This window comes from Nostoc sp. DedQUE09 (genome assembly GCF_034530915.1).
Lineage (GTDB): Bacteria > Cyanobacteriota > Cyanobacteriia > Cyanobacteriales > Nostocaceae > Nostoc.
In genome coordinates, this window is sequence record NZ_JAVRCE010000011.1 from 57672 (window position 1) to 115342 (window position 57671).

Below are 57671 nucleotides of genomic sequence, written 5' to 3' on the forward strand. Positions count from 1 at the left end.
ACCAGAACGAGTTTTAAATTTCTTACCATCTTCTCCTAACACCAGCCCAAAGGGAACATGGACTAATTCCACATCGTCAGGAATCCATCCGGCTTTGCGTGCTACTTGGAAAAATTGGGCAAAGTGGTTTCCTTGTCCAGCATCTGTTACATAAATTATCCGCTTTGCTTCATCCTGCTGAATTCGGTAGCGCAGAGATGCTAAATCTGTTGTGGCGTAGTTATAACCGCCATCTGATTTCTGCACAATTAAGGGCAAAGGTTCACCTTCTCTATTTGTAAACCCTTCCAAGAAAACACATTTTGCCCCTTGATTTTCAACCAGTAACCCAGATTTATCCAAATCTTCTACAACCCCAGATAGTAAAGGGTTATAGAAAGATTCTCCGCGTTCAGTTAACTTGATATCCAGCAACTCATAAATTACTTGAAACTCCAGCCGCGACTGTTCGCACAAGAGTTTCCAAGCATGGAGTGTATCTTCTGCACCTGCTTGTAGTCTGACGACTTCTTGGCGTGCTGTTTCTTGAAAAGCTTCATCGGCATCAAAGCGAAGTTTGGCTTTGCGATAAAAAGAGACTAAATCACCAATATCTAAAGCATTAGCGGTGGTAAGCGCGTCTGGGTAAACTTCCCGCAGATAGGCGATTAACATTCCAAACTGCGTACCCCAATCACCGACATGATTTAACCGCAGTACATCGTGTCCTTGAAATTCTAAAATCCGGGCGATGGAATCACCAATAATCGTCGAACGCAAGTGTCCGACGTGCATTTCTTTAGCAATATTGGGACTGGAAAAATCCACAATTTCCCGCTTCGGGGTTTTTGCGGCTGGAACTCCCAGTCTGGGATCGGCTTGAATCGCGTTTAGTTGTGCTTCTAAGTATGCTGTTTTCAGTTTCAGATTGATAAATCCTGGCCCAGCAATTTCCGGTGGTTCACAGATTTCGGATACATCTAGTTTCTCAACGATCGCACCTGCGATCACTCTTGGTTGCAATCCTTTCTTTTTACTCAGGGATAAAGCCACATTCGCCTGATAATCGCCAAATTTAGGATTACTAGCAGGAACCAAAATTGGATCTACTCCAGCGAAGTCAGCACCAAAAGCAGCGATTAAAGCCTGCTCTACCTGAGCTTTTAGTTTTTCTTGTGTAGCGTTCATATATAGATTTTATCTGTGAAAGGGGGAATGTAGCTCTGGAAAAGCTTGATTATTTTAACCTTAAAAGATATTCATCAAGCCTAAGCAAAGACTGTCATTTTAAGGTACAACCCCCTTAAATTGTCTCCCATCCTCGGCATAACTTTTAGATTCTGACGATACCGAAGTCGATTTTGACAGACTACTGCTAGTTAATCAAGCCAACGAAAGCGTAGTACGTAGTAAACGCTTTAGCGCTTAAAACAAAGACTAAACTTATTTCCCCAGGTTTCATGGATTTGATAGATTACTACGTTTCCCAACGTAAGTACGGAGATCAACTCTATTTCTATAGCAGCGTATTAACTAAGCCTTGACTTAGTTGATACGGATGACGCCGCACTATTATTTATCTACCTCGTTTAAATGAAAATTCTTATAGATTAAGCTTTTAGCTTTTCACTATAAAGATTGTATATCTGATTTTCATAAAATATATATATTATTCATTAAGTTTTAATTATGCATAAGTTTAATTACTAAGTGTTAATAACAGTCTAATACCAAATCAAAAATGTCTTTTTTCAGTAAAAATACTTTAGATAAAGAGCTATTTAAATATACTAGCAAAAGTAAATAAACAGATTGACGTTGCAGAACTGTGGCTGTTAGAAGTAAGAAACAACTGAAGACAGATAGCTGCTCAAAAAGCATTATCACAATTGTTTTTCCTACTTAATGGCTCATAATATGAAATCTAATTTATTCACTGCCTTGATTGCCGCTACAGCTACCTTAACCGGATTAGTTTCCCAAGTAGAAGCTGCATCTGCTGCTGGTTTTAATTGGAATAGTTCATGGACTCAACCAACTGTATATAATAAGTCTCAAACTGGTTTTAATGACGCTCCTTTTCAACAATTTGTCCAAGCAGAAAGTGTTGCCCTTCCAAACAGCGGACAATTTAAATTAGACCCTAATAAATTAAACCTAAAATACGACCACAATGTTTCTGTTTATTTTATCAATGAGGGTGCAGGTTATAGAAATCAGTTAGCCTTTGAAGCTACAGGAACTACTAATAAGTCTGGGCTGCTTTTTAATGATATTTCCTGTCAAGGAAATGGATGTGTTAGTGGTAACTGGGGTGGTAACGCATTAAAACTAGGTGATGGGGTCAAAGTTGGCAATGTTACCGCAGGTACTCAACTTGACTTCTGGTTAAGAGCTGATGGTTTGAACCGTGGTACCTCTGCCAATATCTTTGGTACTGATACTGCTTCTAACGCTGACGGGCTACAGCACACAGTTGCTTATGCTTACAACAACTACATCCTCCTAGCATTCGAGGATTTATACGGTGGTTTACACGCTTCAGGGGTAGATTCTGCAACTGGTAAGAGAAACGAAGGTTCCGATCGCGATTTCAATGATGTTGTTGTCGTTCTTGATATCGGCGAGGCAAATGTTAAAGCGTTAATTGGTGCTACCGTTCCTGAACCATCTGTTACTCTATCAATGTTTGCAGTGGGAGCAGTTGGTATGTTTGGATTGCGCCGCCGCCGTCAAAGTCGCACTTCTAACTAAACTTTGAGACGGTGCTGGTGCTTAATATAAGGTGCATTTAGTTCCATTGGAAAATAACAGGCGATCGATCGCATTTTCACCCGTATAAATAATAGACTTCTTGCAAAAGTCGGGGTAAAGGGGAAGGGGAAAAGGGTAAAAAACTCAAAATCCCTTCCCTTTAACCTTTTCCCTTTTCTCTAAGAGTGCAAAAATATATTTTTGCAAGAGGTCTAATGTACGGGTGATTTTAGGTTTGTAGTGGCATTTATATTTTATCTATTGCGATCGCGTTCTAAATCATCAATCACTTTTTGCAAATACCACTCGTCTGACATCCCAGGATGGTAATCTTTGTTTTGCTGAATCAATCGTTCGGCAATTTCCCAGTATCCCCCAACCATTCGTAAAAGTCGCTGACGTAGCAGGTGATATTTTTGCTTTTTTGACTCTGGACTAAATTTCTGGATTTTTTCTAGGCTATTTAAGACTTGTTGATAATTTTCCCAGTCTTCTTGTTCGCAAAAGATACTCCCCGCCCGTTGATAATCTTCGACAGCATTTTGTATTTCTTCTAAGCAAGTATAGGCAATGCCACGATTGTAGTAAGCTTGGGCCTCATCAGAATTAATTTGCAACGCTTGGGTGTAATCTTGAATTGCACTGAGATAATTACCCATTGTCCGATAGACATTACCTCTGGCAATATAAACTAAGACATCTTCGGGTTGCATCTGAACTGCTTGGTTAAGATCCGCGATCGCACCTTGATGATCTCCCAAGACAGAACGTGCTTTACCTCGGTTGCGATAGACAATAGCATCTTGAAAATTTAGTCGTAATGCTTGATTAAAATCTGCGATCGCTTCTCGATAATTCCCGATTTTACAACGTACAACCCCACGACAGCAGTAAGCTTGGGCATCTTGCGGATCGGCTTTTAATACCCAGTTTAAATCGGCGAGTGCTTCTTGAGTATCTCCCTTTTCAGCCTTTTCTAATAATTGCGTGAAATAATCATTGGTAGATAAAATAGGTGCATTGATGGAACGCGATTCCTCAAGGACAGGTAATTCTTTAGGTTGTAGCTGTTTAATTCGTTCCAAAGACAGACGACAATTCTCTTTGTCGTGTTGTTCTAGATATAACCCAGCAGCTTTTTTAAAGTTAGCGATCGCATCTTGAATAAAACCCTGTTTGCGCCGCACCATTCCCCGTAGGTTATAAGCAGCAGCATAATTGAGATTGAGACGAATTGCGCGTTCAACATCATCTAGCGCCCCCGATAAATTTTTCAGCGCTACCCTAGCCAATCCTCGACAATAATATGCCTCTACACTCTCAGGATTCAGCTTCAGGGCTTCAGTATAATCTGAAACAGCTTTCAGAATTGCTCCTGAGTCATAATGTGCTAAACCCCGTTGCAAATAAGCTTCGCTAAAGTAAGGTGTCAGTTGTAAAGCATGGTTAAATTCCTCAATTGCTCCCGTGTAATCTTTTCGCCTAGCCTTTTCCAATCCTTTATTGTAGAATTCGTCATTCATGGCATTTGTTTGGTTGATTCAGTTAATTGAATTCCAGCAGGCTTGTTTTGTAGCCTAACCTATGCACTCACCTCCATATTTTAAGTATATTTCATAGTTTTTGTGAAATAAAACCAACACACACCCTAAGTTTTGATAAATGGAATATTGTACACATCCAGATTTAGGAGTTCAGTTTAGTGAAAATATCACGAATAAAATTTGTGTAATGATTCAGCAGTTTATGGCTATGTATTAAATATGAGCCATCAACTTTAATAAACCATTATCAGCTAGATTATGTCCAATTCATAATAAAAAATTGGGGAAATGACTACATTCAATTCCCCATATCTCGCAGATTGTAAAATATTTACGGTTAACTAGAATTCAGAGTTTAAGAAACAGCAGAATAATTGTGGAATCAATATACTAATAATACTGAATTGATTCTGCTTTCTGAGTGCTGAATTCTCGGACTAAAATTATTCTGAAAGCAAGCTGGGAGAAGTCAGAACAAAAACATCCCAATTTCCTTGAGCCTCAGTTTGTGGTTTTATAGGATTAGCATAGTGGAAAAACTCATGGTCATTAACCAATAGGAGTTCTCCCGGATTGAGAATTTTGCTAAATACAGGCTTTTCTTTTTTGGCAGTATACAAATGTGTTTCTCCACCCTGAATATTCTCTCTATCTACTGAGAATATGCCAATAAAATCAGTGCCATCTTGATGGATACCTTCAGGTGCTGGATTACCAAAATTATCTGGAGAACAACTAATTCTAATTTGATGAACTCCGATTTCAGCTTCAGGATGAAGTTTACAAGAATCACTAAATGCTAAAACAAGATTTTTGAAAATATCAAGTTCTATGAGTGCATCATCTAATTCTGCAAACTCTCTTTTGATGTCACCCGCTAATCGATTATACTCTTTACTTTGAAAGAAGACGCCATGAGGTAATTTGATTAACTCATTTCCAGAGACTGTGAACCGAGATAATCTTCTAGAACGATAATTGTTTTTGATATAAGGGTCAAGAGGCATATTATTAAAAAATGCCTTGAAACCTTCTAAACTGATGGAATTTACCTTTCTAAGAGTAAATAGAAAAGCATATTCTAATTCCGTCGCTGTCCACACTTTTTGCATAGGATTTACCTCCTTGCACGTTGAAATTCTCCCAGATTCTTATGGGAGGCTTGTAATATTTAGTATATGCTACTTTTTATTACTATGTTGTCAATTTGACTACAAAAATTGACAATTCATGATATATGAAGTTGCTCAAATTCTGTCACAGGGCAGAGTAGCTGCTGAAAAGATTTGCAGATATGGGTTCGGTGGGCAAAGAATCAACGTATATTTACAAACAGCAACAAGGTTTCATAATGATAGATTGGCTTTACCGTTACCCACCTTTGTATCTTGGTAATAGATTACAATGCTTATATGTTCGGTTAACAAAAACTGAATAATCAATTTTGAGCATTTATTGAGCATTATGGTAAACAGCAACAAAACGCCAACCGGGAAAACTTCCAAGGGTAAAGTATCAATCTACGTAGAGAAAGGCAGAATCAAGGCTAGGCTACCGAGGCAATATTTCGGGGGGGAACAGCCACGAATAGCGCTAGGGATGGACGCTAACGAGGCGAATATGGCTAGAGCGCAAAGGTTAGCTGAGAGAATGACGCTTGACTTGCAGGATGGATGTTTTGATGAGACTCTAGCTAAGTACGGCATCATTGCTGACTTGAAACTTAAAGGCAACGCAGCAACTTCGGATGACCAGCTACCACCAAAACCAGAACTGTCCTTAATGGAAGTTTGGGATATGTACTGTGAGTACAGAAAGCAAGGATTAAGGGAAAGCAATTACACAATTAAATTCCAAGGTCAATACAAAAATTTCCTTGAGTCAGCCATTGAGGCTACAAAATCAGAGGATGCTATCAAGATTAGGAACTGGTTAGTAGAAAATAGAAATTTAGAAACTGTCTCAAGAGTGCTATCTAATATTTCTAAGTCCTATCGGTTAGGAATGAAAAATAGACTATTGACCCATAACCCATTTGAAGGGATGGCAGAGGAAATAACCACAAAGGGCGCTAGAGGTAAGACTCAAGATGAGATTGATGTAGAAAACGATGACGATGTGCTTAATAAAGCAAAAGCCTATACATGGAATGAAGCGCAAACAATACTTGAGTACGCTAAAAAAAAGCCACACTGGTTTAACCCTCTTAAATTCAAATTCCTCACTGGCTGTAGGACTGGTGAAGTAATAGCACTAATGTGGTGTGATGTTGAATGGGATAAGGAAAGAATTTTAATTCGTAGAACATACGATAGCGCAACCAAGAAATTCTATCCACTGAAGAATGATAGAACTTACAAAGGAGAGGAGGTAAGGAAGTTCCCGATGCCTAAAGATAGAGAGTTATGGAATTTTTTGAAATTAATTCCTCCCGGAGATCCCAATGAAGTAGTTTTTAAGTCTATGCACGGGAAAATGATCGATGACAGTTCTTTTTACTATTTTTGGAAGGGAAGCAAGGGGACTGCTTCTAAAAGGGCAAGCAAGGGCATTATCTCAATACTAATAGAGCAAGGCAAGCTTACCAAGTACCTATCCCCCTACAACACACGGCATACGTTTATTACTCATGCTGTTTTTGATTTAGGTATTGATGAAAAAATTGTCAGTAAATGGTGTGGTCATCAAATAGAGGTGTCAAATAAATACTACCAAGATGTAGCTATTTTTGCTGAAAAAATTAATCCACATGAACCTCAACAACAATCAAAGATTGATTTACTTGAGCAAAAGTTGGCTGAACAACAGGAGTTAATCAATCGATTGATGCAAGGTAAGGAATGACATCTAACAGCAATACAACAATGTTGACATACAAAGAACTTTGCAAAACAAAGTCATCTAATAAATTCGTTATTAAACACTCTCACGATCATCAAGTCATTGAAATGAATTGTCGATATAAAGAGGTGGCACATCATGAGACATCGGAAGGGTATATTGTTGTGGAGTATAAGCGACTAAAGGTGGTCACTCGTGACAAGATACTCTCATCCTTAGCTATTATGTACGTCAATGGGCACTCATCTCACATTGGTGGTTACAGCAGTAGCGAATTAATCTTTGACTATGAAACCAGAATGAATGATCGAATTATCGTCGGAGTTCATATCAGGGATATTGAATACTTTATAAGGAAAAATGAACGCGGGATAACTCCTGAGCAACTAGTGAAATTATTGAAACATTACAAACACCTTCCGAGCGACTACCAAATAAAAGACGACAAAGCTAAAGCACCAGTAAAAACAATTCAACAAACCATTGATTGAATAAATAATCCGAGAGCATTACCTCAAGCTTGACATCGAAAGAATAAGCCTTCCAACGATTGTGAAGTAGCAGGGCATGCCCATAAAAAGCGGATGCCATCTTAGATGACACCCGCGATACTATCCGAGATGACATCCTATGGTGTCATCTTTTTTTGTAGGGTATACCCGCATCTAGCATTAACCGAATATCCGCTCTCTGCTGGCAGAAAAAACAACAATCCAAACCTTGCGTAAGTGAGCAAACTTTAACACCTAGCGCCAAAATCGCCTTTAAGGCACTTGCGCCAAGTTAACGGTAGTTTATGATGCTTAGGGACATTCATGGTCGTTTATGACGCTTGTAGACGGCTATTTACTCGCGCTAGATCAAAAGTCAGGAAACGATAAGCTTAGAAGTCACCTTTCAATCGAGAGTTAAAAACCCCAAAAACATCGAGCCATACAGCCTCCAACAGAAAAAGTTATTCTAGAACCTTAAGGTATTGGAAAAACATTTTCTTCTAGCGAGTGGCTAACTCACGACAATCCGATTAACACTTGACCCTCAATCGGGTAAGTTGCCAAGAAAGATTGCTTTCCACTGTTCCACTGTTACGTGTGGATAACGTAGCGCCCACTCTTTCGCTCTTAACTCAAGCTCTATCACGTGGTCATTGTCATCTTGGATATGTGGTCTTGGGTATGTCGCAAAATGGGTGTTATCGCGGGTAACACCTTCGATGCTACCGAAGGTAACACCCAATTTGCAAGGGTCATTAGCGTACTCTATATCTAAGGGTTCCTCGTCTGGTAAACTCATAGGAACTTGTCTCAATACTGCGCTTATTAATGACTGTGCATAGTCTTCAGCCCACATAGGGTCTATTTTGCAACATACAAGCTTTTGTCCATCCCAAGTTAAAGACAGCAAGCTGTATTCGTCACATATTTCTCTAATCCAGCAGTTTAATGAACCTAAGCAAAAAATGAAGGTAATAGGTCTGTAGAACTGTACGATATTGTTTTTCATTGTTAGTATTATTGTTGTTGTCAGAATGAATATTATTAGCACTGGTTTTTAGTGCATAGGACTCTCTCGTTAGTTTGCAGCTATTGAGAGAGTCTTGTTATTTTCGATGCCACTAAGTCACATCTGTGTGGTCAACGAAAGAGGTTCATCTATTGGCACACCACTTAATTACCGCTTGCCAAAAATCTTTACTTCCACCACGAACACTTAGGTCACGGTGACAAGCATTGTTAAAAGGGTGAACGTGTAGAGTTATGTAATCTCTGATGTCTTTTGGCTTGTGGTGCGAAGCAATTTCATCTAATACGTGAGAAGGGTAACACTTATCTCGAAATGCTAGAAGTGCTTTGTTTTTCAGTGTGAGATTTTTACTGTTAACAATTTCTACACTGGGTTCCTTATTTGATGTCAAATCATGTGCAGTATTGTTGCAATACATTGATGCGTAGTCGCAAGCCGCAGGTAATCCACTCGTGCTGCTAGAGTTCGGAGAGTTGCTAGTGTTGATGGATGATAATGCTATCATGGTATTGATTATTAGACATTTTTGTTTTGTTCCCCTTTGATAGCTGGTAACTATTAAAGGGGAAATTGAGTTAATGGACTAAAAAAAAATCAATCATTCACAGTAAACATCACGGCTTCCGACAGAAGTTGTGTCTTGCACTCATCATCTGTCAGGCTAGCTACTCGTTTCTGTAGTGATTCTATTCTTGCTTCCAAAAAAGCTCTTTTGGATCTTATACGCTCAATTTTCTCAAGGCATAAGTTATAAATTTCGATTTTTGCATCGTGACTCAGGGTAATTACTTCGTTATCAGACATTTTCTGTTCCTTGTATTGACGTGTTTTGTTATTGGTAGTTTAGGGACTTGCCAGGGTCGCAAAAGCTAAATTTTTTTTAGAGACAGGAAGCTTATTTGATATTTAATGCGGTTTTGTCTCGCGATTCATTATCTTGAATATTTTCTTGGTTGTCTGCGTAAATATTAGTGGTATCAATTCCTAGCCTGTTCAGAAGGAATCTAAGCACCGAAACAAGCTTACGGGCTTGCTCATAGCGTGGTGATGTAATCTTCTCTTCACAAGTTCTTTCCCATATATCAACCTCTTTCTCTAAGTCAATTAAAAGTAGGTAGATGTCATCTAATTTGTCAGCAATAGAGATTGGGACGTATTTTTGCATTACCTCTCCTGCATACTTCTTCTTTCTACCTGAACCTGGCTTTCTTGTGCCTGTTTTCGGAACACCTCTAGGCATTGTTTTCTTCCTTCTCGTATGCGAATAAATGTCGGTCTGGGTCGTGTCCGTTATCAATGCTTGTTTGTACTGCTTCAATCCGATTTTTCAGTGCTTTATAGCGCTCATCAAGTTCGGTAAAGTTTTCAATTATTGTTTGAGGTGTTACCTCTTCATCCGTTAAGCCCATAACGAGAGCGACAAGCCTTGTGGACTCAATACTCAATTGGAGTGCTTGAGACTGAATAGTTTTAAATTTGTACCCTGGTGAGTTCATAACTTTCTCTCGGTGACAGTAGTTTCAAGTGACAGTGGTTTATACCCAACAGTAACAGCGCTATGGAAGTGATGAATCTCTAAATCCCTTGCTGTGCTTGATATATATCATTTATAACAGACAAATAAAAAACGTCAACTATTTATCTGTTATAAATAAAAGACAAGCCACAACGTATGCTGTGACTGGATTATAAGAGTTATTGGTTTTGTTTGTACTATTTCTCTGTTTTTCTTGCACTCTCAAGCACCAGACACTGATATCCCCCTTGCTGATACCCCTACTTTTCGGATGCCACCCCGGATAACACCTTGGATGTTACCGTGGATGACACCCAATTTTCGTACCCCTACTTCCCGCCCTTTGTATTCCCGGCATTGAAGTAAGGATTAAGTGCTTTTGCCCTTGCAAGTACCTCTGTGCAACGAATGTACTCTTCACCCACATCAGCGTAAGTGCTGGTAAAGGCTTTTGCCTCGTTCGCTTCATCACGTATCGCAGCCAGTAATTCTGTCCTGAGTTCTGCTAACACTTTCTCGGTAGTAGAGATTTTTTGGCGTATTGACTCTACCCTTGAGTGCAATTCTGTAAGCTTGACTTTGTGTGACTCGTTAAGAGTATGTAATTGGGTTCTTTGTGTAGCAAGTGTCTTAAGAATGCGTTCGCACTCAAGGAAGTATTTACGGATTACCTTGCCTTGTGGAGTGCCTGACATCATCGCAAGATGCTTGAAGCAGTCAATTGTTAAAGTGATGTACTTACCTGGTCTCCCACCGTTTGACGCTTTTTTCCCTAAAGTCAAAAAGTCTATACCTTCCTCGAAATTCGCAACAAGGCACTCCAATGCTTTGTTTTTAGAACCCCACCCTAACCACTGCCAGGCGTTATCAAGGTCTATTGGGAATTGCTCATCTGACTGGTAGAGAGAAAGTGCTAGTGATCGGTCAAAATTCAAGTTTGCCATTTTCCTTGTGTTGTAAATCGTGTGTTCTTTATCGTTATTTCAGCCATTGCTTTGACGACATCGAGAAAAGTGTATTTAGCAAGGAAAGGAGGTAAGATAAAAACACACAATTTACACACACAAGTCAGCGTCAGCGGTACTCTACGGCATCAAAAAAAAGCCGTAGAGTACGCGATATTTGAGGGCATGACCTTTCGTACAAGGTGAATGATTGTATTGAGGTTGGCTCATCATTCGATTGAGCATTATTTGAGCATAGCTACTGTGTGCTAAAAGCTACCGAAAAGAGGTGCTTTGTACATAAAGATAGTAGTTTGAGCATTGTGTGAGCATTTTTTGGAGAATGATGGCTGAAAGTATTGATAATGTTCATATTTAAGTATCCACCTTTGTATTCTGGTATTTTACTCAAGCGTTACAAGCGGTTTTTTGCTGACGTTCAACTTACTTCTGGCGAAATAGTGACAGCACACTGTCCCAATACAGGGCCAATGACTGGAGTATCAACACCTCTAAGTTCGGTACAGCTTTCCAAAAGCGATAATCTTAACCGCAAATTGGCTTACACTTTAGAACTTATTCAGGTACATGACAATGAGCCGACTTGGGTAGGCATAAATACTTTTTTGCCCAATCGGGTGGTAAAACTAGCTTTGATGAAATACCTTTTTCCAGAATTGGGCAACTACAGCCAAATTAAGGGCGAAATGGTTTATGGGCTAGATAAAAAAAGTCGAGTGGATTTTTTCTTGACGGGGAGTGATGAGGAACGCCCGATTTACTTAGAAGTGAAAAATACAACTTTGTCTGAAGGGAGATTAGCCCTATTTCCTGACACGGAGACTACAAGAGGACAAAAACACTTGCGAGAACTGATGGCGTTATTACCTTTGACTCGTGCAGTGATGCTTTACTTTATCAATCGGGGTGATTGTATCGAGTTCTCCCCTGGCGATCGCACAGATCCTATATATGGTAAATTATTGCGGGATGCGATCGCTCTCGGTTTAGAAGTCTTACCTTGCCGTTTTGACATTTCCCCCGAAGGTATCCGTTATTTAGGTTTAGCAAAACTAAAAATTTGATTACATCTAAATTAAGAGAAACTAGCAATTACAACGCTTCTACACGCATAAAACAATAAATCCATCTAGATCCTGTCTAGATGGATTTGTTGGTAGTTGATGTTTACTAAAAAACATTCAACCAGTCTGTAATAAATAAACGACTATAGGTAGTCGTCACCCCAGAAATAGCGATCGCTATTCTGACGTTTGGTTATGCAGGAATCAAAACTGTGTCAATTACGTGGATGACACCGTTATCAGCAGCAACGTCTGCGGCTGCAACTGTTGCATCATTGATCTTAACGCCGTTAGATGCGTCAATTTTTACATCCGAACCTTCAACTGTTGTAGCTGTCTTCAGTTTAACTACATCAGCAGCCAGTACCTTGCCTGAGACAACATGATAGGTCAAGATTTTCTTGAGCTTGGGAATATCTTGAAGTAATGCGTCTACTGTACCTGCTGGAAGCTTGTTAAATGCTTCGTCAGTGGGTGCAAAGACGGTAAATGGGCCAGCACCTTGGAGTGTATCTACCAGACCAGCCGCTTCGATTGCTGCAACTAGTGTGTTAAAAGAACCATTGTTAGTAGCAGTTTCAATTATGTTGGCCATGTGTTTTACCTAGTTCTGTGTAACTTGTTACAAATCTAAACTATTTGTTTAATAAAATCTATCTATCATTAGGCGTATGCAAAATCATTTTTGTTATTGATAATATAAAAATTTATATATATTTTTATACAAAAAAAGAATTATACGTACATCGTTCAGGTGAATGAGTTATGAGTTCTGCTGGATGCGCTCACGATTTTTTAGGGAGCATCCCAATTTGGCAAAAAGACGGGGATAATCAAAAATTATTCGCGATGAAAACTCGCGAATAAAAGGGAGCTATTATACATGAACACCGCAATTCGAGAGAATTAATAATGATTTTGAAATTAAATTTTATCCCAGCTATAAATTATCTGGGTTGGGGTAGACTCTTCCTTTCCAAGCACCGCCGCGCCCTTGCCAATGGCGGAGTGCTGAGTCTAGAGTCATCAGTGTATAGATAGAAGCGATCGCAGGTAAGCTCAATGCGAACCAGGGAGAACATTTATAAAAGCGGATTGTCGGGTAGTAAGCGAAAGTCATTAATAGCCATCCTAATATACCTGTAAGTGCGATCGCCCAATTGCTCCAAACTGCACCCAGAATCACGCATATAGGCGGAGCTAAATAAATCAGAGGCATTCCCACCAAAGTTCCCAATAGTAGTAATGGCGAATAATTCAGCTGGGTATAGGCAGTACGAGCAACCATATCCCAAATTGTCGCCAGCGAGTCATAGGGACGCAGACTACGAGTCAAGCTACTCAATCCTAACCAGATACGCCCTTGACTGGGCATTGGGCCTTGGGCATGGTTATTTTCTTTGTCTCCCCTGCTCCCCTGCTCCCCTGCTCCCCTGCTCCTCTGCTCCCCTGCTCCCCTGTTCCCCTGCTCCCCTGCTCCCCTACTCCCCTGCTCCCCTACTCCCCCATTCTTAACAACCTGAGCTAGGGCGCAATCATCAATTAAAGCTTGGCGAATGACTTGAATACCTCCGATTCGCTCTAAAGCTTCACGGGCAATCAGAATAGATCCCCCAGCTGCGGCGGCTGTGGAATTGTTGGGATTATTCACCCAGCGAAAAGGATAGAGTTTTTGGAAGAAAAAGACGAAAGCTGGAATCAAAAGTTTTTCCCAAAAGCTTTCACACCTGAGTCGCACCATGACCGAAACCAAGTCTAAATCTTCCTGCACAGCTTTAGCAACCAGCCGACGGAGATTACCAGGATCGTGTTCGATATCTGCGTCAGTCAGCAAAAAATAATCTGGTGCAAATTTACTAGCCCTCTTTATACCTTGCTCAACTGCCCAAAGTTTGCCCGACCAACCGGGGGGCAGTGGTTCGCCAGAGATAATATGCAATTGCTGAGGTTTACCTACAGCGTGTGCAACCCCTTCAGCAAAATTTGCAGTCCGGTCTGTGCTGCGATCGTCTACCAAAAACACGTTGAAAGAACCAGGATAATCTTGAAGTAGGAGCGATCGCAAACTAGTTGGTATTAACTCAGCTTCATTACGGGCTGGAACCACGACACAAACCACAGGTAACGATTCTAGCTGAGTTTCTATCACCTCTAATTGCTGGTCTGTCCGCCAAAACTGTCCCCAAAAACCCAGTAATCCTAACCAAATTGTCAAGGATAAGAGCATCAATCCTAATACAATTACATCCATGACCTATTGCAAATTATCAGTGACTCAGACAGAATACTATGTCTATTGATACAGGAAAAAAATTTTTTCGCTGTAATACCGTATTCAAAACTAGTGTTGGGTGTTGAGGTTAAATAGTATTTGATGCAAACACAAGACAGGGTAAAAGTCAATCAAGTCGCAGATGCGATCGCAGCCAGCCAACAATATTTGCTTTCAATTCAAAACCCAGCAGGTTATTGGTGGGCAGAGTTAGAATCCAATGTCACCATCACTGCTGAAGTCGTCCTTTTACATAAGATTTGGGGAACAGACCAAAGCAGACCTTTACACAAAGTTGAAGCATATCTGCGTCAAGAGCAACGAGAGCATGGCGGTTGGGAACTTTATTACGGTGATGGCGGAGAACTTAGCACCTCAGTTGAAGCCTACATGGCGCTGAAACTATTGGGTGTACCAGCAACCGATCCGGCGATGATTCGGGCGCAAGCTTTTATTCTGCAACGAGGTGGTATCAGCAAAACTCGGATTTTTACCAAGTTACACCTAGCCTTGATTGGCTGCTACAACTGGCGCGGTATTCCCTCGCTACCACCTTGGATAATGCTGTTGCCAAAAGCTTTTCCTGTCAATATCTACGAAATGTCTAGCTGGGCACGTTCTAGTACTGTGCCGTTGCTGATTGTATGCGATCGCAAACCTGTTTATCTCACCGACTCAGCAATCAATCTAGATGAGCTATACGCTGAAGGTGTTGATCGAGTCCAGTGGGAATTACCCCAAAGTGGCGATTGGACAGATTTATTCCTCACCCTCGATCAGGGGTTTAAGCTGGCAGAAAGCCTTAATTTAGTCCCTTTCCGTCAAGAAGGCATCAAAGCCGCCGAAAAATGGATTTTAGAGCGCCAAGAAGCTACAGGCGACTGGGGCGGCATTATTCCGGCGATGTTGAATTCAATGCTGGCTTTGCGATGTCTGAATTATGACAGAAGCGATCCGATTGTGGAACGAGGTTTGCAAGCAATTGATAACTTTGCCATTGAAACAGAAAATAGCTACCGGGTACAGCCTTGTGTTTCACCAGTTTGGGATACTGCTTGGGCAATGCGTGCCTTAGTAGAATCTGGCTTTGCACCAGATCATCCAGCTGTAGTAAAGGCTGGAGAATGGTTGTTGCAAAAACAAATTTTAGATTACGGAGATTGGGCTGTCAAAAATCGCCAGGGAAAACCAGGGGCTTGGGCGTTTGAGTTTGACAATCGCTTTTATCCCGATGTAGACGACTCGGCGGTGGTGGTGATGGCTTTACATTTGGCAAAACTTCCTAATGAGAAAATCAAGCAGGCTGCGATCGCTCGTGCCTTAAATTGGATTGCATCTATGCAATGTAAACCCGGTGGATGGGCTGCTTTTGATTTGGACAACGATCAAGATTGGCTCAACTCTATCCCTTATGGCGATTTGAAAGCCATGATCGATCCAAACACCGCAGATGTTACGGCTAGAGTACTAGAAATGCTTGGTGCTTGTGATTTGTCAATTGATAATTATAATTTGGAGCGATCGCTTACTTATCTTTTGCACGAACAAGAAACCGAAGGGTGTTGGTTTGGTCGTTGGGGTGTAAATTATATCTACGGTACCAGTGGCGTTTTATCAGCTTTGGCGTTAATCGATCCTCAAAAGTATAAACTCAATATAGAACGAGGAGCAGCTTGGTTAGTTGGATGTCAAAATCCAGATGGTGGTTGGGGCGAGACTTGCCGCAGCTACGACGATCCCAGTCTCAAAGGAAAAGGAAATAGTACTGCATCTCAAACTGCTTGGGCTTTAATTGGCCTTTTGGCCGCAGGTGAAGCAACAGGTAAATTAGTTCTTGAGGTGATTGAGCGGGGAATTGACTATCTGGTGGCAACTCAACAGCCTGATGGTACTTGGTTTGAGGCGGACTTTACAGGTACTGGCTTCCCTTGCCATTTTTATCTCAAGTATCATATGTATCAACAATACTTTCCTTTAATCGCACTAGGTCGTTATCAAACAGCGATTAAAGAAGGTTAATATTCGTTTTTAGTAAGGTAGCACCCTATGCTACCTTATCGTGTATTCCATTGATACGAAAACAGTTATTACATCAATACTTTTCGGATAAACCCCAATACTTCTCGGTTAAGGGGAAAAGGGGAAAGGGAAAAGGGAAAGAAAAAACCTTTAACCCTTACCCTTTACCCCAAACCCGATTCCGAGTTAAAAATGCTTAACCGAGAAGTATTGGGATAAACCCAACAATCTCTTTTTTGGTCTGGGGGAAAGGTTGATGGGTTTGCGGGTAAAGGTAAATTCAAACCTTTTCCCTTTCCCCTTTCCCCCTTAACCCAAAAGTATTAGTTATTACATAAGCGATCGCATCAACTATATTTACTCAAGTAAAGAAAGTTTATTCTCTTAATATTTAATTCTATTCTCTAGCAATGACAATATCGTTAGATTTAATAACTGCATAAGCTTCTTTTCCCTCAGATAATTCCAACTCTTCTGCGGAAGCTCTGGTGATAATCGAAGTTAATTCTACTTTGTGAACAATTTCCAAAGTTACCTCACTATTAACTGCTCCATAAACAACTCGTTTAACCACACCTTTAAGAATATTGCGAGAGCTAACTTTTAGTGATTTCTTGTGAATACTACTTTCTATGTCAGGCTTTTGAGTGTAATAGATATCTTCCTGTTTTTCTTGCTGAGTTGCTGGTGATATTGGTGTTGAGGACTGCTGAGTGAGACTACGCACAAGTTCCCGCAGAATCTCAGTCTTGGTGCGTTGAGACTGTTCGCAGAACTCCTCTAGAATCTTCCGCTCGTCTTCTGAGGTTTGAAATGTAACCCATCCTTGTTCTTTTCTTGGCATAATAATATTATTATCAATTTTGGTTATCTTAGTAAAATTCTACCAAGTGTCAATTCGATACGTCGTTTTAGTAATAACATTTTTTTGTCGGTATTTTCGGCATTTTTATCGCAAATTAATCAACCATTCTCATATAGTTAACTACATATATATTTATTTTTTTCTAGATGCGAAATATTTTGTTACTTGAAATTGTCTAAATTATCACTAAAATGATACCAACTAAGATGGTATAACATTAGTCTATGGTATTTGTTGGGATAGCTACGCTTACGCAAGGATAATCTAACAGAAAATTCCACTGGCGACGCCGAATAGCCCGTCGCAGACATCGCGTGAGTGCCGTAGGATTATTTAACGTGAGTTCACAGCCAGGGGATGAAACACCTAAAATCACGTTCTCAAGACTTGCGGAGTTTATTTGAGAACAATATCACCATTGAATACGTGGCAGAACCTTTAAAAGCTATGCCAGCTGATGCGGAGGCGAAAGAAGTGCTGCATTGGATGCAAGCACAAAATTTTGATGTTATCGGCGTGGAGACGGGAGATATTATTAGCGGTTATGTAGAACGCTCTAGTTTGATCCCAGGCAAAAAAGGTAAATGTAGCGACTATCAACGGGTGTTTCATCCCAAAGAATTAATTGCTATTTCCACCCCACTGATAAAGTTGTTACCCATTTTGCAACAAACTCCGCGATTGTTTGTTTTGGATTGCAATCAGGTAAGTGGTATTGTCACCTGTGGTGATTTGCAGAAAGCACCCGTGCGAATGCTACTGTTTGGCTTAGTAACGCTGCTAGAAATGAATTTGCTGCGGCTGGTGCGGATTTACTATCCTCAAGATTCTTGGCAAAAAGTCCTTAAACCTGAGCGTTTAGAAGTTGCTCAACGACTATGGCGAGAGAGTCTGGAAAGAAACGAAGCCACCGATTTGTTAGATTATCTACAATTCTGTGATAAGCGAGAGTTGATTTTAAACCAACCAGAACTTCTCCAGCAACTAGGATTAAAATCAAAACGGTTTGGCGAACGTTTCCTCAAGTCTGCTGAACAGTTGCGAAACCGATTAGCTCACGCCCAAAATTTAGTTAGTGGTTCCTCTTGGACAGAATTGATTTCTCTAGCAGAAGCGATGGAAAAGCTGTTAATTCATTGTGAGGAAGTTGAGTAAAGTGGTTAGCTTTGTTTAACACTATTGAACCAACCGCTCAAATCCGCTGGGTTCGAGCAAATAGGTTCTATATGAGGTCTTGGTTTTACTTTTTTAATTTCACCGTGAATCAGTGACTTAGAAAAAGTTTTTACTAAAAAACTAGGGTTTTTGCTTAAGTCAACTAAGTTCTTAATTTTGAATAAAGTCGAGCTTAGAGGATGTTTGAAAAGTTCTGTTGTCGATATCAAAACTTTTAGCTCCCTCTACATCCCCGTTTTAAAGGGGAGATTTGATTCCAGTTAGCATCTTTTTAACCTGAGTTCGACAAGTTTTGACCTTTCCGCCAGCCCCTTTCCTACGTTAGCGCAGCGTCTCGAAGAGAGGAGAGGGGAGCAAAAACCCTCTAATCTCGTTACTCCTCCCTCTCCTTACGGAGACGCAACGCGTTCGCCTTTTAGGAGAGGGAGGCTGGCAGGGAAAGGTCTGTCGAACTTACGTCTTTTTAAGGTGGGTGAGAGGGGATTTAAAAGTACCTAAATTCACAGCAAAACACTTTTAAAACAACCTCTAAAATTCTCTAATTGAGTCAGAGATAATACTTGATCTGCGATGTCTACGAAGGGCTTCTCTTGGAGACGCAATCGCATTTACCTACGCAATTTTAGAGCAACTATTGCAAGCTTATTTTTAAGCGAACTTATAACTGTTTTTCTATCAACTGTAGGTTAGCAAGCACCGCTCTTATTTGACACAACTTTTAAAGTTTTTAAGATTAGACTAATATCATAAATAATAGACCACTTCCGTTGATAGTCTAAGTCCATGTGAACAATATCTTCAAAGTCTTTAATACTGGAGCGACCATGAGCCTGCCATTCACCAGTCATACCCGGCTTGACATTCAACCGTTCCCAGTGATGCTTTGAGTAGTGTATCACTTCATTAGGAGTGGGAGGGCGGGTGCCTACTAGACTCATTTCCCCCAGCAGCACGTTCCAAAACTGAGGGAGTTCATCTAAGCTAGTGCGGCGGAGAAACCTTCCTACACAGGTAATGCGGGGGTCATTCTCATTTTTGAATATCTGATTGCTTTGAGCTTCATTCTTAACTAGATGTTTAAGTTGGTCGGCTCCGACTGACATCGAACGGAATTTCCAAATTCGGAAGTGACGCCCATTTAAACCACAGCGAATTTGACTATAAAATATAGAACCTGGGCTATCTAACTTAATTGCGATCGCAATAGGAATTGCTACGAATACTGTAATCGATAGTCCAATAACAGCACCCAAGATGTCAATCATTCGCTTGGCTTTACTGATTACAGAGGGATGAACTGGAACTTTAACTTTAGCAAGAGTATGGGTATCATCTAGAACTTGCATATCAAAACGATGGGGAGTAAAGATATTAGACATGGTAATTGTAGTTTCAGTAGGTAAGTTTATAAACTCGATCGTCTGTACATTTACTTATTTCAATAACCTACAAAAGTGCGAACGAGATTTTCTAATCGGTTAAACAAGTAAATATATCATCAGTCAATCTGTTCTTTAAGATATTTGCAATGACGGTGGCGATCAATACTTCATGTTTAAGTATTCAACATCGTTACAACGGCGTCATAATTCTCATAAATTTCAAACACTAAATCCATCTGAGTCAGTTCAAAGATTATCCGAACAGGTGCTTGCAAATTACCGAACGACACACACTTAAACGCATAGACAAAACCCCCTTAAGTAAAGCGGTTAAGCCTGAACTATCTATAAAATGTACTTTGACTAGATGAATCACTCAAAAAGTAGTGTTACAAGCAACTTTTAATCAGTCTTGGTGATGAATTAAAAGTTCAAATCGTTTTCAAATCCAGACTTATTTCTTGCAGTTAATGTCATTTGGCTACTTTGTTCTTGACCTTGGCGTCGAGCAAACGCATAGGTTAGTACTAAACGTAAAAAGATAAAGTTACCTAGAAGATAGCGCTGCCAAAGTCGAGTCGGTTCCATTGCCAGTCGCCACAACCACTCCATACCAACAGAACGAATTGGATAGGGGGCACGGGCCACACGTTCAGCCATAAAATCGAACAAACCCCCCACACCCATACAAGTGATACGAGGCAATTGGCTAGCGTATTGGTTAATCCAAATTTCCTGTAAGGGTACGCCCATCGCCACTAACAGCAGGTGGGGGCGGGCTACACGAATAGCCTCTAATACCTGCTGCGTTTGTGATTCAGGAAAATAGCCGTGCTGAGTTCCGGCAATTATCAATCCAGAATATGCTTTCTTGAGTTTAGCTGCCGCTTCTTCAGCTACACCCGGCTTACCACCTAGAAAATAAACTGATAAACCTTTTGCTGCCCCTTCTTTGCACAAAGCCGGAACTAAATCAGTGCCATTGAGATTATGCACCAATGGTGTACCCAATAAAGCGCTACCCCAACGAACTCCGCTCCCATCTGCCAACAACAAATCACTCTGCTCTAACGCCTTTGCCAATGCTGGGTTTTTGGCAGCAGTTACCATTGTGTGGGCGTTAGCATAATACACGCGACCACCCTGCCGCTTCAGCAACTGCACCAGTAAGAGTTCAATTGCTTCGTATAAAGGCATACGATCAAAACCAGTATCTAAAAAACTAACTCGGTCTGCCATATAATTTAATGCTCGCCATCTGGAGTTGCAAAATAGTAGAATTCAGAGCATTGCCCATATTTTTTGCTCACGGGAAATTTACTGACAGTGTTATACATTAATGGACACAAATAATTGTCGTTGCTGGTAAGTGAGCATTGCCTGCAACAAAACTGAAATCTTTGATCTGTGAGGGTTTTGAGATACTTAACTTTTTAATGTGTAAGTATCATGAAATATTTGATCCGAATTGAGAGTTTATTCACAAGGTTGAGTAAAAACCTCGTGAAGCCTAAGTATACTTTCGTACGCAAATACCGATATGAAATACTATCTGATGGCTACTTAAATTATTTTTTATACAGTATCCTAACGAGGAATAAAATTATCCAGCTAACTATCCGTTTGACTGTAGCGTACAGATATTCTAAATTTCATAATAAGATAGTTGGGCACAATCAAACAAACGTATGTTTAATTTTTTAAAACTCGTACAATAACCAATTTATAAGCTGTTTGGGGAATTTACATTTCTTCACCTAGCTTGTTTTTTCAACGCCGCTTGACTGACTACATCAGATAAAAAACCAAAAAAATCAGAGATTTTGATAACTACAGAAATTAAGATAACAAACAATTATTGACACGTAAAATTGGTGTTGAACAGATGATATGTTAAGTAAAAATATTTCTAGTAGCGAGTGAGAAGTTTTGTTTCTCTCGTCATTTCTATAGTTAGGCAATAATGGCAGTCTGTGGACTTGTCAGATTGCAATTTAATTGCTTATGCTTTTTATCTGTTAATGACTTGAGCCTGCCTGGGAAAAATAAATCTTTATTATTTCTATACTTTCCGCTCTTAACTGATAATTTAGCTCAACTTATCCACCCAAGGCCTTATTGTTACGTCCATTCAATGCTGACGATCGCAAAAACCATCGTATAGTATGCATTTCCCATTTGCAGATAAGTCTAAACATATGAAAAGACTATGACAAGACACCGAATTATGGTTGTTGGTAACAATGTCATGACCGTGCAGCGCGTCAGCAGTCATTGCCTGAAACAAAATGCAGAAGTTTTTCCATATTATTGTATTCCCACGCCTGAAGAGATAACTTTGTTTGAACCTCATGTATTGGTGCTGTGTCTACCCATACCTGAGCAATTCCAACATCAACTACTTCAGCCTTACATTTTGTGGTCAGAACAACTTGTGAATAACATCTCACCACTAGCTACCACTTTTACAGAATTATCTGCCTATTTACATAAATTCCTCTAAGCTTAAATCAAGCCTTGGCGTACGGCTAAAGCTGCTGCTTGAACGCGATCGTCAACGCTAAGTTTGTTGAGAATCATACGTACATAAGACTTGACGGTTCCAAGTGAGAGATAGAGTTGGTTTGCAATCTGCTGGTTTGAGCGCCCTTGTGCAATAAGTTTAAGAATCTCGCGTTCGCGATTACTGAGAATAGGTTGCGCTATTACCTGAGATACAGGAGCATTAGGAGCGACAGCGGTTGACTTAAGCATCCGAGCAACTTTTTGAGCGATTAGAGGATCTAAATAAGCACCACCTTGAAGTATCAATTGAATAACAGCGATGAGCTGTTCCCATTCAATGGTTTTAAGACAGTAACCATCAGCACCAGCTGCAAGCATCCCCATGACCTGGATATCGTCGTCGAAGGCACTTAAGGCTAGAACACAAGTAGTCAAGCAGTTACTTTTTATGTGCTGGGTGGCTGTAATCCCATCCATAACTGGTAGATCAATATCCATTAAAACTACATCTGGTTGGAGTTGGCTAGCTAATTCAACAGCCTCTCCACCGTCCAATGCCTCTCCAACTATACTAAAACCAGGTTCTAGGCTAAATTGCCCTTTCATTCCTCGGCGGATTAAAGCGTGATCGTCAACTAATAGAACCCGCACAGTTTTCTCTTTGTCAATATTAAGTATCATTCTTGGTACATGTGGTTATATTCTGTTCATCGTTGCAATCAACTTTATTTATGGCACTTGGGAGAGTAAACCAGAAAGTACTTCCTTTTCCAAGAGAACTTTCAACGCCAATGTTTCCTCCGTGAGCCTCAATAATTTGACGACATAAGTACAGACCAAGCCCACTTTTTCCACGATGCCCTCGTCCTTGAATAAAGCGGTGGAACAACTTTTCCTGAGCTTGCGGTGCAATTCCTGGACCGTAATCACACACCGAAACCCGCACTTGCTCTTCTCCATAAGGCGTTATCTGAATCAGAATTTCCCCGTTAGGTTTACTTACCCGCACAGCGTTATCAAGTAAGTTTTGTAAAACTCTTTGAATTTCTAGTTCATCACCATAGACAGTTGGCAGCAATTGAGAAGTTTTACAAACGAAGGCTAACTCACGTGTAGATGTTGCTTTTATCTGACCAATTACTTTAATTAAAATCTTTTCCCAATTCAAGCGATCGCACATTAAACAAGCGCTGCGGGCTTCATAACGGGAGATATCTAAGAGGAGTTCCACAAGCTTAAGCAGATCCTCATTAGCTTCATGGTACTCTTGAAAAACTTCCTTCCAAGTGTCATTTACTGAACCAAAAGCTCCTTTGAGCATACAATCTAAAGTGTTACGAGTGGCAAGTAAAGGAATACGTAGGTCGTGGGAAAGTGCAGATATCATGTCTTCAAGCTGTTGGTTACGCACCTCAATACTTTGTTGACGATGACGAGTCTTATCAGCGATCGCGTTAAGAACTCCAGCTAGTTGCCCGATCTCATCTAGAGAAGAATGGGACAGTTGCACTTCCATTTGTCCCGCTTGCCAAAGTTTACAAACTTGGGTCAATTTGTTTAATGGAAGTTTGACTCGCCAATGCAACAACTGGAGATTTAAAATTGCTCCTAACAAAATGATTAATGTGCTGAAAATATTGATCGCAGTGCTAATATTATTCAAATACTTTACACGAATTTTGCGAACCCTCAAAAGCATCTCTTCGTGCTGAATGAGTTTCCCAATCTCGTTGTGCAGGGAATCAAATAAAGTGCTTTTTGTCAGAGCAGAGTTGCTGGCAGAAACAGAAAGCGCTTTTTGCTTCAACTCTTTTTGCCACTGGTTATATATATATATAATTTTATCAAGTTGTTTTATTTGATCGGGGTTGTCTTGTACGAGATTGTACAGGTTTTTGAAGCTGTTGTGGAAGCTGGGCCTCTTCTGACGATAATTTATAGCATTAATTTGTCCCTGAGTGGAATTTTCTAGAAAACTTTTTTCTTGATTATCTATTACAGCATTGAGTAGACGTTCTCCTTCTTGCCTTACAAGTAAAGCATGAGTTACCCGATCATATACTTCATGATTTAGATGTGCTATCAAGAGGTTGAAGACTTGCTGTCCTAATAAACACAACACTAGCAGTAAAATACTAGTATGCAGAGGTTTTAAAAAATTACCTTTCCTAGATGGATGAATTAAGAAAGGTATCAAGCTAATAGCTATCACTACTTAATATTTCTACCACCTTAATCAAAGTTACTAAAATACTAATTTATATCCGTATACTACAGTCCTGTAAAAGCTTTGCTGATATTAAGCTGTCATTCCATAAGCGTTAACTATACATATACTACATATCAATATACCTTGTATTAACAACACAATTGTATTAAATAACGTTGCAAAAATCATACTACTATGTTTTTTACAAAAATTAACATAGGGCACAAAAATTATTAATTTTTGGGTAAACAATAGTATTTTTTTACGGACTCCCTCGGTATATTCCTCTACCATTAGTGCCAATAAAGACTAGTCCGAATTTCTGCCAGCTAGCCTCCATTACATTAGGCTCATTGCCCATAGGTTGGTGTAAAAAGGCGATATTCATCCATGTTTTTCCTGTATCGAGAGAACGAAATACTCCTTGGCCCATACCAGCAATTTCCCCATACAAATACAGTGCAGGAATTTTGCTTCCCTTCTGTGCCTTACCAAGAGCGAATAAATAAGCTTTCTTCACTTTCGGAATCTGGGCAAAGTTCACACCGCCATTTGTTGAGCGATAAAGTCCGTGAGAATTAAGACTGAGCCAGACTTCGCCTTTAACACCCGGAACTGTTTTGAGCATAGACCAACTTTCTGAAGGCAATAATGAGTTTACAATCCTAAAGGATGCACCTCCATTCTTACTACGGTATAACTTGCCACTGCTGTAGTAGTAAAAAGTGTTGCCATCTAATTTGTCAGCTACTAATGGTTGACCCCAGTACCACGGGCCTTTAGGTCCTTTGGGTAATCCTGATACTTTGCTCCAAGAAAATCCGCCATTGGTTGTGCGAATAGCCTGTCCTCGATGAATAATGGCGACAAATAGATTTGGATTTGTAGCTGACATGGCTATACGCAACGGTATTGTGTTCTTCGGAAACGAGGAAAATTTTTTCCATGTCAGTCCCCCATCTTTCGAAGTTGCTCCCGTATAAGTATTGTTCCATCGATTACCACCAACACGTACCATTCGTGAAGGATTGCTTTCGCTATAAGCAAGACCATAGGTATCCTGAAAACGAGGACTATTTTTACCGCCAAACTGTGTAGATGGGTAGACATCTAGCCCATTGCTGTGGTTAAACCCATCCGTATCAGCAACACCGCTCAACAATTTAGAGCCACTTCGAGGCGAGGCTAGGGCGAAGCTAACTATCTGCTCATGTCCTTTTTCATAGTTCGACCAAACAGATGACTCTGCGTTGATGTTGTCTGTCCGCCATGTTCCATACCAGTCTGTTAACCATAACCGTCCAGGAGTTTTTGGGTCAAACTCAATAGCTGAGGTTGCGGAGGCAAAATACCACTCAGGCCACCAGGGCACTTGAGGTTTCAAGGTACGCTGTTTCTGTTGCCATGTAGCTCCACCATCAGTAGATTGAAATATTACACGATGGTTTGTTGTGGAAACATACTGGTCATAAACAATTAAAAGGTGATTGGGATTGTTTGGATCTACAGCAATGGCATTAAATGTAGTTTTCGCGTTACTTGGTGTGATATCGCTCCAAATACTGTTTGCATATTTGCTGACACCTGATCTATGCGTTACATACAAAACTTTGTCCTTTGCCAGAGCCATTCGATTCACGTGTGATGGGCTTCCTGATATTTTGCTCCAGGTAACACCCGCATCAGTGGATTTATATATGCCATCTCCATAGGCATTGGCATAGACTAGTCCAGACACATTTTTGCTAAATACAATACCTGCAATTCCAATCTTCGCTTCCGACTTATCGGGAAAGGAGCTAAGTTTGCCCCATGTTGTGCCACCATCTGAAGACTTCCATAGCCCATTCAATCGCGAGCCAAATAAAATCACATTGGAATTAAAGGGATTCACGGCTAGCCTCTCTCCTAGCCAACGTTTGGTTTCATTGCCGCCCATTGGCAAGTCTATTTTCAGCTTATTCCAGTTTTGACCGCGATCGCTCGATTTAAAAATTGTCCCTAACCCACTCCAACTACTAGTATATTTACCTGCTGCAATATATACAATATCTGGGTTATTTGGGTCAAGTGCTAAGCCTTCTCCCCCGTAGTAATTGCTGTGTTGCAAGCTAAATATATCTGTTAGCGGAATCCATTTGTAATTTTTTGAATTCCAACGATAAAAGCCACCCATATCAGTTCTGATGTAGGCTAAATTTCGCTCTCGTGGATGCAAATAAATGCCTGTAACATAACCACCTCCTCCGATAGAGACATTAGTCCAGTGATAGCCTGATCTAGTACTCCAACTAGATTTAAGGGGTGTAAATTTGACGACAATAACCAGTGCAAGTATAGCAATACAAGTTGTTTTCCCTAATAGCCTCCAGAAACGGCGATCGCTCATTGCTATTTTCATGAGATTTGCAAGTATTTACTTTAATTTACTTTACAAAAAGTAAATTAAAGTAAAGTAAATCAGGTACAGCTAGGTGGATATCTGGGTGGATAATTTTATTGAACCTTGGAGGATGCTGTCTGCATTGAGACAATATTGACCATCAGGCAGTTTTGTCATTGCTGTTTAAGAAGGAAACTTTAATAAGAATTATTAATAAATTTTTAAGCAACCATGTAGTACGATCCTGTAAGTTTACTTAGGCGAATCGCAAAACCCCACCTAGATTTTGTAATTCCGCAGCCAGTTCCCGACTTTAAAGGATTTTTAATGGCCAATCATACAGAAATCTCTGCGGGTTACCCTAGCAGTTTGAGAAAATTAGTAACGAAACAAGGATGTTGGCAGCGTTACTTACTTCTAGGTTTAGCTACCAACATAGCATTTTGGACTTCAACTATCCTCTATTTAAAGCTTACACCACCGACCTACACTAGTTCTTCAGCTATTAATCTGCCAGGAGCATGGTCAAATGCCAATATTAATTTACCAGGCATTGGCAATGCTAATTATGAAAATGTGTCTCCATACGCTGCTCTTTCTTCTCAAGATCCAAGAGAAATTTATAAATTTATTGCTGAAAGCGACCCCATATTAAAAGCGGCAGCGGATCAACTTAATATGTCTTTAGAAGAGTTTGGCAAACCTCGGCTCAAGCTAATAATTAATACTTCCATGATGAGCATTGACTTCCAAGGTGCGAGTCCCCAAGAAGCTAAAAATAAATCTTTAGCTTTTTACAAAGCCTTGCAAGCAAGACTCAACATACTACGAAATCAAGAAGCTGTTCAAAGAGATATAGGTTACCAAACATCCCTAATTTCTTCGCAAAAAAAATTAGAAATTGCTCATAAGCGCCTTGCCGATTACAAAGCACGTTCAGGTTTGAACTCTGAAGATCAAATTAAGAATCTTACAACCAATATTGAAGAGCTACGTAGACAACGATCTGAGATAATCGGTCAACAGCAACAGGCTAGTACTCGTCTGGCACAATTATCGGATAATTTAAAACTATCTGCTGGACAAGCTACAGATGCTTTTACCCTTCAAACAGACCAGATATTTCAACAGAACTTAAAAAATTATAGTGATGCTAGCGCTTCTGTGGTTGTTTTAGAATCCAAATTTTTGCCTAACCATCCAACATTAATTGCAGAGCAAGCGAAAAGAGACGCTGCTCAAGAGGCCCTGCTAGTTCGAGGTCAGTCTCTTTTAGGGCGAAAATTCACTTTGGCAGTTCTAAAGCAGTTAAGTCTTAGTAGCAATAACTCTGGTAACAGCGTTCCTCGAGACGCTCTTTCCCAAGAACTAGTTATAGTTCAGGCAAACCAAAAGGGATTTACCGCCCAAGCTCAAGCAATAGAACAACAGATTAACCAGCTTGAGAGTAGGCTCAAGCGTTTAACACAGCTGGAGACCACCTTGGATTCGCTGAAACGAAATGTGCAAATTGCGGAAGCGGTCTTTTCCTCCAATTTGACCAGACTAGATATTGGCAAGTCGAATACCTTTGGCTCTTATCCACTGATTCAACTTGTGATACAGCCTACATTACCTGAGAACCCGTCTTCACCAAAAGATAAATTGGTTTTACTCGGTTCAACTTTAGGCTCCCTTTTCGTATCCCTTGGGCTGGTGTTACTTTGGTGGCGCGAACGCAAAAATTTAATATCTGATAAGACTGTGAGTACAGAGAGGAAGAGAATGGAACAATGAAACCTCAAAACTTTGAAGAAAGTCTTGTTTGGTATTGGATAATTAGTACCTATGTATTTTATTTTATTGGTATTTTATATCCTGTAAATTTCGTATTAGCTTGGATACTGTTTTTTTACCTATGTAAGCGGCTTTGGAACCAAACAGCGCACACTAGTATTGACAAAAGAATCAAAGTTTATTGGATGCATTGGGTTTGGATTGTCTCTATTCTGGTCATAGCGATCGCTACAATTTTAGGTTGTATAACTTATGATGTAGGTACAAATCAAACTCTTAGGTCATTAATCAATTGGTTTACAGATTGGGCTTTGCTAGCACTATTTCCATTAAGCGGCTGTCTCAATATTCGACCACAACTAATCTATAGAGCCGTCTGTATCTTATGCCTTCAAAGTTTGATTTTAATTCCCCTTTTTTATCTAGCTTGGATATTACAGTTGCCTGCACACCTATATTCTTCTCCAATTGAAAGATTAATACAGAATGGTGAGCTTTTTTACAATGTAAATCTCTATGGTAGTGATTACGGTACGAATAATGTCCGTCTATTTCTATTCGCACCTTGGGCACCTGCGCTAGGTCTTATTGGAAACATCTACTTTTTCCTTGCTCTTGAAGAACCTAACAAGAAGTGGCGCTGGATTGGTATGGTCAGCTCTTTAGCTATGAGTATAGTATCTGTTTCTCGCTTATCTTTTATAGCTTTACCAATAGTTTTCATATTAGTTTTATTGCTGACAAAAATTACTAAACCTACTACGCAAATTGCGCTCGGATTTGTTAGCTTTTTAGCAGGTATTTTTAGCACGGCAGTTGTGAGTGCTATTAAGGATACTAAAGAAGCATTTTATAATGCTAGACCGGACTCTTCACGAGTGCATGAAGCTTTAGGTGTAATTGCCTTAGAGAAATGGAAAGAAGCTCCTATATGGGGTCATGGTTTTCGAGAAGCACCAGGCCCTAAAGTTTTAGCAGAAATGCCTATCGGCTCTCACCATACTTGGTTTGGTCTCTTGTTTGTTAAAGGGATAGTTGGCTTCATTGCTTTTTTAGTACCAATTTTATTGAGTTTTATAGTTTTGCTGATTAAAGCACAGAAAAGCACAACTGCCAGGGGAGCATTGTATTTTCTTGTTACTCTATTACTTTTTACATTTAATGATAGCCAAGAGGCTTTAGGTTATTTATACTATCCCGGTTTAATCATCATGGGAATTGCATTTAAAGAAGAAGTACAGCCTCCTAAACCTTCTCTTCATAAAAAGCCTGAAGCTGCTTATATTTAAATTTTAACTTGATAAAAAATATCTATTTGTCTCTTAAGGATGCCCTCATGTTAATCAAAAAGCTAAGGCAAAAAGTATCTAGTCAATATTTGCGTAATATTGGTTGGATGGGGGGAGCAGAGTTAGTGAATCGTGTGTTCCGATTGGGAACAACAGTTACTTTATCTCAACTGTTAAATCCCTATGATTATGGATTGATTGCAATCGTTTTGACTACCAATGAATTTGCAACTGTTTTTACCTTAAGAGCGGGAATTGGCTCTAAGATTGTTCAGGCATCAGAGCAGGATCTAAAAATTATTTGTCAGACATCTTACTGGCTTAATTGGATACTATGTGGAGTAATGTTTATTCTTCAGTGTCTTGCTGCTTTACCAGTTGCTTTGTTTTATAGTAATAACCAAGTTATCTTACCTATCTGCATTATGGCATTAGTCTACTTAATGCTGCCAATCTTTGCAGTTCAATCTGCCTTAATCCAGCGAGAGAACCGCCTGAAAATTACAGCATTATGCAATGCCACGCAGTCAATCTTAATTAATATTCTCACTATAGCTTTAGCTCTATTAGGGATGGGAATGTGGGCTGTTGTTATACCTATTGTTATTACGACTCCAGTATGGATTGTTATCAATCTGATGAATCATCCTTGGCGTCCTACCATGTCGTTTAGTTTTAATAAGTGGCAGGAAGTCGTTAGTTATGCTAGAAATATTCTTGGCGTTGAGTTACTAAATAAGCTAAGAGCTAATCTTGATTACTTAATTATTGGACGTTTTTTAGGAGTCCAAGCGCTAGGAATTTACTATTTCGCTTTCAATGCTGGGTTAGGAATCAGCATGAATGTCATAAATACAATGACTTGGTCTTTATACCCCCATCTTTGTGCCGCTAGGGGAAACTTTAAAGAGTTTCAAGAACGTTATTTTAGTAGCCTCAAAACATTTGCCTTAATTGTATTTCCATTAGTTTTGCTACAGTCAAGTCTAGCTCCATTTTATGTCCCAATTGTTTTTGGGCAAAAATGGGTAACAGCAATTCCAATATTGATAGTTATCTGTTTGTCAGCGTTACCACGCCCATTTGCTGATGGCGCTTCTATGTTACTTAACTCTGTAGATAAAAGTCACATTAATCTTTATTGGAACCTAATTTTTACTACTATTTTTACAATTTCATTACTAGTAGCTGTGAAATGGGGAATTTTTTGGGTAGCTGTTGCGGTGCTAATGACTCATCTATTAGCGTTACCTCTTTACAGTATTTGGGCTAGTAAATATATTTTATCTAAAACTCAATCTTTATCAATTGCAAAATAAGAATTAAATAGCTTTTAGGATTTAATTAAAGCTAAATAAAAATTTGGCTTTTTATAGAAATAGCTTCTAGCTACACTCATTCATTGAGAAATAACGAATAACAACGAGGAACTAAAATTAATGGCTAACCACCAACCGGAACAGTTGAAAGAACTTCTGCATAAATCACTAGGAAAATTAGAGACATTTCAAGAGTGTGCATTACTAGACTATCCTGACTATCCTAATATTGGCGATCATCTTATTGGGTTAGGTACTGTACTTTATTTAATAAATGTACAAAAAACAAAAATTAAATATACTGCCAGTCCTAATAACTTTTCTAACAAAGTAATGGAAGAAAGAATTGGAAAATCTCCTATTTTCCTGCAAGGAGGAGGGAATTTAGGCGATCTTTGGACTGCTCATCAAAAATTTCGTGAACAGATTATTTCCAAATACCGGGATCGACCAATAATCATCCTACCACAAAGTATTTATTTTGTTGAACAAACCAATTTAATGGAAGCAGCAAATGTATTCAACTCACATCCTAATTTGACTTTATTTGTCCGTGACGAATACAGCTATGAACTTGCTCTAAAATATTTTTACAACTGTCAGGTAATTAAAGCACCCGATATGGCTTTTCAAATGGTCAACTTACCTGGCCTATTATCGAGAGATAACCACAGCAACTCTATTTTGTATCACTATAGAAATGACAAAGAGTTAAATTTAACTAATTCTCATACTTCTATTAACATCCCTAATTTAGTTGTAGAAGATTGGGCTTCTTTCAAATATGACACAACTGAACGCATGGAGCGAATTCGGGAAGGCTTGCAAAAAGGCACAGTGATTCCTAGTGAGTGGATATATCGACATCTCTGGAAATACTTCCATCATTATTCCTTTGGATTCAATAGCTTATATAACTCCTCAATGCATCTTAAATCCTTAAGTTATATGCATCATGGAATGTATCAATTCAAGCAGCATCGTCTAATTATTACAAACCGCTTGCACGGACATATTCTCTGCATTCTTATGGGTATTCCTCATGTCTTTCTACCTAATGCTTACCATAAAAATGAGGCATTTTATCAAGCTTGGACTTACTCAATTCCCTTTTGCAGATTTGTCAAAGAACCTTCACAAATTCAGGTGGCTGCACAAGAACTCTTGGAACTATTCCCAAACTAACTAGTTTATGCTCTCCTTACACTAGGAATTACAAAAATCCTTTTATTTTCCATCAGGTTAAACTCTATGACCGAAAACGAAAAGGATACAGAGCAACTAAATTTATTTCTGGGGCTCATTAATTTTTAATTCGGAGCGAAGCGACGTGACAACTATATCTGTTATTATTCCCGCTTACAATGCTGAACGCACTATTTTAGAAACGATAAAATCCGTTCTTCAACAAACCTTTTCTGATTTTGAGCTAATTGTTATTAATGATGGCTCAACCGATCGGACTTTAGAACTATTGAAGACTGTTGAAGATTCTCGTCTCAATATTTTTTCATACAGCAATGCTGGTCTATCAGTAGCTCGTAATCGTGGGATTTCTCATGCCACTGGAGAGTTTATTGCATTTCTCGATGCCGATGACTTATGGACACCTGATAAATTAGATCTACAACTAGCAGCATTGCAAAAACATCCAGAGGCAGGACTTGCTTATAGCTGGACTTTGAACATGAGTGAAACAGCAGAGATTTTTCACCCTGGTCATAATGTAGTCTATGAAGGTAATGTGTATGACAAATTATTACTCAGTAACTTTATTTCCAATGGTTCCAATCCTTTAATTCGTAAACAAGCAATTGAATCTGCTGGAGAATTCGACCCAACACTTTCTTCCGTGGAAGATTGGGATTATTGGTTTCGTGTAGCACAGCACTGGGATTTTGCAGTAGTTCCCAAACCTCAAATTCTCTATCGTCACTCTTCAAAATCTATGTCAACTAAAGTTGAGAAAATGGAGAAATATTTGCTTATTGTCTTGGAGAGAGGCTTTCAAGCAGCACCGCCAGAGTTACAAAATCTTAAAAATCAAAGCCTAGCAAATATCTATCAATATTTAACGGGTATGGAACTGGCTAATGTGACTAATAGAGAACAGGTCAACCAAGCTGGTCGTAAATTGTGGAAGACGCTTTCTTTATATCCTCAGATTTTGCGAGAAAGAGTAACTCAGCGTTATTTAATGAAATGGCTGGTAATGCAAGTCCTTTCTCCTCGAATTGCTAAGTACTTGACTCGACCTTTTTCTTTGGCTAGGTCTGTTGCGGTTCCAAGGCTGCAATAGAAACTGTTATTAGAAAGCAACCTTTTGATACTAATTCGCTAGTAAAATTTAGCAACTTATTGAAATAATATGCCAACTATATCTGTCATTATTCCCGCTTATAATTGTGAGCGCACAATTATCGATACAATTGTCTCAGTACAACAACAAACTTTTTCTGATTTTGAAATAATTGTGATCAATGATGGTTCAACAGACAAAACTCTTACACTACTGGATGAGTTGAAAGATAGTCGTATAAAAGTCTTTTCCTATGAGAATGGAGGTTTATCAGTAGCTCGTAACCGTGGTATCTCTCATGCCAAGGGAGATTTTATAGCCTTTCTTGATGCTGACGATTTATGGACAGCTGATAAGCTAGAACTTCAGTTAGAAGCTTTGCAGAAAAATCCAGAGGCAGGTGTTGCTTATAGCTGGACTTATTTTATGGATGAACAAACTGGAAATTGCCATCTGGATCAGCCGATCTTTTTCCAAGGTAAGGTTTTGGCAAATTTATTAACCTGGAACTTTATTGCTAGTGGTTCAAATCCATTAATCCGTAAGCAAGCGATTGAATCTGTAGGAGAGTTTGAACCTTCAGTATCAGGAGCAGCAGATTGGGATTATTGGCTACGTTTAGCTGCAACATGGTCGTTTGTTGTAGTTAGCAAACCGCAGATTTTTTATCGCCAATCTTCAAATTCAATGTCATCTAAAGTTGAATTTATGGAAGACTGTCAGTTCAAAGTATTGGAGCGAGCTTTTCAATCAGGAGCGCCAGAAATTCAAATCTTGAAAAATCATAGTTTAGCTTATGTTTACCGATATTCTTGTAGGCTCTGCTTAACAAGAATTACAGGTGATGAAGGAGTTGAAAAAGCAAGTAAAAAATTGGGGAAGGCAATTCAGCTATATCCAAAAATTCTCCTGGAAAAGGAAACTCAAAAGCTAGTTATTAAATTGTTTTTGAAAAAAATACTTGTAGAAAATATTTCTGCATACTTGCTCCAGATTATTAGTAAAATTCGCGTTACTCATGTTCAAAAATTAAATATTGATGAAAAAAGAATCGGTTGAGGTAAGTTGTAGTATTTGCCACTTGGTAACTCAATGGGATAGTTACTCAGCCTTATTCTGGATAATGGTGGAGCGATCGCTTGCTAAGAATTTCAATCGGACTATCTACACGTAGGATAAAATGTATTATTAAATACGGTATTTGCTTTAAATAACGAATACTAGAAGGAATATTTTACACTATCCGGTGAAAAATGAGGAGGTGAGATTCGTCCTATAACTAGACGGATAGCCAGGTGGATAAATATCTCACTTTTTTAGATGCTATCACTAGAAGGTGCGATCGTATCCATCAGATAGTATTCCCATTGCCATATCAAAGATTACTGTACTACCAGTAAAACCTGAGAGCAAACTGAAACTAAAGTCGGTCTGGAAAATGAAAAAAGTTTCTGTAATTATTCCGGTTTATGGTGTCGAGAAATATATAGCTGCTACTGTACAATCCGTTCTTGAGCAAACCTATACAAATTTCGAGCTTCTAATTATCGATGATGCTTCTTTGGACAGGAGTATAAATATCTGTCAACAATTTACTGACCCCAGAATTAAAATTATTCGCCAGGCAAATCGAGGAGTATCTGGAGCTAGGAATACTGGTATTCGCCATGCTCAAGGAGAATATTTAGCTTTTTTAGATGGAGATGACCTTTGGTTGCCAGAAAAGTTAGAAAAACAGATTGCTCACTTAGAAAATTCACCAGCAGTCGGTGTTAGCTTCAGTCGTTCTGCTTTTATTGATGAAGCTGGACAAGCTTTAGGTACGTATCAGATGCCCAAGCTTAAAGAAATCACGCCATCCTATTTACTCAGTTGCAATCCGGTTGGTAATGGCTCGGCTGCGGTAATGCGCAGAGAAGTTCTGGAAGCGATTAAATTCCAAGATAATCTTTACGGTACTAATGAAGATTGTTATTTTGATGAACGCTTACTCCAATCAGAAGATAACGAATTTTGGATTCGGATTTCCATTAAAAGCAATTGGCAAATAGAGGGCATTTCAGAACCCTTAACCTTGTATCGGGTTAATTCAAAAGGGCTTTCAGCAAATATGCTCAAGCAGTTAGATTTTTGGGAAAAGCTAATTGAAAAGACACGCTCCTACGCTCCAGAAATATTTACTCAAGGGGCAACACTAGCTAGAGCTTACCAGTTGCAGTATTTAGCTCGTAATGCCGTAAGACTACGAGAAGGTTCAATGGCTGTAAAATTAATTAATCGAGCTTTAATAGCTGACTGGCATATTCTTCTTGAAAATCCCAGAAGTACACTTTTGACACTGGTAGCTGCTTATTTACTTTTACTCTTACCTCAAAATGTTTACAATAAATTTGAAGCTCTGGTTTCAAATAATATAGTAGGGGCTAACCAAAAACGCCGTATTCTTCAAGAAGATATCTAGAAATAATTAAGAACTTTTTTACAAATGATTAAAAACTTTCTATACCTAAAGCATCATTAAATTTCTGGCATAATGCATAGTAAATTTAATTAGATATTAATTAAATCAAATACATGGGAATAGTCAACAATGAAGAAAGTTTCTATCATTATTCCGGTTTACAAAGCAGAAAAATATATAGCTGCTACACTGCAATCAGCTCTTGAACAAACTTACGAAAACTTCGAGATTTTAATTATTGATGATGGTACTCCTGATAAGAGTATAGAAATTTGTCAGCAATTTACAGACCCTAGAATTAAAATTATTCGTCAAAAGAATCGGGGTCTACCTGGGGCAAGAAACACTGGTATTCGCCATGCACAGGGAGAATATTTAACTCTTTTAGATGCTGATGACTTATGGTTGCCAGAAAAATTAGAAAAACACGTTAAGCATTTAGATAATTCGCCTAATGTCGGGGTAAGCTTTAGTCGCTCTGCTTTTATTGATGATAATGGCAACCCTTTAGGTATTTATCAAATGCCTCAGATGCAGGGAATAACTCCAGCGATTATCCTTTGCCGCAATCCAGTCAGCAATGGTTCGGTAGCAGTAATTAGAAGAGAAGTTTTTGAAGCTATTGAATTCCAAGACAATCTTTACGGTACAGTTGAAAATTTTTATTTCGATGAGCGATCGCGTCATACTAATGGTGACTCAACAGATGTTGAATGTTGGTTTCGGATGTCTGTTAAGAGCGATCTGGAAATAGAGGGCATTCCTGAAGCTTTGACCTTATATAGGGTAAATTCAGGGGGACTATCAGCAAACTTGCTTAAGCAGTTAGATTCTTGGGAATTGGCAATCTCTAGGGCACGTTTATACGCTCCAGAAATAGTTAATCAATGGGAAACACTGGCTAGAGCTTACCAGTTGCGGTACTTAGCGCGTAGAGCAGTCAGCCTGCAAGATGGTGCAATGGCTGTGAAGTTGGTGAATCGAGCATTAGCAACCAACTGGCGTATTCTCTCTAAAGAACCACGCCGTACACTTTTGACCCTGGGAGCTGCCTATTTCCTTCGGCTTTTGCCCCAGTTCCTTTACAGTCGAATCGAGACTGTTGCTTTAAAGACTACAGGATATACTCAAAGACAGCGCATTTCACAAGGCTTAGGGGGGAGCAACGCGATTTCGTGAGGTGGGTCAAAGGACGTGTATAAATGAGCTTTAACGCGGCTTTTGAATCGAATCACTCACTTGAGTCCCTGTATAATTGGGAACCCAACCTTCTGCAATTGCAAAATAGCGTATCCCTTTGAAATTCAACGATGCAGTTGGGCTGCACCAATGCTCAACGCCGACGGGGATATAAAGATAGTCTTGTGCCTGAACTAAAAGCTGTACCTGGCTGCCATCAGCTCGCACAAAGCCATAAATCATTTCTCCTGCCAACACATAGACGGGTTCAGGCGCAGGATGAGTATGGTAACGACCGTAGGTTGCGATCAGATTGTGAAGATTGAACGAACCTGGATGCACATTTAGTAAGTCACACCAAAGAGCGCCATTTTCTTGCTGAAGAAATTCAAAAACGCTGTTATGGAGTTCTACGCAATAACGTTTCTCAGCCTCAGTTAATACGTCCTGGTCTAGCAGATTAGGGAAGAGTAGCGATGTTCCTGGGTCGTAGTGTTTGAGTTGAATGCCAAGAGGCGCAAGTTCGCGGGCTATTTCGTCTAAATCGCTTTCAATCGTACCGTCGTCAAGTAGTAGGTTAGCCATGACAAAAAGACTAATTAACTGTTAAGAAGAGTATACTCAATTTTAAGATGAAAAGCCACTATTCCCGATTGACAAACCGGGGATAGGGGAATGGGCGCAGGGGAGCAGGGAGCAGGGGAGATGAGGGAGATGAGGGAGATGAGGGGACAAGGGGACAAGGAGATAAACAAAACTCCTAACTCTTAACTCTTAGAGCTAATTTGTAAATTCAAGTAAAGTACTTGTCTTGTAAGGGTTTCAGGAATTTTAGTCAATAAAGCACTTATTCGCTGAAACTCAGATCGTTACGAGGTCTGAGTAGCCTTACGAATCAGATATTAACTCCTAACTCCTAACTCAGCACTCAGCACGGGCTAAACGCCCCGCTACCGCTAACAGCACTCCTAACGCCCAATGCCCATTAAAAGAATAAATTTATCGCCAGAATGATGCTTATTGGTACCACTAGCATCTAAGCTAGTACGGGTGAACTATATCCAGCATGGAATGTCTGACTTAATTCTGTTTTGGCATCGGCGCGATTTACGCATTTCTGATAATACGGGACTGGCTGCGGCAAAACGGCGGAGTCCGAAGGTAGTGGGCGTGTTTTGCCTCGATCCGAATCTTCTGGAACGGGATGATGTTGCTCCTGTGAAAATAACTTATATGATTGGTTGTTTGCAGAAACTCCAAGAGCGATATGCTCAAGTTGGTAGCCAGCTGTTAATACTCCACGCCGATCCTGTACAAGCAATACCAGCTTTAGCCGAGGCAATAAATGCCAAAGCTGTTTTTTGGAATTGGGATGTAGAACCTTATTCGCAAGAACGCGATCGCACCATTATAAATGCCCTCAAAGAAAAAAGTATTGAGTTTCTTAACCAAAACTGGGATCAAATCCTCAACTCTCCAGAGGAGTTACGCACGGGTAGTAACAGTCCTTACACGGTTTACACACCCTTCTGGAAAAATTGGATTGCTAAACCGAAGGCTCAACCAGTAGAAACACTGCAAAATGTTGAGGGATTAACGGAAGCTGAACAGGAAATTGCCAAACTTGCAGGAGCGATCGCACTACCTTCAGCAAAAGATTTAGGATTCATCTGGGATGAACAATTAATTATTTCACCAGGAGAAGCGGCGGCACAAGAACGATTAGAAGAATTTACTAATAAAGCCATTACTGAATATCAAGAACAGCGAAATTTCCCAGCAGTGGACGGTACATCACAATTGAGTGCAGCTTTAAAATTTGGCGTAATTGGCATTCGCACCGTTTGGCAAGCCACGGTAGAAGCACTAGAAAATAGCCGCAGTGAGGAAACAGCAGTTAATATCCGCACATGGCAACAGGAATTAGCTTGGCGGGAGTTTTATCAACACGCAATGTATAACTTCCCGGAATTAGCTGATGGTGCTTTCCGCGATAGCTTTAAGAACTTTCCTTGGGAAACTAACGAAGAACATTTCCAAGCTTGGTGTGAGGGGAGAACAGGCTACCCCATTGTGGATGCAGCAATGCGCCAGATGAATGAAAGTGGCTGGATGCACAACCGTTGTCGAATGATTGTTGCCAGTTTCCTTACTAAAGATTTGCTAATTAATCCCCAATTGGGAGAAAAATACTTTATGCAGCACCTGATTGATGGTGATTTATCTGCAAATAATGGCGGTTGGCAATGGAGTGCTTCTAGCGGCATGGACCCTAAACCTGTACGGATTTTTAACCCAGCTAGTCAAACACAAAAATTCGATCCAGAAGGGGAATATATTCGGCAATGGGTATCAGAATTGCGGTCTGTAGATACAGAATATTTAGTTACTGGAAAAATTCCACCTTTAGAACGTCATGCTGTTGGTTATCCTGACCCAATTGTGGATCATAAAATACAGCAACAGCAGTTTAAACAACGTTATCAACAGCAAAAAATTCTTAGTAGTGGTGAGTAAAATTGTGAATTTTTTAATGTTAGTTTAGAGTTGATATTGTATCATAGGCGTTGCTGAATTCAGGTATAAAAATGATTTTGCGTGATTTCAAAACCCTTGTAGAGACGTTGCAATGCAATGTCTCTAAACCAAGATTCATACATCTAATCAGCAACGCCGTATCATAATAAAAATTTTGCTATAGGGCGATCGCATCTAAATTAAGTAGTCAGACAGAATTAATTACACAATAGACCTGCCTTAAAAATAGAGGCTGAAACAACGCAAAATCATTCCCAGATTATTTTCATTGTTCCTTGTGAGCGCAGCTCATGGAGTCTCTTGCAAAAATATATTTTTGCACTCTTAGGGAAAAGGGAAGAGGTTAAAGGGAAAGGATTTTGACTTTTTTTACCCTTTTCCCCTGCCCCTTATCCCCTTCAGGGGCCCCACCTTCCCCTTTACCCCGACAAATGCCAAGAAGTCTAATGTCATTGCGATCGCTCACAATGACTGTAAATATTTTAGGCTTTGATTCTTGCTCCCTAAGGCTAGTAAGGAAGGGGTTGGGGGTTAGATTTGAGAGAAAGTTGCACACGGCGTTAATGTGATTAAAAAGATTGACTCAAAACTTATTGTTATTTTCATAGCTGATGTAGCAAAAAGACATTTAACTATCTACAATAAGTAAGTATAAAAAGATTTTGCAGAACATAGGAATTGCAAGAAAATACTTAGCAGTACACAACTGGAATCAAACAGATAAGGAACACAAGACCAATTTATGACCTCAACCACAACTTACACTTACGATATCGATGGCAAAGTGATATCTGAGAGGACAGACAACAACGGTGATGGGATAGTAGACTCAGTTATTACCTACCGCTATGCTCGGACATCCACAAACTATGGCAACAACGTCAACGGCACTAATTATGTCAAAACCTTTACTTATGATGCCAAAGGCAACCAGACATCAGTGAGCTCTGACTACAACGGCGACGGCATACCGGATAATGTCGAAACCTATACTTATGATGCCAGGGGCAACCTGACATTCGAGAGCCGTGATGTCAAAGATGCCGACCCCAGCTTACCGAGTTATGTCAAAACCTATACTTATGATGCCAACGGCAAGTTGACATCTACTAGCCATGACGACAACGGCGACGGCATACTGGATTATGCCTCCACCTCTACTTATGATGCCAACGGCAACCTGACATCCCAGAACTCTGACGACAACGGCGACGGCAAAGTTGATTCTGTCTACAGCTATACTTATGATGCCAGGGGCAACAAGACATCAGTGAGCTATGACAACAAGGCCGACGGCATACCGGATTCTGTCGAAACCTTTACTTATGATGCCAGGGGCAACCAGACATCTTATAGCTCTGACATCAACGGTGACGGCATACCGGGTTATATCGAAACCTCTACTTATGATGCCAACGGCAAGTTGACATCTACTAGCTATGACAACAACGGCGACGGCGTACCGGATTCTGTCAAAACCCTTACTTATGATGCCAAAGGCAACCTGACATCCGATAGCCGTGACTACAACCGCGACGGCATACCGGATTATGTCGAAACCTTTACTTATGATGCCAAGGGCAACCAAACATCCCATAGCCGTGACGGCAACGACTTCATGGATTATGTCGAAACCTCTACTTATGATGACAACGGCAAGTTTACATCCATAAGTTATGATACTAACGACGACGGCATACCGGATTCTGTCAAAACCCTTACTTATGATGCCAAGGGCAACCAGACATCCGAGAGCCGTGACGACAACGGAGACGGCAAAGTTGATTATGTCGAAACCTATACTTATGATGCTAATGGCAAGTTTACATCCTTGAGGGCAGACTACCAAGCAGACGGCAAAGTTGATTATGTCCAAACCTCTACTTATGATGCCAAGGGCAACCAGACATACTTTAGCCGTGACTACCAAGCAGACGGCATACCGGAATACGTCGAAATCTCTATTTATGATGCCAAGGGCAACAGGACATACTTGGGCTACGGCAACGGCAAACCTGATTTTGTCGAAACCTCTACTTATGAACGCGCATCCGCTAGCTATGACTTCAACAATGATGGTGTAATTGATGCAGTTGGCATCTACAGCTACGATTTTAACGGCAAGCTGACATCACAAAAAATTGACAATAATGATGATGGCATATTTGATGAAGTCACCGTTTATAGTTACGACGCTAACGGCAAACTCGCTGCACAGGTAGCTGACAAAAATAATGATGGCATTCCTGATGAGATTACCACTTTCAACTACGATCGCAATGGCAAACTAATTTCCGCAGATATTGACAACAACAGTGATGGCATTACTAATGCAGTTGCTACTTATCTGTATGATACCAATGGTCAATTAATTAGCAAAACCACTAAAGACGGAAATGTGCCAAACATTACCTTAAACGGTGGTAACGGTGCAGATGAACTCAGTGGTGGGGCTGGTAACGATCAAATTTCCGGCAAAAACGGCAACGATCAACTCTTTGGATTAGCCGGAAATGACAAACTAGTTGGTGGTAATGGTAATGACATCCTCAATGGTGGTGCTGGGCGTGATATTCTCACAGGTGGTTGTGGCGCTGATAAATTTGTGTTTAACAGTCTGAGTGATTCGCTGCTATCTAGCTTTGATAAAATAACTGACTTGAATATTTCTCAAGATAAAATTGATGGGCTGTATGCAGTTAGCGCTGCTAATTTAGTTCAACTTGGCAAAGTAGCGAGTCTAAATCTTTTTGATGTACAACAGATATTGACTGCAACTGCTTTTGTAGCTAAAAGTGCGGCAACTTTTACCCTTGGTACAGGCAATAAGGGGCAGACTTTTCTGGCACTCAATGATAACACTAATGGATTCTCTGCCCTCACGGATGCTGTGATTGAAATTAGTGGCTATAAAGGCAGCTTGAATAATTTAGCAGTTGTCTAACTTTATGCTGCTGACCAAAACTAGAGCGTCGGTTCGTACCTTTTGTCCAAATTGGATTTATTATCCCCCTTGCTAGAAAGCTCCCTGCCTTTTGCCTCCTTCAATGAACCTTATTAGGCGCAGAGAACACAGAGAAAAGAGGAATTATGAGCTAAAGCGCAGCTTTGGCGGGGTGGGCTTGGGGGTATTAGGGACTTGCAGAAAATAAATTATCCCAAATTATTTGCATATTTGTAGAGGCGCAAGGCCTTGCGCCTCTACAATGGGATATTTTTTTTAACTGCAAGTTCCTTATGCTTAATTGCCCGGACATCATTAGGACTTACGCAAAAATTGCCAAAAAGCTTAATTTATCGAACCGCCTTCTCTACGAGACGCCAAGGGCGAACGGGTAGCATCTCGTAGAGAAGACGCCAAGAAGCCAAGAATCGTAGAGTGTGCATAAGTCCTAATCATATTACTTACGTCTTGACTGGTAAACGAGAAATTGTCCATAAGATGAGTAGGAAAATTAAGTAAATTGCACCAACTAATCCAAACTCAATCAGAGGAATATAGGTTACTTCGTAAATTCTGCCCAAGCCGCGTTCAGTCAGTGCATAAACGGCCAGGACACTCACTAAAAAGGCTCCGTAGATAGTACGTTTAGTCCAAATACCCACAGGTAAACCGTGAAGTTGAGTAAGTACCAGAATGCCAAAAAAACCAAAGAGAAATGTGGGCCACTTGGTTTGTCCTAGTATTAATGACACGATTACACTATGTAAAATAACTGAAGCCTCCAAAGTAAATGTCCACCAACGGTTTACATGGGTGCGGTTAAAAATCAAGGAAGATTGGAGCAGAAGCAAGAACATATAGAGAAAACCAATCAAGTGCCCCAAGGTCGCTTCCATTGGGTGATACCAGAAGGTATAAATAGCGGCGAAGGAGAAAAAATAGCCGTGGTACAGTTTGATAATTTGCAAAAATTGTTGATGGAAGGGAACAGAATTGCCAAAAAATAAACCGCGTCGAGGTGTTTCTAAAATCAGTACGAAGACTAGTAAGAGTACAACTGCACCTTGAGAAGCCCAAATTGAAGTATCTTGAGCTAGAGCATCGTACCAAATATATGTTTGGAGAAAGTGTAAAGCGATAAATACACCATTAATGGCAAGCATGAGGTAATTTATCGGGTGCAACGCTGATTTGTATTTCAACTGCGATCGCTGCGCCCACAAGATACACGCCCAGATGCTAAACTGATGCCCAAAGTACATACCCCAAGCCGTTGCTCGACTCCAAAAGGTTGGTTGGGGAAGCTTCCAATAGTACCAGTTTAATCCTTGGTCAGGAAGTTTGATGATGCTTGCAGGAATGCTCCCACCGATCCAAATTCCGTAGGTGAGGAGGATGCTGACAAAGATGCCTAAAAATAATACTCGGCGACCAGTCATAGTAATTTTAGATTTTAGATTTTAGATTTTAGATTAAAAAATTTTTAAGACAACGTGAGTTCGACAAGCCCTTTTTTGACCTCTCCCCCAACCCCTCTCCGACACGGAGAGGGGAGCCAAAACCCTAATTTCTCGTTGCTCCTCCCTTTCCCCGTGGGAGAGGGAGGCTGGGAGGGAGAGGTTCATCGAACTCACGTTAATACAAGGCTGTTTCAAAAAATTGTTAAACTTTGAAATCAAGATTGTCAGGCGATACGTTCTGTTTTTGGCTCAGATGCACTTTTAGTTACTCGTAAACTAAAAGTTAAGGCTACTAGCATTACTAAAAATCCACTCAAAAAAGGAGCAGAACTCCCAAATTTCATAAAACTAACCCCTGCCCATGTTGGCCCAGCAATGCGTGCCAATGCAGAGCAAGAACTGGCAATTCCTAATATTTGTCCTTGTTCTTCTGGATTTGTCATCTGGGAAATCAAGCTGTTCAATATTGGTTGACTAACACTAATTCCCCATGCCACAAGTGTGGCGGCGACTAATAATAAAATTAAGCTTTGCGAGAATCCAATTAACAGTAATCCTAAACCTAATCCTAATATTCCTAAGATAAGTAACTTGATTTCACCCAATTGTTTCTTGAGGAATCCGATTAGTCCTCCTTGAATGATTGTGCTGACAATCCCCATGAAGGCAAAAAGATAACTAGCTTGTTGAGGACCCCAACTTAATTGCTGCTTAGACCATAAAGCCAATGTAGAGTCCATAGCTGCCACAGCAAAGGTGACTAAAAAGTAGATGCCAACAAGTACACAAAACTGTGAACGCTGTGACAACTGTAGCAAGTTTAGCGATCGCTGACGGTGGCGATGAAGTTGAATTTTGACTTTAGTCTCAGAATTTAGAGATTCTGGAAGTAATATCAAAGCACAAAGAAATGCCAATAAAGATAATCCGGCTGCAAACAACGACGGTAGATGAAAGTTAGCGTTGTTCGGATCTGACCCGATTAGAAGACCTCCAATCGCTGGGCCGAGAATGAAGCCAAGACCAAAAGCTGCGCCGATTACACCCATGCCACGAGCTCGATTAGTTGGCGTGGTAATATCTGCTATGTATGCCTGAGCAGTGGCAATATTCCCAGACATAATCCCGGCTAGACTACGAGCAATAAACAAAATCCATAAGGAGTTGGCAAAACCTAAGCCTGCGTATGCAATTACCGAACCGAATAAAGTCAGTAATAAAATCGGACGGCGACCGTAGCGATCGCTAAATCTGCCCCATAATGGTGCAAATAAGAACTGCATTAAAGAATAAATAGCTACAAGTAAAGTCGCTTCATTAGGTTTTGCACCAAATTGTTCAGCATACAAAGGCAGTATCGGCAGAATAATTCCAAAGCCGAGCAAGTCTATAAATACAGTCAGAAATAAGACGAATATAGCCCTGTTATTATTTTTATTCTCCATCTGTACAATTCCATTTTATAAAAAAGATGTGTGAATTGGATTAGTTGTAAGACATCAGGGAATGTTTGATTGTAAATAGCTATTGATTACAAACAGGAATCACTAAGTAAGTAGGTGCTAAAAAACACAACTAAATTAAGAAGGGAAAAGGTTAAGGGTAAAAGGGAAAAACCTTTACCCTTTAACTTTTTCCCTTTACCCATACAAAAATTTTTATAGTTCGGTTTAATTGTGCCAACCTACTTATGAGCAAAATGTTTGAATTTCAGTGTGGTTAAGCAAAATAGCATGGAACAAACCCATGATAAAAATCAAGCCAATAATACTACTAATGAAAGCAACTATAATTTCGTGCTTCCGTATGGCTTTTTGGATCTTAGCGTCTATGATATTTTCTAATTCTTTGTATAACATTGACTTAAATTTGGTTAAAGACAAGAATTATCTGGAACTTACGTTACGTACTTACATAAGTTGGAGTATGTCCGAAATCTCTAACTTATTAAATGAAAGCTATTTCGATGCTGTGGGAGTATCAAGTATGTTTACGTCGTTTCAAAACAGCACTTGAAACTCCAAAAGCTAATATCGCTAAGGTATAAGTTGGTTCAGGAGTTGCAAGAATGCTTACCTGATTAATAGCCAAGCCATATTCTGGAGCAGAACTGCTAAAAACAAGTCGTGAGATGTTTGCAGTATCACTACGAATCCCCAAAAATACTGCCGAATTATCTAATGCTAAGGACGAAATATTTGGAACTGAAAAAGTACCCAATAGGTTATTGGCATTATCAAAAGCGGCGATCGAATTTTCAATTTTCAATTTACTAGTGTCTACAGCTATCTGAGTTCCAGCGCCAAAAACTGGCTGGGCAAAACTAATCGAAAAAGGCTCGCCGTTCCCCTTAGTTCCAGGATCGGGAGTACCAGGAGGAAGAGGGATAAAACCTGTTGGATCTATACCTCCGAAGAGAATAAAATCACCTAGACCGAAGTTACTCCGAATGCCAGGTGAAGGTAAAGTTTGAAAAACAAATGGTGGAGTAATTTGAGGCTTATTAGTTGGAGTTATATTTATATCCAAGCCTAAACCACGTTGCGATGTTGCTGAAAAAGAGTTAGGTAAAAAAGCAGAAAAATCAGGGGCAGAAGGATTAAAGACTTTACCTAAACTTCCCCAATTAACTTTATCATTGCCTCCTAAACTAGCACGCTCAGTTACTAAAAATGTAGCGGCTTTAACTGGTAATGGGATAGCCATTATTATGATTGTGATTGCTGAAAAATATTTTACAGATAACTTAAATAATTGATTAAGCGTAACTCCCACAAGGTTTTCTCCTTAATTTTTTAAGATAATATCATCAAAACGGCAACAATTAAATATTGATGATGAGACAATGTTTTGCTCAGTTCGAGAGAGTTAAAGAAACTGCTGCGATCGCGCCGACTGAGCTTAAATGTGCCATTGGCGATCATTACCAGTCAACTTGTTATTGTCCTCTCTCCACCATCAATTAGATTATTTCTAAAACTAGCAGAGATATTGTCATTGCCTCCACGAGCAAAAATCCGGTCGTCATTACTAGTATTTTGTCAATAAATTCTCATTAGGAATATCAATAATAATAGATAGAGAATATTCCTTGATAGTTATGTATATCAAACGTAATTAATATTTGTAATATTTACATGATACAAATATTAAAATTATAAATTTCTGATGAAATCTACCTCAAAACAGTTAATTCTATTTTATATCTCTGGTGAAATAAAAATGCGATTATCTATTTTTTTTAATTGTTTTATTTCTTCAAGGTTATCAAAATGCGGGCGCTATCGTGTTGAAAATATGGACAAGCAATAAAATATAGGACTCATACAGCAGATTTCAACTTCTCTACGAACGCGAACAGCGTGTCAAAGACAGAGGCTACGTCAACGTCAGGTAAAGAAATACCCCACCCGCGCAAGCACAACCAAACTCAACTCTTAGCGCACTGCGTTAGGCAGGCAATGCCCGGCTTGTTCGCTCTTAGCGTTCCCGCCATGAAAGCAAACGGGGTGAGGGTTGAGTTCGGGTATACTTCCAACAAATAGATTATGCAATATTGTAGGGTATTTTTTTGATTTGTCAGTCCTCTATGGCAATTTATAGCTACCAACACGTAGATTTAACTGACCTTGGCGCGGGTTATCGCTGAATATAAATGCGCCTTCTTCGCTTTCCCCACTAGATAAAAAGTCGATCTGTTGCTCTCCTGTTTCTGTAACTTTGCCGTCAATCATTAACTCAGCCATAATCTGAACTGACTCAGCTGTATCTCCTCCATTATTGACAACTTCAAAAGGAACATAAAACTGGCCATTAATTTCTCGAATTGTTTGTTTTTTAGTGACAGAAAGGATTGGAGGTTGATTTTTTTCGTTCAGCCAAGTGTAGGCTACCAAACTCACAATAATTGCTAGGATGAATGAGGCGATGCTGAATGTTATCCACTCAGCTATTGAGCGCTTTGGTTGTTCTGTTTCAGTCATATTGCTAACCTTCCGGCTGCACCACCAATAGTTGCGGGTAAACCCAGTATCAATGTGTGATCTAACCACATTGTCCAGGGGTCGCTAAAAGTTAATTTTTGAAAGAACCACATCATAAAAGCGCCTGCTACCAATGATACTAAGTAGGACATAATAGTTTCGCTCAATGGTCGTTGAAAAATTCCCTTTTGCTCTTTACGTTTTTGCTGGTTAGAAAAACCTGCCTGAAATACAATGCCATAAGAAATCAGCAAAGATGCGGCGATCATTGCCAACTTCCAAGGTGGAGAGGTTGCAGCTGCAAGCATAGGAATTTCATCTGTGGGAGCGATGTTAAATGCAATTATGGTTGCACCAATCAGGGTTCCACCCACATCCACAAAAGTGGCGTGTAACTCATCACCTTTGTTCTTGGTTGTGCTATTTTCCCGATCGCTTCCTTGTCCTTTTCCATTGCTGTTTTTAGTCTCTCCCAAAAACTGATTCGCTAATGCTACACCAAGAGCAAAGGGCACACTTTCAAAGATGATTTTACCTAAAGATTCCTTTAGCGAGGTTTCTGGTGTCAATTCTCGCAATAGTAACAGTACAAGGGTAGAACAAGCTATGCCGATCGCGATCGCTTCTACGGTATCCATTGCGGCTTGATGAGAGAGACCTGTATATCTGCGTTTCCGAAAGCCTTCTGTGTAATTGAGCAAGTAAACCACAATAAACATTAATGCGATCGCCGTCATGATAAATTGTGGTTTTGCCAGCGATCCAATCCACCAAACCTCCATTGTGTACAACAAGGGTATGCCAAATAAAAAACCTCCACAAGCACCTCGAATGATGTCATTAATCTCATTCTTCCAGACATTTTTTTGACTTTTTGTTGGCACTCCTTTATTTTCCTTTTATTTAAATTTTGTTTTAATTTATAGTTCATTTATCTGCAAAAAAGTTATTTTTTTAATATATATAAATTTTATTTATCAGATTTTCATATTTTGTATTATCTGCTACAATACTGACCAGCATCTATCTTAAGATAATATAATTTACCAAAATCTTCTCTCGGTTGATGGAAGTAAAAAACAATACACAGATGTTAGATTATTTAATAGCTTAGGGACTTGCAAGTAATAAAATAGCTCAAGTATTTTATTAGTTGTAGGATGAGCGTCTCAACCGTCCTGTGAAATGACCGGGCTTTTCGACCCACTTTGCAAGTAGTAGTAACTTATTTTTGGAGTTCCCTGAATCAACTACAAGCCGGAGATAAAAACCATGAGTGCCGAAAAGAGAATAGAAGCCACTGCAAAAAATATTGAAGGAAAAATTCAAGAGGTTGTGGGTGAAGTCACAGGTAATCCACAAGATAAAACTGAAGGACAAGCAAAGCAAGCTGAAGCCCAACTTACTCATACCGTAGAAAATATTAAAGACGAACTCAAGAAAGCTTTAGAATAATTTCGCTTGTCTAATGCAAATAGCGATTTTAACGATGATTGACTCCTAAACTTGTAACTGAAATTACTCCACTTTCTATAAGTTAGTGGGGTTTTTTATTGCGTCAAATCTGAAAGTGAGCTTAACTGAACTGTATTGCACCCTAACCCTCCCCTTAATAAAGGCTACGGTGTATACACAATTCTGAAACAGTTTACTCATCTGAATTTAAGCGTCGGTTTTACCCCACCCTAACCCTCCCCGTATGTATTGGGGAGGGAACAAGATTTCTTTTTCCCCAGATTGTCTCGCCATTAAATTTAATTCTTCGGCAAACTTGTAAAGGGGAGGTGAACAAGATTTCTTTTTCCCCCCTTTACAACTACGGTGTACACACAAGTCGAATTACCCCCCTTAGTCCCCCCTTGTAAAGGGGGGAAACAAGAAAAATCCGGTTCCCTCCCCAATACATACGGAGAGGGTTAGGGTGGGGTAATTCGATAACTTGTGTGTACACCGTAGCTTGCAAAGGGGGGAAGCCGGAAATCTAATTCCCTCCCCTTTGCAAGGGGAGGGTTAGGGTGGGGTAAAAACCAGATTCGTAAACGACTCCAGACTTGTGTGTACACCGTAGCCCAATGCATCGGGGGGATTAAGGGGGGGTAATTCGACATGTGTGTACACTTACTGAAAACATCAAATTCCATGACTTTTACCAACTACCCAATTACGCCGGAAAAATCGGGCTAAAGCTGATTCTTCTAAAGATAAATAAATAGGGCGTCCGTGGGGACAGGTGCGGGGGTTACGAGTGCGTTGCCAATTATCTAAAAGTGTCTGCATTTCTTGTTGATTCATCGGTGTACCATTACGAATTGCACTGCGACAGGCGACAGCTACTTGGGCTGTTTGTAAATCGCCTCCCCAACTAAGTTCTAAAATAGCTTCTGCACAGTCGTCTCGCTGTTGCAAAGGTGCGGGTATGTTTCGCACTGCCCAAAGTTGTTCGCCAAAGGGTTCTATTTCTAAACCGATTCGTTGCAGCTGCGATACTTGCGCTGGCGACAATTGATAAAGAATGATTGGCGGTTCGACGGGGACAAGTTGCCAATTATCACACAATTGCTCATACAAAACTCGCTCATGGGCAATGTGCTGTTCTACTAACCACATCCCACCTGAATGTTCCGCCACAATATAAGTATTGCTAACTTGTGCGACAGCTTTTAAAGAGTTAGGAGTTGGGAGTGAGGAGTTAGGAGTTTTGGGATTTTCATTAGGATTTTGAGAATTGAAATTATAGCTGCCTTTGGCTTCTGCGGCTTTGAGTAATTTACTAACTCGTGTTGTGTGAACAGCTTCTTTGAGATTGTTAGAAGAGATGCTGAGTGCTTGTTTAATTGCTTGGGTAATTTGCTCTTGCCAATAAATGATTTCGTTGAGATAAATTTCTGTTTTTGCTGGATTGCGATTCCAGTTAATTTGACCGGGGGAAATGGCAAGATGTAAGAAACAAATTGGATAGCGATCGCGTGGTAATGTTCTATGAAATGCTGATAATATCGTTTGCTCTAATTCCGGTGTCTTCACCATCCTGCCGTTAATGGCTACACGTACCCAATCTGGACGATGACGATGACAGCGATCGGGTAATCCTACCACTAAATTTAGTGCTGAGTGCTGAGTGCTGAGTGCTGAGTGGGGAGTGGGGAGTGGGGAGTGGGGAGTGGGGAGTGGGGAGTTAGGAGTGGGGAGTTCTGAGTTTAGTGGGTTGGGTATTTCGAGTTTTACTTCTTGCAAGTCACCTTGTCGCACTTGCGGTAAAATCTGCGGTAGTAGTTGTCCAGTTGTGGCAGCAGGACAAATAGTGAACCATTGACGGTCATTTTGCCAAATCTGCCAGGTGACGTGCGGATGACAGAGGGCGATTTGGTGAATTGTGGCTTGCACAGCTTTCATTTGCTGTGCTGTTGTGGGTAATCCCTGACGACGAGATGAGCAATTACCGAAAAGATGAGAAACTGTAACTACTGTACCAGGTGCGATCGCAGTTGCTTCAACTTGTACAACTTTCCCACCATCACCATAAATTATCCGCCATCCTAATTTTCCGCCCAGAGGACGACTCAAAATTTCTAAATTAGCCAGAGTCGTTAAACTGTGCAACGCCTCACCACGAAACCCTAAACTGTTAATTTTCCACAAATCGGCACTAGAGCGAATTTTACTAGTGCTGTGGGCTGTGGCTGCTTGTTGTAAATCATCTAGGTTCATTCCACAGCCATTATCTGCCACTCGAATTCGCCATTGCTGCGGCCACAGAGAAACCACAATTCTTGTTGCACCTGCGTCTAGGGAATTTTCTACCAATTCCCGCACCACAGAGGCTAAAGAGTCGATTACCTCTCCAGCTGTAATGAGATATACAACTTCTGTTGGTAGAGCTTGAATAGTAGATGCCATAAATTATAGTTTATAGCTTCTGGGGCACGCTATATACGACTTATAGCAAGAATCCTTTCTCAGCAACAAAAGAACCACAAATAAACACTGATAAATTATCTGTGTACATCTGTGGTTTAATTTATAAAACATTAATTTTGCAAGATATCTATTATGTATTACAACTTTTTCTGATGGCATAGAAAAAGTTAGTAATTGCAACATTAATTAACATTAAATCACCTGACTTTATAGATATTTTTAGGCGATTCGTTAATTGCTATCTCTCATGGACAAAATTTTAGCTGGTTCAGGTTTGAGCAAACCGTTCAACAGTGATGCAGGACGTTGACTGTAAGGCCAAGCAAAAGCATGACGGAAAGCTGCATCTTGACAAGCTTGTAGTTGTTCAAAACTAATAATGTTGTAAGTCAAGAGATTTTCATACTCAAATGGTAGACGCACATTGTGCAATCCGGCATTATCAGTACAGATAGCGATATCAACTCCAGCATCAAGACAACGGTCAAAAACTAATTTGAGTTGACGTATATCCTGCAAAGTTCCAGTTTTTAGGTAAGTTGTCGGACAAACCTCTAAACATTGCCCGCGTCTAGCTACATCATTAAGTAGCTCTGGATATAGTAGGGGAATTTGAATGCCGTGACCAATCCGCATCAGATATGGTAACAGTTCTGGGTAACAACCAGCGGTGGTTTCATATAGATGCCCCGTGGTGTTAACGCCCAGCGATCGCGCATAATCATATAAGCTAATCCATTCTTCTAAGCGATCGGCGTAATAACTATCACCTCCGGCTACATCTACTGCACAGACATACTGTTTATTTTGTGCCGCCAAATCAACAATCGCCTTGTTCACCTCATAAGGTAGGCGTGTGTGCATACAGAGAATTTGGCTAGTAACAATCGGATATTCTGGCTGCTGGCTGGCAAGCCCTACGACTCTGACAATTTCTGCCATCTTGTCAATTCTTTCGGATTGACTCAGATGCTCAGGTGTCCGCAAATAAGGAGTGTAACGCAGTTCCAGATAAGCCAAATTTTCAAATATGTAAGCACCCCGCACCAAGCGATAAATAAAGTAAGGCAAAGTCTCTACAGTTTGCACGCTTTCTACCAAGGTGTGTAATTCTAGATACTCATCTAGAGTGTTACGTGGGCGGGTATAAAAATCTTCAAAATCTGAATAGTCAGCAAAGCGGGAAATTAACTCCGAAGAATGCCGCTCGAAATATCGCCATAAAACTCGTGGTACGACCGAGCCGCCTAGATGTCTATGTAATTCAGCGTATAAAGCCATAGTGGTATTTTTAGGTAAAAATTTCAATGATTGTAACAAAAACATCGAGAGAAAAATCTGTCATCAAAAAAATTTTGCTCCAACTTCTTTGGAGTAGAGGTTTCCCTCCATCTGAATTTCAACAAATACTCCGACCGAGAAACTGGGCAAACGATTTGGTGGCTTGAAATTATATAGGGTTGAGAGCAACAAATAAATTACTGCCTCCTACCTCCTGCACCAGTATTTGCAGTATGAATCAACTTGACATTACCAAGATTAAATTGATAACATTGATATCCTTAATTTTTGTGCTATACTAAAAGAACATTGCTATTGTTAAGCGAGTGAGATATAGCAATATGTTTTTCCTTTAACAAAGCAAATTCCTGGCAAGGTTGGTATTAATTGAAAATTCAAGCGTTGGAAGTCAAGGCTGGCGATCGGATTATTGCTTACTGCAACAATAAAATGCAAACTTGCAAGGTAAAACGCATTTTAGATCCAGGTCAAGCTAATATCACACTATCAGTATTCACCTCTGAGAATTATCGCGGTTGCTCAGTTTCATCTATAGTTCGCTTCCAAAGCAACGCTTTAGTTGATTTGGTAAGTTAGCTAAAAACCAAGTAAATATTCAAACTCAAAAATATTTCTAGCTATTGTCCAGCCTCAAACTGGACAAAATTTTTGTAAAAGGTGCGATGCCTGCGGTTTTTAATAGCCTACGCACATACAAATTCATTAATTTTAGCTAGATAATTTTTCTGAAAATGTAAAGCACCATTTAGTTATTGGTAAACTGTTCCAGATATACTAATTATATCTAAATTTAATTAAAATATTTTTGGGTGGACAGTATTCTGCTGACCTATACTGAGCGTTATTAAAGTAGCGCGGATGCTAAAGTCTTGCCCACCCTAATTATGCAAGTTAAAGGTGGAACAGTTGATTACTAAACTTAAACCTCCACTTGATGGCTTTTTTCATTTCTTTTTCACATCACGAGCCATGTTGAGGTAGTAGTCGTCAAGTTTGGCATTAGAACGACGGCGGTCAGTGGTAGAAATTTGAGCAATATTATCCCGATTCGTTTCAATTGGCTGTTTAGTTGAAGCTTGATTTACGCCTTGCACCTGATCTGATTCCAAGAAATAACCAGACTCAGAGAATCCGAAAAGCTTGGCAAAAAAACCAAATAAATTTCCGAAAAAATTAGAAATACTTTGAAATAAAACACCAAACAAGCCTTCAATACGAAGGAACAAGTTCCGAATAATTTGAGTTAGACGAAGCATAAAAGCACCTTCAATGATTGCCTATTATTATTGTGACTCAATTCGGATTCGGAAATTGGTGCTATGGAAAAAATCTACCAGTAGGTAGGTATAATTCCCACAACCTCTATTTTTCCTGAACTAGCAAAACCGACTTCACAGGACGCTTGATAGAATTTCCCTCCAAATCAACCTTTCCGTAAAAGGTTTTCCCATTGTAATAAAGCGAAGAGGAACTTCCCCCATCCAGATTCATTGCTTGATCGGCTCTAAGAGTTTTCATCAAATCAGCTAATGCTGGCAAAGATATTCCCGAGTTCGCCGAAGCCGAAGGTTTTTGAGCCACCATAACTAAAATAACGCTGCCATCACGGGTGATACCTACGGCAGTTCTGGCATTGGGTTGGTTGCTGCCAAGGGCATCTCGTTTATTAGCGCTGTCCACAAAGCCCTCTTTTTCCAAGGTGAGTTCTGGTAATAGGCGTGGGCCAGCACCTATAGCATCGACTAACTGACAATCTGCTGGTGGTGACTGATTGTGTAGGGCAATAGAATAGCGGGTAGTTTGCCCACATAAGTAGCGACGGAATTCTGAGCGATTGAATATTTGACCCAAATAAGATTTTAAGTTGGGATTGTTCACCAGCCGCTCGTTTTCTTTGGGATTGGCTATCAACTTTCCTTGTCGGACAACATAAGATGTAGTTTTTTGGTTGGCTGGGTCAAAAAAGCCTGCATTCAAAATAGCTGCGGCTCGATGCTTTTGGGCAAATTCCTCTACAGTGGCTACCTTCTGTGATAGTGCAGGAGTCACCAAAAATTTGCTATTAGCTGGAATCAACACGACGTGAGCGATGCTTTGGGGCAAAGTGCGGTCAAAGTAGCGGATAGTTTTTGGTGGTGAAGTCGCAATAGTGGGTATCGAAGGTGTTGAAAAACGCAAATTAAACCACAACACCATTGCCAAACTAATTAATATCAAAGCCAGTAGTTTGATTTTTCTCACTTTTAAACTCACGTGCGGTTAGCTCAAAAAAGTTGATTTAATCGATTTAATTAAAATACTTTAAGCTGAAAAATAAGCAATTAACTTTAATTATTCCCGATTCGCCCATTTTTTAGGGATTTAGAAAAAACAGATAGTCAAAAGTATACCAAAGGGTATATTCCCAAAAAGACTCAATTAGGTACATATTCGCAATTATGGCTACTGAACCCATAATTACAAACGAAGGAGTCGATGATATACCTATACTTCTAACTCAAACAGAGCGTATGGGCGTACAATCGCTAATCGATCAACACTTCGCGACACACGGAAATTGGCAAGAGAATTTTAAAAAAGTTAAGAGACAATATCTTGCTAGACCTTCTCAACCAGTGTTTACTCGAACTATGTCGCATTTATGCAACGATTAAAATCGCTTTTTACACCAATTTAACTTTAAAATAACTAAATTATCTAGATTCAACATGAATATGAGTAAAATTATCTTCAAAAAATCTCAAAGAATAAAATATGTGCGCTATTGAATTGCAAATTCTAAAACCAGTATTTTGCAATTGTCTACAGAAGTGTTTGCGGCTTTGATAGTTGCTTAAGTTCGGATCAATTGAAATTGTTAACTGCTTATGCGTCCTCGTCAAAAAATTATCGAGATGTTCTCAACCTTCGTTGAGTTAGAAGGAGACAGATTCAGCAAATGGTTGATTGATATCAAACTGCATCGAAATATTCAAAATTGCTTGGGGTCTTCACCATTCGTCCCTAACTCAGAAAATTTTTGGGCATTACATTGGCACAAGTGCTGGCGAGAGGAATCTCATAGCCTTGCTAGAATGCATTTATCTGCTTATTTACAGGAACCAAATTATTGGGCTGCAAAAAAAACAATTGCCAAGTTTACAAATAGTCAACATAGCCTAGCAGATTATTTTCAAATGGCGAATGCTGAAATTGAAACAATTCTCAAAAATTTTAATCTAGAAAAATCCTCTAGCTTAAAAGCCTATGCTACTATGGCAATTCCAAGTCGGCTAAAAGATATTTTACGCCAACGCAAGGAAGCTGATATTTGCACAAATTGGGCATTGTTACGCAAAGTAAGCAAAAAGCAGTTATTAGAAGCTCTTGCTCAAGCTGGATTATCACCTATTCTAATTGCCCAATATCGACTCGCCTGGACTTGTTTCAAAGAACTGTATGTTCAAAACCAACCAGGTGGCACAAAATCACTACCAGAACCAGAACCCCAACTTTGGGAAGCTATTGTCAATCTCTACAACCGCGAACGCCAAAATCAGTTAAATCAACCTACTCCAGAATCCACGAAAGAGAAAATTGAACAGTGGCTAACCCAGGCAGCTATGTACGTGCGTGGTTATCTGTATCCACCTGTTAGTTCTTTAAATTTAGCAATATCAGAAGATGGTTCCACAACAACTTTTGATTTGCCAGATCCATCCTCTGACTCATTAATTGCAGAGATAATAGCCCAAGAGGATGCCCAAAACCAACAAAATCAACAATCTCAGATTGAAGATATTTTGTTAAAAAAGTTACAAACTCTTGAGGTAAAAACTCAGGAAATACTTAAACTTTATTACCAACAGGGGTTAACTCAGCCACAGATTGTAGAACACCTACAAATTAGTCAGCCTACTGTTTCTCGCCGACTGCTCAAAGCCAGAGAATCAATGCTGAAAGCATTAATCCAATGGAGTCAGGATACGCTTAATATTTCTGTAACTTCCAACCTAGTTAATGATATGAGTACCGCTTTGGAAGAATGGTTGAAAGTTAAGTATGGGGAATTTCGCTGAGATTATGAAGGATGAGGTAGTAAAAATGACTTCCGCTTTTACAGAACCGCAGGAATTATTGTTAGAAATATCACCATCATTACAGACAAGTTCTTGGCAAGAAAGCCAAATGTACGCCACACCTAGCAGTCGCTGGCGTGCTTACAT

The 57671-nt window shown here is 39.9% G+C and carries 50 protein-coding genes and 1 pseudogene (2 of these 51 cut by a window edge); 24 read left to right on the forward strand and 27 right to left on the reverse strand.

All coding sequences use genetic code 11. The annotated features are described in order from the left end of the window. Positions 1-1167, reverse strand: the 5' portion of a protein-coding gene (gene argS, locus RMY27_RS09490) for an arginine--tRNA ligase (RefSeq protein WP_322662554.1). It extends 588 nt beyond the left edge of the window; 1167 of the gene's 1755 nt are visible here — the first part of the coding sequence; it begins with the start codon at positions 1165-1167; the stop codon falls past the left edge of the window. Positions 1168-1896: 729 nt separating this feature from the next. Here argS and RMY27_RS09495 point away from each other — a divergent pair. Continuing rightward, on the forward strand, positions 1897-2733 hold the full coding sequence (locus RMY27_RS09495) for a DUF4114 domain-containing protein (protein ID WP_322662556.1): 837 nt from the start codon (positions 1897-1899) through the stop codon (positions 2731-2733). 254 nt (positions 2734-2987) lie between these two features. Here RMY27_RS09495 and RMY27_RS09500 read toward each other — a convergent pair whose 3' ends face one another. Next, positions 2988-4256, reverse strand: a complete 1269-nt coding sequence (locus RMY27_RS09500; protein ID WP_322662558.1) for a tetratricopeptide repeat protein — start codon at positions 4254-4256, stop codon at positions 2988-2990. Positions 4257-4500: 244 nt separating this feature from the next. Here RMY27_RS09500 and RMY27_RS09505 point away from each other — a divergent pair. Continuing rightward, positions 4501-4622, forward strand: a pseudogene (locus tag RMY27_RS09505) (DUF711 domain-containing protein); the annotation flags it as partial. 98 nt (positions 4623-4720) lie between these two features. Here RMY27_RS09505 and RMY27_RS09510 read toward each other — a convergent pair. Then, the gene (locus RMY27_RS09510) at positions 4721-5389 is read right to left on the reverse strand and encodes a 2OG-Fe dioxygenase family protein (RefSeq protein WP_322662561.1); all 669 of its coding nucleotides are present in this window, start codon (positions 5387-5389) and stop codon (positions 4721-4723) included. Positions 5390-5897: 508 nt separating this feature from the next. Here RMY27_RS09510 and RMY27_RS09515 point away from each other — a divergent pair. Continuing rightward, complete coding sequence (locus RMY27_RS09515; protein WP_322662563.1) at positions 5898-7121, forward strand: site-specific integrase; 1224 nt, start codon at positions 5898-5900, stop codon at positions 7119-7121. After that, on the forward strand, positions 7118-7609 hold the full coding sequence (locus tag RMY27_RS09520) for a hypothetical protein (RefSeq protein WP_322662565.1): 492 nt from the start codon (positions 7118-7120) through the stop codon (positions 7607-7609). Before RMY27_RS09515 ends, RMY27_RS09520 begins: the two co-directional genes overlap by 4 nt. Before the next feature lie 547 nt (positions 7610-8156). On the opposite strand, the gene RMY27_RS09525 is transcribed toward RMY27_RS09520, so the two are convergent. From RMY27_RS09525 to RMY27_RS09550, 6 genes are all read right to left on the reverse strand, one after another. Then, entirely contained in the window at positions 8157-8411 is a 255-nt protein-coding gene (locus tag RMY27_RS09525; protein ID WP_322662568.1) for a hypothetical protein, read from the reverse strand. A gap of 355 nt (positions 8412-8766) precedes the next feature. After that, entirely contained in the window at positions 8767-9147 is a 381-nt protein-coding gene (locus tag RMY27_RS09530) for a hypothetical protein (RefSeq protein ID WP_322662570.1), read from the reverse strand. Positions 9148-9236: 89 nt separating this feature from the next. After that, positions 9237-9446 (reverse strand): hypothetical protein, encoded by a 210-nt coding sequence (locus tag RMY27_RS09535; protein ID WP_322662571.1) that lies wholly within the window; start codon positions 9444-9446, stop codon positions 9237-9239. Positions 9447-9537: 91 nt separating this feature from the next. Beyond that, on the reverse strand, positions 9538-9882 hold the full coding sequence (locus RMY27_RS09540) for a hypothetical protein (RefSeq protein WP_322662573.1): 345 nt from the start codon (positions 9880-9882) through the stop codon (positions 9538-9540). Next, a complete protein-coding gene (locus tag RMY27_RS09545) occupies positions 9875-10138 on the reverse strand; it encodes a hypothetical protein (protein ID WP_322660401.1) in 264 nt (87 codons plus the stop codon). Before RMY27_RS09545 ends, RMY27_RS09540 begins: the two co-directional genes overlap by 8 nt. 349 nt (positions 10139-10487) lie before the next feature. Next, complete coding sequence (locus RMY27_RS09550; protein ID WP_322662575.1) at positions 10488-11102, reverse strand: antA/AntB antirepressor family protein; 615 nt, start codon at positions 11100-11102, stop codon at positions 10488-10490. A 365-nt stretch (positions 11103-11467) separates the two neighbouring features. On the opposite strand from RMY27_RS09550, the gene sfsA reads away from it, so the two are divergent. Beyond that, positions 11468-12187, forward strand: coding sequence for a DNA/RNA nuclease SfsA (gene sfsA, locus RMY27_RS09555; RefSeq protein ID WP_416212323.1), 720 nt, complete (start codon positions 11468-11470; stop codon positions 12185-12187). 193 nt (positions 12188-12380) lie between these two features. On the opposite strand, the gene RMY27_RS09560 is transcribed toward sfsA, so the two are convergent. Further along, complete coding sequence (locus RMY27_RS09560; protein WP_322662579.1) at positions 12381-12782, reverse strand: fasciclin domain-containing protein; 402 nt, start codon at positions 12780-12782, stop codon at positions 12381-12383. 345 nt (positions 12783-13127) lie between these two features. Continuing rightward, positions 13128-14438: a glycosyltransferase gene (locus RMY27_RS09565; RefSeq protein ID WP_322662582.1), complete on the reverse strand. Its 1311-nt coding sequence runs from the start codon at positions 14436-14438 to the stop codon at positions 13128-13130. A 123-nt stretch (positions 14439-14561) separates the two neighbouring features. Here RMY27_RS09565 and shc point away from each other — a divergent pair, with 123 nt between their 5' ends. Then, positions 14562-16478 (forward strand): squalene--hopene cyclase, encoded by a 1917-nt coding sequence (gene shc, locus RMY27_RS09570; protein ID WP_322662584.1) that lies wholly within the window; start codon positions 14562-14564, stop codon positions 16476-16478. Positions 16479-16875: 397 nt separating this feature from the next. On the opposite strand, the gene RMY27_RS09575 is transcribed toward shc, so the two are convergent. Continuing rightward, complete coding sequence (locus tag RMY27_RS09575; protein WP_322662585.1) at positions 16876-17322, reverse strand: molybdopterin-binding protein; 447 nt, start codon at positions 17320-17322, stop codon at positions 16876-16878. 378 nt (positions 17323-17700) lie between these two features. Between RMY27_RS09575 and RMY27_RS09580 the strand changes: the two genes are divergently transcribed. Further along, positions 17701-18498, forward strand: a complete 798-nt coding sequence (locus RMY27_RS09580; RefSeq protein WP_322662587.1) for a hypothetical protein — start codon at positions 17701-17703, stop codon at positions 18496-18498. Between the two features lie 707 nt (positions 18499-19205). Here the strand turns inward: RMY27_RS09580 and RMY27_RS09585 are convergent. Beyond that, complete coding sequence (locus RMY27_RS09585; protein ID WP_322662711.1) at positions 19206-19865, reverse strand: sugar transferase; 660 nt, start codon at positions 19863-19865, stop codon at positions 19206-19208. A gap of 459 nt (positions 19866-20324) precedes the next feature. Further along, the gene (locus RMY27_RS09590) at positions 20325-21140 is read right to left on the reverse strand and encodes a WecB/TagA/CpsF family glycosyltransferase (RefSeq protein WP_322662588.1); all 816 of its coding nucleotides are present in this window, start codon (positions 21138-21140) and stop codon (positions 20325-20327) included. 970 nt (positions 21141-22110) lie between these two features. On the opposite strand from RMY27_RS09590, the gene RMY27_RS09595 reads away from it, so the two are divergent. Then, positions 22111-22404 carry a hypothetical protein gene (locus tag RMY27_RS09595; RefSeq protein WP_322662590.1) on the forward strand — a complete coding sequence of 98 codons (294 nt, stop codon included), beginning with the start codon at positions 22111-22113 and terminating at the stop codon, positions 22402-22404. Between the two features lie 2 nt (positions 22405-22406). On the opposite strand, the gene RMY27_RS09600 is transcribed toward RMY27_RS09595, so the two are convergent. The 3 genes from RMY27_RS09600 to RMY27_RS09610 form a co-directional block, all read right to left on the reverse strand. Continuing rightward, a complete protein-coding gene (locus RMY27_RS09600; protein WP_322662592.1) occupies positions 22407-23057 on the reverse strand; it encodes a response regulator transcription factor in 651 nt (216 codons plus the stop codon). A gap of 19 nt (positions 23058-23076) precedes the next feature. After that, a complete protein-coding gene (locus RMY27_RS09605) occupies positions 23077-24618 on the reverse strand; it encodes an ATP-binding protein (protein WP_322662594.1) in 1542 nt (513 codons plus the stop codon). Positions 24619-24877: 259 nt separating this feature from the next. Next, positions 24878-27016 (reverse strand): hypothetical protein, encoded by a 2139-nt coding sequence (locus RMY27_RS09610; protein WP_322662596.1) that lies wholly within the window; start codon positions 27014-27016, stop codon positions 24878-24880. A 309-nt stretch (positions 27017-27325) separates the two neighbouring features. Here RMY27_RS09610 and RMY27_RS09615 point away from each other — a divergent pair, with 309 nt between their 5' ends. From RMY27_RS09615 to RMY27_RS09655, 9 genes are all read left to right on the forward strand, one after another. Next, positions 27326-28774 (forward strand): hypothetical protein, encoded by a 1449-nt coding sequence (locus RMY27_RS09615; RefSeq protein WP_322662598.1) that lies wholly within the window; start codon positions 27326-27328, stop codon positions 28772-28774. Then, complete coding sequence (locus tag RMY27_RS09620) at positions 28771-30063, forward strand: O-antigen ligase family protein (RefSeq protein ID WP_322662600.1); 1293 nt, start codon at positions 28771-28773, stop codon at positions 30061-30063. The genes RMY27_RS09615 and RMY27_RS09620 overlap by 4 nt, the downstream gene beginning before the upstream one ends. A 47-nt stretch (positions 30064-30110) precedes the next feature. Beyond that, positions 30111-31382 carry a lipopolysaccharide biosynthesis protein gene (locus RMY27_RS09625; protein ID WP_322662602.1) on the forward strand — a complete coding sequence of 424 codons (1272 nt, stop codon included), beginning with the start codon at positions 30111-30113 and terminating at the stop codon, positions 31380-31382. Between the two features lie 120 nt (positions 31383-31502). After that, positions 31503-32567 (forward strand): polysaccharide pyruvyl transferase family protein, encoded by a 1065-nt coding sequence (locus RMY27_RS09630; protein WP_322662604.1) that lies wholly within the window; start codon positions 31503-31505, stop codon positions 32565-32567. 145 nt (positions 32568-32712) lie between these two features. Continuing rightward, on the forward strand, positions 32713-33681 hold the full coding sequence (locus RMY27_RS09635; RefSeq protein WP_322662606.1) for a glycosyltransferase family 2 protein: 969 nt from the start codon (positions 32713-32715) through the stop codon (positions 33679-33681). 69 nt (positions 33682-33750) lie between these two features. Then, entirely contained in the window at positions 33751-34740 is a 990-nt protein-coding gene (locus tag RMY27_RS09640) for a glycosyltransferase family 2 protein (RefSeq protein ID WP_322662608.1), read from the forward strand. Beyond that, the gene (locus RMY27_RS09645; RefSeq protein ID WP_322662610.1) at positions 34721-34855 is read left to right on the forward strand and encodes a hypothetical protein; all 135 of its coding nucleotides are present in this window, start codon (positions 34721-34723) and stop codon (positions 34853-34855) included. The genes RMY27_RS09640 and RMY27_RS09645 overlap by 20 nt, the downstream gene beginning before the upstream one ends. Positions 34856-35119: 264 nt before the next feature. Further along, on the forward strand, positions 35120-36142 hold the full coding sequence (locus RMY27_RS09650) for a glycosyltransferase family 2 protein (protein WP_322662612.1): 1023 nt from the start codon (positions 35120-35122) through the stop codon (positions 36140-36142). A gap of 129 nt (positions 36143-36271) precedes the next feature. Further along, a complete protein-coding gene (locus RMY27_RS09655; RefSeq protein ID WP_322662614.1) occupies positions 36272-37321 on the forward strand; it encodes a glycosyltransferase family 2 protein in 1050 nt (349 codons plus the stop codon). Between the two features lie 30 nt (positions 37322-37351). Here RMY27_RS09655 and RMY27_RS09660 read toward each other — a convergent pair whose 3' ends face one another. Further along, entirely contained in the window at positions 37352-37906 is a 555-nt protein-coding gene (locus RMY27_RS09660) for an acireductone dioxygenase (RefSeq protein WP_322662617.1), read from the reverse strand. 486 nt (positions 37907-38392) lie between these two features. On the opposite strand from RMY27_RS09660, the gene RMY27_RS09665 reads away from it, so the two are divergent. Together RMY27_RS09665 and RMY27_RS09670 are read left to right on the forward strand one after the other, a co-directional pair. Beyond that, positions 38393-39838 (forward strand): deoxyribodipyrimidine photo-lyase, 8-HDF type, encoded by a 1446-nt coding sequence (locus RMY27_RS09665; protein ID WP_322662620.1) that lies wholly within the window; start codon positions 38393-38395, stop codon positions 39836-39838. Positions 39839-40601: 763 nt separating this feature from the next. Then, positions 40602-42803 (forward strand): bluetail domain-containing putative surface protein, encoded by a 2202-nt coding sequence (locus tag RMY27_RS09670; RefSeq protein WP_322662622.1) that lies wholly within the window; start codon positions 40602-40604, stop codon positions 42801-42803. Between the two features lie 461 nt (positions 42804-43264). Here the strand turns inward: RMY27_RS09670 and RMY27_RS09675 are convergent, their stop codons facing one another. The 3 genes from RMY27_RS09675 to RMY27_RS09685 form a co-directional block, all read right to left on the reverse strand. Next, the gene (locus RMY27_RS09675; protein WP_322662624.1) at positions 43265-44242 is read right to left on the reverse strand and encodes a hypothetical protein; all 978 of its coding nucleotides are present in this window, start codon (positions 44240-44242) and stop codon (positions 43265-43267) included. 245 nt (positions 44243-44487) lie between these two features. After that, on the reverse strand, positions 44488-45708 hold the full coding sequence (locus RMY27_RS09680) for an MFS transporter (RefSeq protein ID WP_322662626.1): 1221 nt from the start codon (positions 45706-45708) through the stop codon (positions 44488-44490). 535 nt (positions 45709-46243) lie between these two features. Further along, positions 46244-46969: a hypothetical protein gene (locus tag RMY27_RS09685; RefSeq protein ID WP_322662628.1), complete on the reverse strand. Its 726-nt coding sequence runs from the start codon at positions 46967-46969 to the stop codon at positions 46244-46246. A 128-nt stretch (positions 46970-47097) separates the two neighbouring features. Between RMY27_RS09685 and RMY27_RS09690 the strand changes: the two genes are divergently transcribed. Continuing rightward, positions 47098-47229 (forward strand): hypothetical protein, encoded by a 132-nt coding sequence (locus RMY27_RS09690; RefSeq protein WP_322662630.1) that lies wholly within the window; start codon positions 47098-47100, stop codon positions 47227-47229. Positions 47230-47850: 621 nt separating this feature from the next. Here RMY27_RS09690 and RMY27_RS09695 read toward each other — a convergent pair. After that, positions 47851-48246: a TIGR02588 family protein gene (locus RMY27_RS09695; RefSeq protein ID WP_322662632.1), complete on the reverse strand. Its 396-nt coding sequence runs from the start codon at positions 48244-48246 to the stop codon at positions 47851-47853. After that, positions 48243-49130 (reverse strand): TIGR02587 family membrane protein, encoded by an 888-nt coding sequence (locus RMY27_RS09700; RefSeq protein WP_322662634.1) that lies wholly within the window; start codon positions 49128-49130, stop codon positions 48243-48245. The genes RMY27_RS09695 and RMY27_RS09700 overlap by 4 nt, the downstream gene beginning before the upstream one ends. A 388-nt stretch (positions 49131-49518) precedes the next feature. On the opposite strand from RMY27_RS09700, the gene RMY27_RS09705 reads away from it, so the two are divergent. Further along, positions 49519-49701 carry a CsbD family protein gene (locus tag RMY27_RS09705; protein ID WP_322662636.1) on the forward strand — a complete coding sequence of 61 codons (183 nt, stop codon included), beginning with the start codon at positions 49519-49521 and terminating at the stop codon, positions 49699-49701. A 675-nt stretch (positions 49702-50376) separates the two neighbouring features. Here the strand turns inward: RMY27_RS09705 and mutL are convergent. Both mutL and RMY27_RS09715 read right to left on the reverse strand, forming a co-directional pair. Continuing rightward, on the reverse strand, positions 50377-52143 hold the full coding sequence (mutL, locus tag RMY27_RS09710) for a DNA mismatch repair endonuclease MutL (RefSeq protein ID WP_322662638.1): 1767 nt from the start codon (positions 52141-52143) through the stop codon (positions 50377-50379). A gap of 252 nt (positions 52144-52395) precedes the next feature. After that, the gene (locus RMY27_RS09715) at positions 52396-53445 is read right to left on the reverse strand and encodes an adenosine deaminase (protein WP_322662640.1); all 1050 of its coding nucleotides are present in this window, start codon (positions 53443-53445) and stop codon (positions 52396-52398) included. Positions 53446-53832: 387 nt separating this feature from the next. Between RMY27_RS09715 and RMY27_RS09720 the strand changes: the two genes are divergently transcribed. Further along, a complete protein-coding gene (locus tag RMY27_RS09720) occupies positions 53833-54042 on the forward strand; it encodes a hypothetical protein (RefSeq protein ID WP_094352741.1) in 210 nt (69 codons plus the stop codon). A 368-nt stretch (positions 54043-54410) separates the two neighbouring features. Here the strand turns inward: RMY27_RS09720 and RMY27_RS09725 are convergent, their stop codons facing one another. Continuing rightward, on the reverse strand, positions 54411-54722 hold the full coding sequence (locus RMY27_RS09725; protein WP_322662641.1) for a threonine dehydratase: 312 nt from the start codon (positions 54720-54722) through the stop codon (positions 54411-54413). 106 nt (positions 54723-54828) lie between these two features. Further along, positions 54829-55707 carry a phosphodiester glycosidase family protein gene (locus RMY27_RS09730; RefSeq protein ID WP_322662643.1) on the reverse strand — a complete coding sequence of 293 codons (879 nt, stop codon included), beginning with the start codon at positions 55705-55707 and terminating at the stop codon, positions 54829-54831. Positions 55708-56333: 626 nt separating this feature from the next. Here RMY27_RS09730 and RMY27_RS09735 point away from each other — a divergent pair. Both RMY27_RS09735 and RMY27_RS09740 read left to right on the forward strand, forming a co-directional pair. Further along, entirely contained in the window at positions 56334-57524 is a 1191-nt protein-coding gene (locus tag RMY27_RS09735) for a sigma-70 family RNA polymerase sigma factor (protein ID WP_322662645.1), read from the forward strand. Positions 57525-57549: 25 nt separating this feature from the next. Continuing rightward, on the forward strand, positions 57550-57671 hold the 5' end (the start) of the coding sequence (locus tag RMY27_RS09740) for a DUF1822 family protein (RefSeq protein WP_322662647.1). 1108 nt of this gene lie beyond the right edge of the window; 122 of the gene's 1230 nt are visible here — the first part of the coding sequence; its start codon is at positions 57550-57552; the stop codon falls past the right edge of the window.

Coding starts and splice junctions, on each gene's coding strand:
- RMY27_RS09650 (WP_322662612.1), top strand. CDS start 35,120: ATGAAAAAAGTTTCTGTAATTATTCCGGTTTATGGTGTCGAGAAATAT.
- RMY27_RS09680 (WP_322662626.1), bottom strand. CDS start 45,708: ATGGAGAATAAAAATAATAACAGGGCTATATTCGTCTTATTTCTGACT.
- RMY27_RS09550 (WP_322662575.1), bottom strand. CDS start 11,102: ATGGCAAACTTGAATTTTGACCGATCACTAGCACTTTCTCTCTACCAG.
- RMY27_RS09590 (WP_322662588.1), bottom strand. CDS start 21,140: ATGGCAGACCGAGTTAGTTTTTTAGATACTGGTTTTGATCGTATGCCT.
- RMY27_RS09640 (WP_322662608.1), top strand. CDS start 33,751: ATGCCAACTATATCTGTCATTATTCCCGCTTATAATTGTGAGCGCACA.
- RMY27_RS09540 (WP_322662573.1), bottom strand. CDS start 9,882: ATGCCTAGAGGTGTTCCGAAAACAGGCACAAGAAAGCCAGGTTCAGGT.
- RMY27_RS09670 (WP_322662622.1), top strand. CDS start 40,602: ATGACCTCAACCACAACTTACACTTACGATATCGATGGCAAAGTGATA.
- RMY27_RS09735 (WP_322662645.1), top strand. CDS start 56,334: ATGCGTCCTCGTCAAAAAATTATCGAGATGTTCTCAACCTTCGTTGAG.
- RMY27_RS09560 (WP_322662579.1), bottom strand. CDS start 12,782: ATGGCCAACATAATTGAAACTGCTACTAACAATGGTTCTTTTAACACA.
- mutL (WP_322662638.1), bottom strand. CDS start 52,143: ATGGCATCTACTATTCAAGCTCTACCAACAGAAGTTGTATATCTCATT.
- RMY27_RS09705 (WP_322662636.1), top strand. CDS start 49,519: ATGAGTGCCGAAAAGAGAATAGAAGCCACTGCAAAAAATATTGAAGGA.
- RMY27_RS09495 (WP_322662556.1), top strand. CDS start 1,897: ATGAAATCTAATTTATTCACTGCCTTGATTGCCGCTACAGCTACCTTA.
- RMY27_RS09665 (WP_322662620.1), top strand. CDS start 38,393: ATGTCTGACTTAATTCTGTTTTGGCATCGGCGCGATTTACGCATTTCT.
- RMY27_RS09660 (WP_322662617.1), bottom strand. CDS start 37,906: ATGGCTAACCTACTACTTGACGACGGTACGATTGAAAGCGATTTAGAC.
- RMY27_RS09645 (WP_322662610.1), top strand. CDS start 34,721: ATGAAAAAAGAATCGGTTGAGGTAAGTTGTAGTATTTGCCACTTGGTA.
- RMY27_RS09595 (WP_322662590.1), top strand. CDS start 22,111: ATGACAAGACACCGAATTATGGTTGTTGGTAACAATGTCATGACCGTG.
- RMY27_RS09625 (WP_322662602.1), top strand. CDS start 30,111: ATGTTAATCAAAAAGCTAAGGCAAAAAGTATCTAGTCAATATTTGCGT.
- RMY27_RS09610 (WP_322662596.1), bottom strand. CDS start 27,016: ATGAAAATAGCAATGAGCGATCGCCGTTTCTGGAGGCTATTAGGGAAA.
- RMY27_RS09615 (WP_322662598.1), top strand. CDS start 27,326: ATGGCCAATCATACAGAAATCTCTGCGGGTTACCCTAGCAGTTTGAGA.
- RMY27_RS09500 (WP_322662558.1), bottom strand. CDS start 4,256: ATGAATGACGAATTCTACAATAAAGGATTGGAAAAGGCTAGGCGAAAA.
- RMY27_RS09580 (WP_322662587.1), top strand. CDS start 17,701: ATGAAACACCTAAAATCACGTTCTCAAGACTTGCGGAGTTTATTTGAG.
- RMY27_RS09510 (WP_322662561.1), bottom strand. CDS start 5,389: ATGCAAAAAGTGTGGACAGCGACGGAATTAGAATATGCTTTTCTATTT.
- RMY27_RS09675 (WP_322662624.1), bottom strand. CDS start 44,242: ATGACTGGTCGCCGAGTATTATTTTTAGGCATCTTTGTCAGCATCCTC.
- RMY27_RS09630 (WP_322662604.1), top strand. CDS start 31,503: ATGGCTAACCACCAACCGGAACAGTTGAAAGAACTTCTGCATAAATCA.
- sfsA (WP_416212323.1), top strand. CDS start 11,468: ATGTTCATATTTAAGTATCCACCTTTGTATTCTGGTATTTTACTCAAG.
- RMY27_RS09725 (WP_322662641.1), bottom strand. CDS start 54,722: ATGCTTCGTCTAACTCAAATTATTCGGAACTTGTTCCTTCGTATTGAA.
- RMY27_RS09575 (WP_322662585.1), bottom strand. CDS start 17,322: ATGCCAAGAAAAGAACAAGGATGGGTTACATTTCAAACCTCAGAAGAC.
- RMY27_RS09525 (WP_322662568.1), bottom strand. CDS start 8,411: ATGAGTTTACCAGACGAGGAACCCTTAGATATAGAGTACGCTAATGAC.
- RMY27_RS09535 (WP_322662571.1), bottom strand. CDS start 9,446: ATGTCTGATAACGAAGTAATTACCCTGAGTCACGATGCAAAAATCGAA.
- shc (WP_322662584.1), top strand. CDS start 14,562: ATGCAAACACAAGACAGGGTAAAAGTCAATCAAGTCGCAGATGCGATC.
- RMY27_RS09655 (WP_322662614.1), top strand. CDS start 36,272: ATGAAGAAAGTTTCTATCATTATTCCGGTTTACAAAGCAGAAAAATAT.
- RMY27_RS09715 (WP_322662640.1), bottom strand. CDS start 53,445: ATGGCTTTATACGCTGAATTACATAGACATCTAGGCGGCTCGGTCGTA.
- RMY27_RS09690 (WP_322662630.1), top strand. CDS start 47,098: ATGATGAGACAATGTTTTGCTCAGTTCGAGAGAGTTAAAGAAACTGCT.
- RMY27_RS09565 (WP_322662582.1), bottom strand. CDS start 14,438: ATGGATGTAATTGTATTAGGATTGATGCTCTTATCCTTGACAATTTGG.
- RMY27_RS09530 (WP_322662570.1), bottom strand. CDS start 9,147: ATGATAGCATTATCATCCATCAACACTAGCAACTCTCCGAACTCTAGC.
- RMY27_RS09520 (WP_322662565.1), top strand. CDS start 7,118: ATGACATCTAACAGCAATACAACAATGTTGACATACAAAGAACTTTGC.
- RMY27_RS09685 (WP_322662628.1), bottom strand. CDS start 46,969: ATGGCTATCCCATTACCAGTTAAAGCCGCTACATTTTTAGTAACTGAG.
- RMY27_RS09515 (WP_322662563.1), top strand. CDS start 5,898: ATGGCTAGAGCGCAAAGGTTAGCTGAGAGAATGACGCTTGACTTGCAG.
- RMY27_RS09545 (WP_322660401.1), bottom strand. CDS start 10,138: ATGAACTCACCAGGGTACAAATTTAAAACTATTCAGTCTCAAGCACTC.
- RMY27_RS09585 (WP_322662711.1), bottom strand. CDS start 19,865: ATGCAAGTTCTAGATGATACCCATACTCTTGCTAAAGTTAAAGTTCCA.
- RMY27_RS09620 (WP_322662600.1), top strand. CDS start 28,771: ATGAAACCTCAAAACTTTGAAGAAAGTCTTGTTTGGTATTGGATAATT.
- RMY27_RS09695 (WP_322662632.1), bottom strand. CDS start 48,246: ATGACTGAAACAGAACAACCAAAGCGCTCAATAGCTGAGTGGATAACA.